Source organism: Streptomyces sp. NPDC001858 (genome assembly GCF_053594615.1).
The window spans coordinates 57672-114636 of the sequence record NZ_JBSFEV010000033.1; the positions used below are offsets into that span (position 1 = coordinate 57672).

At 72.3% G+C, this 56965-nt stretch carries 52 protein-coding genes (2 of these 52 only partly in view); 38 read left to right on the forward strand and 14 right to left on the reverse strand.

Going from position 1 to position 56965, the window contains the following annotated elements; translation table 11 throughout:
• From pafA to ACWCPF_RS34290, 10 genes are all read left to right on the forward strand, one after another.
• Nucleotides 1-163: the 3' portion of a Pup--protein ligase gene (gene pafA / locus ACWCPF_RS34245; RefSeq protein ID WP_319335180.1), read on the forward strand. It extends 1199 nt beyond the left edge of the window; 163 of the gene's 1362 nt are visible here — the last part of the coding sequence; its start codon lies beyond the left edge, outside the window; the stop codon is at nt 161-163.
• Nucleotides 164-289: 126 nt separating this feature from the next.
• Nucleotides 290-1300, forward strand: a complete 1011-nt coding sequence (locus ACWCPF_RS34250; protein ID WP_451048996.1) for an FKBP-type peptidyl-prolyl cis-trans isomerase — start codon at nt 290-292, stop codon at nt 1298-1300.
• A gap of 61 nt (nt 1301-1361) precedes the next feature.
• The gene (locus ACWCPF_RS34255; protein WP_451048997.1) at nt 1362-1733 is read left to right on the forward strand and encodes an FKBP-type peptidyl-prolyl cis-trans isomerase; all 372 of its coding nucleotides are present in this window, start codon (nt 1362-1364) and stop codon (nt 1731-1733) included.
• Nucleotides 1734-1889: 156 nt separating this feature from the next.
• Nucleotides 1890-2867 carry a helix-turn-helix transcriptional regulator gene (locus tag ACWCPF_RS34260; RefSeq protein WP_451048998.1) on the forward strand — a complete coding sequence of 326 codons (978 nt, stop codon included), beginning with the start codon at nt 1890-1892 and terminating at the stop codon, nt 2865-2867.
• Between the two features lie 18 nt (nt 2868-2885).
• A complete protein-coding gene (locus ACWCPF_RS34265; RefSeq protein WP_451048999.1) occupies nt 2886-3929 on the forward strand; it encodes a helix-turn-helix transcriptional regulator in 1044 nt (347 codons plus the stop codon).
• Nucleotides 3926-4216, forward strand: a complete 291-nt coding sequence (locus tag ACWCPF_RS34270) for a hypothetical protein (protein WP_451049000.1) — start codon at nt 3926-3928, stop codon at nt 4214-4216. Before ACWCPF_RS34265 ends, ACWCPF_RS34270 begins: the two co-directional genes overlap by 4 nt.
• Nucleotides 4217-4386: 170 nt before the next feature.
• Nucleotides 4387-4581, forward strand: a complete 195-nt coding sequence (locus ACWCPF_RS34275; protein WP_079663381.1) for a hypothetical protein — start codon at nt 4387-4389, stop codon at nt 4579-4581.
• A 281-nt stretch (nt 4582-4862) separates the two neighbouring features.
• On the forward strand, nt 4863-5153 hold the full coding sequence (gene tatA, locus ACWCPF_RS34280) for a Sec-independent protein translocase subunit TatA (protein WP_351908119.1): 291 nt from the start codon (nt 4863-4865) through the stop codon (nt 5151-5153).
• Between the two features lie 47 nt (nt 5154-5200).
• Entirely contained in the window at nt 5201-6160 is a 960-nt protein-coding gene (gene tatC / locus ACWCPF_RS34285; protein ID WP_451049001.1) for a twin-arginine translocase subunit TatC, read from the forward strand.
• A 184-nt stretch (nt 6161-6344) separates the two neighbouring features.
• Nucleotides 6345-9197 (forward strand): DEAD/DEAH box helicase, encoded by a 2853-nt coding sequence (locus tag ACWCPF_RS34290; RefSeq protein WP_451049002.1) that lies wholly within the window; start codon nt 6345-6347, stop codon nt 9195-9197.
• A gap of 4 nt (nt 9198-9201) precedes the next feature.
• Here ACWCPF_RS34290 and atzF read toward each other — a convergent pair whose 3' ends face one another.
• The 4 genes from atzF to ACWCPF_RS34310 are packed head-to-tail and all read right to left on the reverse strand — an operon-like array spanning nt 9202 to nt 15821.
• Nucleotides 9202-10854 (reverse strand): allophanate hydrolase, encoded by a 1653-nt coding sequence (atzF, locus tag ACWCPF_RS34295; protein ID WP_451049003.1) that lies wholly within the window; start codon nt 10852-10854, stop codon nt 9202-9204.
• Between the two features lie 22 nt (nt 10855-10876).
• Nucleotides 10877-14386, reverse strand: coding sequence for a 5-oxoprolinase/urea amidolyase family protein (locus ACWCPF_RS34300; protein ID WP_451049004.1), 3510 nt, complete (start codon nt 14384-14386; stop codon nt 10877-10879).
• Nucleotides 14383-14997: an urea amidolyase associated protein UAAP2 gene (locus tag ACWCPF_RS34305; RefSeq protein ID WP_451049005.1), complete on the reverse strand. Its 615-nt coding sequence runs from the start codon at nt 14995-14997 to the stop codon at nt 14383-14385. The genes ACWCPF_RS34300 and ACWCPF_RS34305 overlap by 4 nt, the downstream gene beginning before the upstream one ends.
• Entirely contained in the window at nt 14994-15821 is an 828-nt protein-coding gene (locus ACWCPF_RS34310; RefSeq protein ID WP_451049006.1) for an urea amidolyase associated protein UAAP1, read from the reverse strand. The genes ACWCPF_RS34305 and ACWCPF_RS34310 overlap by 4 nt, the downstream gene beginning before the upstream one ends.
• A gap of 160 nt (nt 15822-15981) precedes the next feature.
• On the opposite strand from ACWCPF_RS34310, the gene ACWCPF_RS34315 reads away from it, so the two are divergent.
• The 6 genes from ACWCPF_RS34315 (at nt 15982) to ACWCPF_RS34340 (ending at nt 21466) form a co-directional block, all read left to right on the forward strand.
• Nucleotides 15982-16608: a TetR/AcrR family transcriptional regulator gene (locus ACWCPF_RS34315; RefSeq protein ID WP_451049007.1), complete on the forward strand. Its 627-nt coding sequence runs from the start codon at nt 15982-15984 to the stop codon at nt 16606-16608.
• Nucleotides 16609-16898: 290 nt separating this feature from the next.
• A complete protein-coding gene (locus ACWCPF_RS34320; protein ID WP_451049008.1) occupies nt 16899-18524 on the forward strand; it encodes an ATP-binding protein in 1626 nt (541 codons plus the stop codon).
• Nucleotides 18521-18928, forward strand: coding sequence for a roadblock/LC7 domain-containing protein (locus tag ACWCPF_RS34325; RefSeq protein ID WP_451049009.1), 408 nt, complete (start codon nt 18521-18523; stop codon nt 18926-18928). The genes ACWCPF_RS34320 and ACWCPF_RS34325 overlap by 4 nt, the downstream gene beginning before the upstream one ends.
• A complete protein-coding gene (locus tag ACWCPF_RS34330; protein WP_451049010.1) occupies nt 18925-19329 on the forward strand; it encodes a DUF742 domain-containing protein in 405 nt (134 codons plus the stop codon). The genes ACWCPF_RS34325 and ACWCPF_RS34330 overlap by 4 nt, the downstream gene beginning before the upstream one ends.
• Nucleotides 19310-19930: a GTP-binding protein gene (locus ACWCPF_RS34335; protein WP_451049011.1), complete on the forward strand. Its 621-nt coding sequence runs from the start codon at nt 19310-19312 to the stop codon at nt 19928-19930. Before ACWCPF_RS34330 ends, ACWCPF_RS34335 begins: the two co-directional genes overlap by 20 nt.
• A gap of 57 nt (nt 19931-19987) precedes the next feature.
• Nucleotides 19988-21466 carry a cytochrome P450 gene (locus tag ACWCPF_RS34340; RefSeq protein WP_451049012.1) on the forward strand — a complete coding sequence of 493 codons (1479 nt, stop codon included), beginning with the start codon at nt 19988-19990 and terminating at the stop codon, nt 21464-21466.
• A 22-nt stretch (nt 21467-21488) separates the two neighbouring features.
• Here the strand turns inward: ACWCPF_RS34340 and ACWCPF_RS34345 are convergent, their stop codons facing one another.
• Nucleotides 21489-22496 carry an RluA family pseudouridine synthase gene (locus tag ACWCPF_RS34345; RefSeq protein WP_451049013.1) on the reverse strand — a complete coding sequence of 336 codons (1008 nt, stop codon included), beginning with the start codon at nt 22494-22496 and terminating at the stop codon, nt 21489-21491.
• A 1023-nt stretch (nt 22497-23519) separates the two neighbouring features.
• On the opposite strand from ACWCPF_RS34345, the gene ACWCPF_RS34350 reads away from it, so the two are divergent.
• Entirely contained in the window at nt 23520-24101 is a 582-nt protein-coding gene (locus ACWCPF_RS34350; protein WP_451049014.1) for a GNAT family N-acetyltransferase, read from the forward strand.
• A gap of 13 nt (nt 24102-24114) precedes the next feature.
• On the opposite strand, the gene ACWCPF_RS34355 is transcribed toward ACWCPF_RS34350, so the two are convergent.
• Nucleotides 24115-25647 (reverse strand): amino acid permease, encoded by a 1533-nt coding sequence (locus tag ACWCPF_RS34355; protein ID WP_451049015.1) that lies wholly within the window; start codon nt 25645-25647, stop codon nt 24115-24117.
• Between the two features lie 216 nt (nt 25648-25863).
• On the opposite strand from ACWCPF_RS34355, the gene ACWCPF_RS34360 reads away from it, so the two are divergent.
• The 3 genes from ACWCPF_RS34360 to ACWCPF_RS34370 all read left to right on the forward strand — a co-directional run bounded on the left by ACWCPF_RS34360 (nt 25864) and on the right by ACWCPF_RS34370 (nt 28459).
• A complete protein-coding gene (locus ACWCPF_RS34360; RefSeq protein WP_451049016.1) occupies nt 25864-26487 on the forward strand; it encodes a PadR family transcriptional regulator in 624 nt (207 codons plus the stop codon).
• Nucleotides 26488-26657: 170 nt separating this feature from the next.
• A complete protein-coding gene (locus ACWCPF_RS34365) occupies nt 26658-27686 on the forward strand; it encodes an ATP-binding cassette domain-containing protein (protein WP_451049017.1) in 1029 nt (342 codons plus the stop codon).
• Nucleotides 27683-28459, forward strand: a complete 777-nt coding sequence (locus ACWCPF_RS34370; RefSeq protein WP_451049018.1) for an ABC transporter permease — start codon at nt 27683-27685, stop codon at nt 28457-28459. The genes ACWCPF_RS34365 and ACWCPF_RS34370 overlap by 4 nt, the downstream gene beginning before the upstream one ends.
• 223 nt (nt 28460-28682) lie before the next feature.
• Here the strand turns inward: ACWCPF_RS34370 and ACWCPF_RS34375 are convergent, their stop codons facing one another.
• On the reverse strand, nt 28683-29528 hold the full coding sequence (locus tag ACWCPF_RS34375) for a siderophore-interacting protein (protein ID WP_451049019.1): 846 nt from the start codon (nt 29526-29528) through the stop codon (nt 28683-28685).
• Between the two features lie 148 nt (nt 29529-29676).
• A complete protein-coding gene (locus tag ACWCPF_RS34380) occupies nt 29677-30618 on the reverse strand; it encodes a 5'-3' exonuclease (RefSeq protein ID WP_451049020.1) in 942 nt (313 codons plus the stop codon).
• A 230-nt stretch (nt 30619-30848) separates the two neighbouring features.
• On the opposite strand from ACWCPF_RS34380, the gene ACWCPF_RS34385 reads away from it, so the two are divergent.
• From ACWCPF_RS34385 to ACWCPF_RS34400, 4 genes are all read left to right on the forward strand, one after another.
• Nucleotides 30849-31937 carry a quaternary amine ABC transporter ATP-binding protein gene (locus ACWCPF_RS34385; RefSeq protein WP_451049021.1) on the forward strand — a complete coding sequence of 363 codons (1089 nt, stop codon included), beginning with the start codon at nt 30849-30851 and terminating at the stop codon, nt 31935-31937.
• Nucleotides 31930-33747, forward strand: a complete 1818-nt coding sequence (locus ACWCPF_RS34390; protein ID WP_451049022.1) for an ABC transporter permease/substrate binding protein — start codon at nt 31930-31932, stop codon at nt 33745-33747. The genes ACWCPF_RS34385 and ACWCPF_RS34390 overlap by 8 nt, the downstream gene beginning before the upstream one ends.
• Nucleotides 33748-34185: 438 nt before the next feature.
• Nucleotides 34186-34788, forward strand: a complete 603-nt coding sequence (locus tag ACWCPF_RS34395; RefSeq protein WP_363170266.1) for a helix-turn-helix domain-containing protein — start codon at nt 34186-34188, stop codon at nt 34786-34788.
• A 98-nt stretch (nt 34789-34886) separates the two neighbouring features.
• A complete protein-coding gene (locus tag ACWCPF_RS34400) occupies nt 34887-35624 on the forward strand; it encodes a helical backbone metal receptor (protein WP_451049023.1) in 738 nt (245 codons plus the stop codon).
• Here the strand turns inward: ACWCPF_RS34400 and ACWCPF_RS34405 are convergent.
• A complete protein-coding gene (locus tag ACWCPF_RS34405) occupies nt 35524-36660 on the reverse strand; it encodes a TDT family transporter (RefSeq protein ID WP_451049024.1) in 1137 nt (378 codons plus the stop codon). The two genes, ACWCPF_RS34400 and ACWCPF_RS34405, sit on opposite strands and share 101 nt — an antisense overlap.
• A 70-nt stretch (nt 36661-36730) precedes the next feature.
• Between ACWCPF_RS34405 and ACWCPF_RS34410 the strand changes: the two genes are divergently transcribed.
• Nucleotides 36731-37732: a LysR family transcriptional regulator gene (locus ACWCPF_RS34410; protein WP_451049025.1), complete on the forward strand. Its 1002-nt coding sequence runs from the start codon at nt 36731-36733 to the stop codon at nt 37730-37732.
• A gap of 81 nt (nt 37733-37813) precedes the next feature.
• Here ACWCPF_RS34410 and ACWCPF_RS34415 read toward each other — a convergent pair whose 3' ends face one another.
• Nucleotides 37814-38605, reverse strand: a complete 792-nt coding sequence (locus tag ACWCPF_RS34415) for a gamma-glutamyl-gamma-aminobutyrate hydrolase family protein (RefSeq protein WP_451049026.1) — start codon at nt 38603-38605, stop codon at nt 37814-37816.
• 58 nt (nt 38606-38663) lie between these two features.
• Entirely contained in the window at nt 38664-39410 is a 747-nt protein-coding gene (locus ACWCPF_RS34420) for a FadR/GntR family transcriptional regulator (protein WP_451049027.1), read from the reverse strand.
• Between the two features lie 94 nt (nt 39411-39504).
• On the opposite strand from ACWCPF_RS34420, the gene ACWCPF_RS34425 reads away from it, so the two are divergent.
• The 3 genes from ACWCPF_RS34425 to ACWCPF_RS34435 are packed head-to-tail and all read left to right on the forward strand — an operon-like array spanning nt 39505 to nt 43084.
• Nucleotides 39505-40875, forward strand: coding sequence for a glutamine synthetase family protein (locus tag ACWCPF_RS34425; RefSeq protein WP_451049028.1), 1371 nt, complete (start codon nt 39505-39507; stop codon nt 40873-40875).
• Nucleotides 40876-40931: 56 nt separating this feature from the next.
• A complete protein-coding gene (locus ACWCPF_RS34430; RefSeq protein ID WP_451049029.1) occupies nt 40932-42305 on the forward strand; it encodes an aldehyde dehydrogenase family protein in 1374 nt (457 codons plus the stop codon).
• A complete protein-coding gene (locus ACWCPF_RS34435; RefSeq protein WP_451049030.1) occupies nt 42302-43084 on the forward strand; it encodes a 3-oxoacyl-ACP reductase in 783 nt (260 codons plus the stop codon). The genes ACWCPF_RS34430 and ACWCPF_RS34435 overlap by 4 nt, the downstream gene beginning before the upstream one ends.
• A gap of 6 nt (nt 43085-43090) precedes the next feature.
• Here the strand turns inward: ACWCPF_RS34435 and ACWCPF_RS34440 are convergent, their stop codons facing one another.
• On the reverse strand, nt 43091-44293 hold the full coding sequence (locus tag ACWCPF_RS34440) for an amino acid deaminase/aldolase (RefSeq protein ID WP_451049031.1): 1203 nt from the start codon (nt 44291-44293) through the stop codon (nt 43091-43093).
• A 1675-nt stretch (nt 44294-45968) separates the two neighbouring features.
• On the opposite strand from ACWCPF_RS34440, the gene ACWCPF_RS34445 reads away from it, so the two are divergent.
• Both ACWCPF_RS34445 and mycP read left to right on the forward strand, forming a co-directional pair.
• Nucleotides 45969-46808, forward strand: coding sequence for a hypothetical protein (locus tag ACWCPF_RS34445; RefSeq protein WP_451049032.1), 840 nt, complete (start codon nt 45969-45971; stop codon nt 46806-46808).
• Nucleotides 46805-48016: a type VII secretion-associated serine protease mycosin gene (gene mycP / locus ACWCPF_RS34450; RefSeq protein WP_451049033.1), complete on the forward strand. Its 1212-nt coding sequence runs from the start codon at nt 46805-46807 to the stop codon at nt 48014-48016. The genes ACWCPF_RS34445 and mycP overlap by 4 nt, the downstream gene beginning before the upstream one ends.
• An 89-nt stretch (nt 48017-48105) precedes the next feature.
• On the opposite strand, the gene ACWCPF_RS34455 is transcribed toward mycP, so the two are convergent.
• On the reverse strand, nt 48106-49125 hold the full coding sequence (locus ACWCPF_RS34455) for a serine hydrolase (protein ID WP_451049034.1): 1020 nt from the start codon (nt 49123-49125) through the stop codon (nt 48106-48108).
• A 150-nt stretch (nt 49126-49275) separates the two neighbouring features.
• Between ACWCPF_RS34455 and ACWCPF_RS34460 the strand changes: the two genes are divergently transcribed.
• Nucleotides 49276-50007 (forward strand): SseB family protein, encoded by a 732-nt coding sequence (locus ACWCPF_RS34460; RefSeq protein ID WP_451049035.1) that lies wholly within the window; start codon nt 49276-49278, stop codon nt 50005-50007.
• An 11-nt stretch (nt 50008-50018) separates the two neighbouring features.
• Here ACWCPF_RS34460 and ACWCPF_RS34465 read toward each other — a convergent pair whose 3' ends face one another.
• Entirely contained in the window at nt 50019-50375 is a 357-nt protein-coding gene (locus tag ACWCPF_RS34465; protein ID WP_451049036.1) for a DUF1844 domain-containing protein, read from the reverse strand.
• 395 nt (nt 50376-50770) lie between these two features.
• Here ACWCPF_RS34465 and infC point away from each other — a divergent pair, with 395 nt between their 5' ends.
• From infC to pheT, 7 genes are all read left to right on the forward strand, one after another.
• Nucleotides 50771-51448, forward strand: a complete 678-nt coding sequence (infC, locus tag ACWCPF_RS34470) for a translation initiation factor IF-3 (protein ID WP_451049042.1) — start codon at nt 50771-50773, stop codon at nt 51446-51448.
• 108 nt (nt 51449-51556) lie between these two features.
• Nucleotides 51557-51751 (forward strand): 50S ribosomal protein L35, encoded by a 195-nt coding sequence (gene rpmI, locus ACWCPF_RS34475; protein ID WP_003977225.1) that lies wholly within the window; start codon nt 51557-51559, stop codon nt 51749-51751.
• Between the two features lie 111 nt (nt 51752-51862).
• Nucleotides 51863-52246, forward strand: coding sequence for a 50S ribosomal protein L20 (gene rplT, locus ACWCPF_RS34480; RefSeq protein ID WP_232654097.1), 384 nt, complete (start codon nt 51863-51865; stop codon nt 52244-52246).
• 172 nt (nt 52247-52418) lie between these two features.
• A complete protein-coding gene (locus ACWCPF_RS34485; RefSeq protein WP_451049037.1) occupies nt 52419-53267 on the forward strand; it encodes a TrmH family RNA methyltransferase in 849 nt (282 codons plus the stop codon).
• 55 nt (nt 53268-53322) lie between these two features.
• Complete coding sequence (locus ACWCPF_RS34490; protein WP_451049038.1) at nt 53323-54438, forward strand: ATP-binding protein; 1116 nt, start codon at nt 53323-53325, stop codon at nt 54436-54438.
• Between the two features lie 166 nt (nt 54439-54604).
• Nucleotides 54605-55726, forward strand: coding sequence for a phenylalanine--tRNA ligase subunit alpha (gene pheS, locus ACWCPF_RS34495; RefSeq protein ID WP_451049039.1), 1122 nt, complete (start codon nt 54605-54607; stop codon nt 55724-55726).
• On the forward strand, nt 55726-56965 hold the beginning of the coding sequence (gene pheT / locus ACWCPF_RS34500) for a phenylalanine--tRNA ligase subunit beta (RefSeq protein WP_451049040.1). Its footprint extends 1274 nt past the window's final position; the window shows 1240 of its 2514 coding nt (coding positions 1-1240); its start codon is at nt 55726-55728; the stop codon falls past the right edge of the window. Before pheS ends, pheT begins: the two co-directional genes overlap by 1 nt.

Sequence of the window (56965 nt, forward strand, 5' to 3'; positions counted from 1 at the left end):
GTTGCGCGGTGACTTCATCCGGCGGGCGCAGGAGCAGCGCCGGGACTTCACGGTGGACTGGGTGCATCTGAAGCTCAATGACCAGGCACAGCGCACCGTGTTGTGCAAGGACCCGTTCCGGTCGGTGGACGACCGGGTGGAGAAGTTGATCGCCGGCATGTGAGGGTCGTGTTCCGCACGGGGTGCGGAACGCAACACGGGCACCGTACGTTTTCCGTACGGTGCCCGTGTCACGTCGTAGAGTTGCGCGCACTCCATCAGAAGATCGACCGATTACGAGGCTTTCATCGTGCGCCGACGCTCCCTCATTCTTGCCGCCGTCCCCGCGGGACTGGTCACTCTTTCCGCGTGCGGTGATGAAGATTCCGATTCGGGCAAGGTGAGCGACGGTGCGTCGCCGTCGGCCTCGGACACGTCCGCTTCCGCGGCGCCTGCGCCGAAGATCGTCGACGGTCCGTTGCCGGCGATCACCGCGGGGGTGAAGTTCGGTGAGAAGCCGACGGTCGCCAAGGGCACGGGTGAGCCTTCGGATCAGCTGGCGGTGAAGACGGTGATCGCGGGCGGCGGGAAGGTCGTCGCGGAGAACGACTACATCCAGGCCGACTACCTGGGGCAGATCTGGGCCAGTGCGAAGGTCCTGGACAATTCCTATGACCGTAAGGTTCCGCTGGTCACCCAGATTGCGCAGGGCACGACTCTCGACGGCTGGCGTTATGCGCTGACGGGGAGGAAGACCGGTAGCAGGGTGTTGTTCTCGGTGCCGCCGACCTGGGGTTTCGGCAAGGAGGGCAATTCGCAGGTGGGGGTGACGGGCACGGACACGCTGGTGTTCGTCTTCGACATCAAGGACACCTTCAACGCCAAGAGCTCCGCCGAGGGCGCGAAGGTGGCGCAGAGCGACGCGAAGCTGCCGAAGGTGGGCACGAACACGGACGGCAAGGCGCCTTCGATCGAGATTCCCAAGGCGGACCCGCCGACGAAGCTGGTGGCGAACTACGTCATCGAGGGCGACGGCACGGTGGTGGCGGCGGACGACAGTGTGCTGGTGCAGTACAAGGGCGTGGTGTGGGACACGGGCAAGGAGTTCGACTCGACGTACGAGCGCAGTCAGCTGACGTCGTTCTCGTTGCAGCAGGTCGTCAAGGGCTGGGCGCAGGGGTTGACGGGCAAGAAGGTGGGCAGTCGGGTCGTCATCGTCGTTCCGCCGTCGTTGGGTTACGGGGACAGCCCGCCGAGCGGCAGCGGTATCGAGAAGGACTCGACGATGGTGTTCTCGGTGGACATCCTCGCGAAGATGTGAGGCGTTGCGAGGTGTAAGACTGTCCGTGTTGCCTTTCCGTGAGACATGCAGGAGCAGTGACGTGAGCATCGACAAGCCCGAGATCGACTTCCCCGAAGGCGCGCCCCCGGCGGACCTCGAGATCAAGGACATCTGGGAGGGCGACGGCGAGATCGCGCAGGCCGGTCAGACCGTCTCCGTCCACTATGTGGGTGTCGCCTTCAGCACCGGTGAGGAGTTCGACGCCAGCTGGAACCGTGGGACGCCGTTCCGCTTCCCGCTCGGTGGCGGCCGGGTCATCAAGGGCTGGGACCAGGGTGTGCAGGGCATGAAGGTCGGCGGCCGTCGTCAGCTGACCATTCCGGCCCACCTCGCCTACGGCGACCAGAGCCCGACTCCGGCGATCAAGCCGGGCGAGACGCTGATCTTCGTGGTGGACCTGCTCGGGGTCTGATCCTCGTAGGAGCCGGTCCGTGCCGGTCGTCGTGCGACCGGTGTCGATCATCTGGGGCCCATGCCTGTCCGGGCGTGGGCCCTCGGCTTTTGTCCGGGCCCCGCGGGGCGGTACGGTCGACGATCGTAAGCACCATAGGGGAGGCGAAGGGCGTCGATGGCCATTGCCAAGGCCGAGCGGCTGATGAACCTGGCGCTGTGTCTGCTCGGGACGCGGCGGCCGCTCAGCAAGCGCGAGCTGCGCGATTCCATCGAGGCGTACGTCGAGACCTTCAGGCCGGGGAGCGGTGGGGCGGGGTCGGACGACTCGTTCAACCGGATGTTCGAGCGGGACAAGGACGATCTGCGGGAGCTGGGCCTGGTCATCGAGACCGTGGAGAGCCTGGACGGGGAGATCGGCTATCTGGCCCGCCGGGACAGCAACCGGCTGCCGGCGATCACGCTGGACGCCGAGGAGGCCGCGGCGCTGGGGCTGGCCGCCAAGGTGTGGCAGCAGGCCCGGCTGGCGGGCGCGGCGAGCGGCGCTCTGCAGAAGCTGCGCGCGGCGGGGCTGCCCGAGGACGTCGACCCGTACGAGGCGCATGGTGCGCTGGAGCCGCGGATCCCGGTGCACGAGGCGGCTTTCGAACCGCTGATGCTGGCCTGTCGCGACCGGCGGCCCGTGGTGTTCGACTATCGCAAGGCCACGGCCGCGCGTCCGGAGCCCCGGCATGTCGAGCCGTGGGCGCTGGAGTGCTGGCGGGGCCACTGGTATCTGGCGGGCTTCGACCGGGACCGGGGCGCCGAGCGGGTCTTCCGGCTGTCGCGGATCACCGGTCGGGTGCGTTCGCGCGGGGCGGCTTTCACCGTGCCGGTGCCGGATGTCGTCACCGTGCGGGAGACGGTCGCGAGCTGGGCGGGGGAGACCGCGGACCGCAGTGCGCTGATCCGGCTGCGGGCGGGCGCCGGGTACCCCTTGCGGGCGAAGGCCGGCTCGGTGCGGGAACTCGGTGACGGCTGGGACGAGTTGGAGATTCCGTACGGCCATGGGCTGGACGCCTGGCTGGTGGAGTTCGGGCCGGACGTGGTGGTCCTGGAGCCCGCTGAGCTGCGGGCGGACGTCGTGGACCGGCTGCGGGCCGTGGCCAAGGGCTGAGGGGGAGCGAGCAACACAGTGGCAGGCAAACCGGTCAGGCCGGCGAACGCGATCGACCAGACCCGGCGGATGCTCTCCCTGGTGACGTATCTCAGGGAGCGCCCCGGCGCGCGCATCGAGGACGTGGCGCGCGCGTTCGGCATCACGGAGGACGAGCTGGTCTCGGATCTCGACGTGCTGCCGATGTGCGGGACGAGTTTCCGTGGCGGTGATCTCCTCGACATCGACACCGACGGGGAGCGCATCTGGTGGCACAACCCGGCCGCGCTGGGTGCGGAGGCCGCCGAGCCGCTGCGGCTGGCGGCCGACGAGGCGACGGCGCTGCTGGTGGCGGCGCGGGCCGTGGCCACGCTGCCCGGTCTGCGGGAGGGGGACCGGCAGGCGCTGCTGCGGGCGACGGCGAAGGTGGAGGCCGCGGCCGGTGAGGCGGCGGGGGCGAGCGCGCGGCTGTCGGTGACGTTCGAGTCCGAGGGCGGGGTCTTCGCGGACGTGGACCGGGCGATCTCGGAGCGGCGCCGGCTGTGGATCCGCTACTACTCGCCGGCTCGGGACGAGGTCACCGAGCGCGAGATCGACCCCATCCGGCTGGTCAGCGTCGGGCACACGTATGTGGAGGCCTGGTGCCGCCGCTCGGAGGCGCGCCGCACGTTCCGGCTGGACCGGGTCGCCGAGATCAAGATCCTCGACGAGCCGTCGGCGCCGCCCGAGGTCGAGCTGCGGGATCTGTCGGAGGGGCTGGTGCAGCCGGCCGCGGAGGATCCGGAGGTCGTGGTCGAGGTCGATCCGGGCGGGCGCTGGGTCGCCGAGTACTACCCGCACGACAGCGCCGATGAGCTTCCGGACGGCGGACTGCGTATTACTCTGCGCACGCCCGAACCGGCGTCGCTGCGGCGGTTGGCGTTGCGGCTCGGCCGGGACGGCCGGATCGTCTCGCCGCCGGAGCTCGCCGACAGTGCCCGCAGGGCCGCCCGCGAGGCGCTGGCGGCGTACGACGACGCACCGGCGGTGCGGCGGGGGGCGGGCGACGACAGTCGGGTCGAGGGGCGGGAGCAGGAGCTTTGAGCGAGTCGGTGACGTCTGGTGTGCGGGACATCTCGGTGGCTTCCGCGTTCGCGGGCATGCGCAGCGTGGCTCCGGTCCGGTTCAGAGCCGGCTGCCCGGACTGCCGGGGGCACTTCGAGCTCGGCGCGGGCGCGCTGATGCTGGCCATCGGCGCCTCCAGCCGCACCACGTTCTACTCCTTCACCTGTCCCGGCTGCGGGGCGGCGGTGCGCAAGCCGGCGGGTGAGCGGATCGTCGAGCTGCTCACCGACGGCGGCGTACGCACCTTGCGGCTGCACAGTCCGTAGCGGGGTCTGAGCGGGTCGGGGGAAGTCGGCTGCGGTTCGGCAGCGCCCTGAAGGGGCGCGGGGCGCTGACATATGCGGCTCCGCCGCGCGGGCACGACCAGCCACGACGGCGCCGCAGCGAAACGACGGCGCGTGGCGGCACTTCCAGCGGAGCGCTTAGGCTCGCCCCCATGTTCTGGCCGATGTTCGCGGTTGCCGTGGGTTTTGTGGGTCTTGCCGTTCTCGCGGTGTTCGCCGTGCGGGTTTTTCTGGAGGCGCAGCGGCTGGGGCGGCAGGTCGCGGAGTCCGCGCGCCGCATCGACCGGGCGGCTCAGGATCTGGAGCGGGCGGCCGTGAGCGCGGCCCGGGCTGTGGACACTCTGTGACAGGTGCTGTGGCGAGCTTCGCGGCGCGCTGTGGTGGTCCTGTGAGTCGAGCGGCTCATGCGGTTTGGGCCACTTCGCCCTCCCGCGCAGGTGGCGGGGACAGGTACGCTGCTGACGCGGCTCGGAGAACGAGGCCCGGACCGCTGACCGGGAGTACGCACGGGGATTGCCTGACGTTAACCCCTGAGCGTTACGATCGCTGCCAGCACGATCCTTCGGACACATGTCCGACCGATCGGACAGCACCCCACCCAGCCGCCTCGGTGAGAAGGTAAAGACTTATGTTCGGAAGGCTCGGAGCTCCCGAGATCATTCTCATCCTCGTCGTCATCATCCTGCTGTTCGGCGCGAAGAAGCTTCCGGACATGGCCCGCTCGCTCGGCAAGTCCGCGCGCATCCTCAAGAGCGAGGCCAAGGCGATGAAGGACGAGGGCAGCAACAACGCGGCCACTCCGGCCGGCCCGCCCACCCCCGGCGAGCAGCCGCCGGCTCAGCGCACCATCCAGGCCGCCCCCGGCGACGTGACCAGCGCCCGCCCGGTCACCGAGCCGACGGACACGACCAAGCGCTGACCCAGGGCCGGTGACCTCCGGCCCGCCGCTCGAGATGGGAACGTGGGTTGCTGAAGTCTGCCCGCAAGCAGGAGAAGGACCCCGAGGGGCGGATGCCCCTCGCGGATCATCTTCGTGAGCTCCGCAACCGGCTCGCGAAGGCGATGCTGGCCATCGTCCTCGTGACGGTCGTAGCCGCCTTCTTCTACAACGACATCATCAACTTCCTCACCAAGCCGATCCTCGACTCGGTCGGCTGTGGGAAGACTTTCGAAGAGATCGCGAGCCAGCTGAACTCGGGTGACGCCACCAACAAGTGCGCGAGCATCACGATCAACGGTCTCCTCGCGCCCTTCACGCTGGCCCTTCAGGTCTCCCTGATGGCCGGCATCGTGTTCGCCTCGCCGGTCTGGCTCTACCAGTTGTGGGCCTTCATCGCGCCGGGCCTGCACAACCACGAGCGCAAGTACGCCTACGCGTTCGTCGGCGTCGGCGTCCCGCTGTTCCTGGGCGGCGGCTACTTCGCCTACGCCGTGCTGCCGACCACCGCGAAGGTGCTGATCGACTTCACCCCGGGCGGAGTCAGCAACCTCCTGCCGCTCGACGACCTGCTGCAGCTCGTCACGCGCATGGTCATCGTCTTCGGCCTCTCCTTCGAGCTGCCGCTGCTGCTGGTCATGCTCAACCTGACCGGCATGGTCACCGGCAGGCGCATGCTCGGCTGGTGGCGGGCCATGATCATCGGCATCACGGTGTTCGCCGCCGTGGCCACGCCCAGCACGGACCCCATCTCGATGCTGGCGCTCGCCGGACCGATCTGGATCCTGTACTTCGGCGCGACCGGCTTCTCCCTGGTGAACGACCGTCGCCGTCGCCGCCGCGACGCCCGGGGCCCGGCCGACGACGAGGCCTCCGAGCTGGACCTCACTCCCGAGGACGTCGGCGAGGTCGAGGCCGTCTCCGCCAGCCGCACGCTGCCGGAGCAGACCAGCACGGACCGCGTCAACGGCTACGACGACGTGACCTGACGATCGTCGCCGAGGCCGCGGGCGTCGTTCCGCAGGCCATGATCTCGACCGCGCCCCGGGGCGAGCCGAAAGGCACTCCCCGGGGCGCGGTGCGTGTCACGGGGCCGTGCGGAGGGTGCCCCGCGTGCCCCGTGTGCGCCCGTGAGCTGGGCGTACCCAGGTTTTGTGGCAGGAGATCCGGATAATGATCGTCCTGTTGTCAGTGCGGCCCGGTACGCTCGAAAGCACGATGACAGAGGACCTCTCACCGGCCGAGCGGTACGCGGCAGCCCGTAAGCGTGCTGTCGAGCAGGCCACCGCGCTCGCGTCCTTCCGCGAGATGTACGACTTCGGTCTCGACGCCTTCCAGATCGAGGCCTGCCAGGCGCTCGAGGCGGGCAAGGGCGTCCTGGTGGCCGCCCCCACCGGCTCGGGCAAGACGATCGTCGGCGAGTTCGCCGTCCACCTCGCCCTCCAGCAGGGCAAGAAGTGCTTCTACACGACACCCATCAAGGCGCTGTCGAACCAGAAGTACTCCGACCTGTGCCGCCGCTACGGAGCTGACAAGGTGGGCCTGCTCACCGGCGACAACAGCGTCAACTCCGACGCCCCGGTGGTCGTGATGACCACCGAGGTGCTGCGGAACATGCTGTACGCCGGCTCGCAGACGCTCCTGGGCCTCGGGTACGTGGTGATGGACGAGGTGCACTACCTCTCCGACCGTTTCCGGGGCGCCGTGTGGGAAGAGGTGATCATCCACCTCCCCGAGTCGGTCACCCTGGTCTCGCTGTCCGCGACCGTGTCCAACGCCGAGGAGTTCGGCGACTGGCTGGACACCGTGCGCGGGCACACCGAGGTGATCGTCTCCGAGCACCGGCCCGTGCCGCTGTTCCAGCACGTGCTCGCCGGACGGCGGATGTACGACCTGTTCGAGGAGGGCGAGGGCAACCGCAGAGCCGTCAACCCCGACCTCGCCCGGCTGGCCCGGATGGAGGCCAGCAGGCCCTCCTACCAGGACCGCAGACGCGGCCGCAACATGCGCGAGGCCGACCGCGAGCGCGAGCGCAGACAGCGCTCGCGGGTGTGGACGCCGGGGCGGCCGGAGGTCATCGAGCGGCTCGACGCCGAAGGGCTGCTGCCCGCCATCACGTTCATCTTCAGCCGCGCCGCCTGCGAGGCCGCCGTCCAGCAGTGCCTGTACGCCGGGCTGCGGCTGAACGACGAGGAGGCGCGGGCCGAAGTCCGGGCCCTCGTCGAGGAGCGCACCGCCGCCATCCCCGACGAGGACCTGCACGTCCTCGGCTACTACGAGTGGCTGGAGGGCCTGGAGCGGGGCATCGCCGCCCACCACGCGGGCATGCTGCCGACCTTCAAGGAGGTCGTCGAGGAACTGTTCGTGCGCGGGCTGGTCAAGGCCGTCTTCGCGACGGAGACCCTCGCGCTCGGCATCAACATGCCCGCCCGGTCCGTGGTCCTGGAGAAGCTCGTCAAGTGGAACGGCGAGCAGCACGCCGACATCACCCCCGGCGAGTACACCCAGCTCACCGGGCGCGCGGGCCGGCGCGGCATCGACGTCGAGGGGCACGCCGTCGTGCTGTGGCAGCGCGCCATGAGCCCCGACCACCTCGCCGGGCTCGCGGGCACCCGCACCTACCCGCTGCGCTCCAGCTTCAAGCCGTCGTACAACATGGCGGTCAACCTCGTCGAACAGTTCGGGCGGCACCGCTCGCGCGAACTGCTGGAGACGTCGTTCGCGCAGTTCCAGGCCGACCGGTCGGTGGTCGGGATCTCCCGGCAGGTGCAGCGCAACGAGGAGGGCCTGGAAGGCTACAAGGCCTCCATGACCTGCCACCTCGGTGACTTCGACGAGTACGCGCAGCTGCGCCGCGACCTCAAGGACCGCGAGACCGAGCTGGCCAAGCAGGGCGCGGCCCAGCGGCGCGCCGAGGCCGCCGTCGCGCTGGAGAAGCTCAAGCCCGGTGACGTCATCCATGTGCCCACCGGCAAGTACGCCGGCCTGGCGCTGGTGCTCGACCCCGGTCTGCCCGCGGGCCGCGCCAACGGGCACCGCGGCTTCGACCAGCACGACGGGCCGCGTCCGCTCGTCCTCACCGCCGAGCGCCAGGTCAAGCGACTGGCCTCGATGGACTTCCCGGTGCCGGTCGAGGCGTTGGAGCGGATGCGGATCCCGAAGACGTTCAACCCGCGCTCCCCGCAGTCCCGCCGGGACCTCGCCTCCGCGCTGCGCACCAAGGCCGGGCACATCCCGCCGGAGCGGGCCCGCAAGCAGCGCGCCCAGGCCGCGGACGACCGGGAGATCGCCCGGCTGCGGACGGCCATCCGCGCGCACCCCTGCCACGGCTGCACCGACCGCGAGGACCACGCCCGCTGGGCCGAGCGCTACCACCGGCTGGCGCGCGACACCTCGCAGCTGGAGCGCCGGATCGAGGGGCGCACGAACACGATCGCCCGCACCTTCGACCGGATCGTCGCACTCCTCACCGAGCTGGACTATCTGCGCGGCAACGAGGTCACCGAACACGGCAAGCGGCTCGCCCGTCTCTACGGCGAGCTCGACCTGCTCGCGAGCGAATGCCTGCGCGCGGGCGTCTGGGAGGGGCTCGCCCCCGCCGAACTCGCCGCCTGCGTCTCGGCGTTGGTCTACGAAGCGCGGGTCGGCGACGACGCGATGGCGCCGAAGCTGCCCTCGGGCAAGGCGAAGGCCGCGCTCGGCGAGATGGTCCGGATCTGGGGGCGGCTGGACGCCCTGGAGGAGGACTTCCGGATCAGCCAGACCGAGGGCGTCGGGCAGCGCGAGCCCGATCTCGGCTTCGCCTGGTCCGCGTACATGTGGGCCTCGGGGAAGGGGCTGGACGAAGTCCTCCGGGAGGCGGAGATGCCGGCCGGGGACTTCGTACGGTGGTGCAAGCAGGTCATCGACGTGCTGGGGCAGATCTCCGCGGCGTCCGCCGCGGAGGGTTCCACCGTGGCGAAGAACGCGCGCAAAGCTGTTGACCAGTTGCTGCGGGGAGTGGTCGCCTACTCGTCCGTGGGGTAGGTCCCTAAGGCCTGTCCAGATACGAGCGCCAGCCTCCGTACCGGGTGATGTCCTCGGCCTCCGTCAGTGCGCCCGGTTCGCACAGGAAGCCGGGGACGGCGGTGCCGTCCCGTAGTTGCACGCTGCCCAGGGTCATCGGGCGGGGCAGTGCGGTCAGCAGGCGGCCCAGGCCCTCTGCCGGGAGGCGCCAGATCTCCGTCTCGATTTCCGCGCCGCCCTCTCCCACGTGCACCAGACCCGGCTTCGGCGGGGTCGTGTGCAGGGCGTGCAGGCGGTAGAGCGGGGCCGTCGTGGTCGTGCGGTCCAAGGTCGCGCCCAGGGACAGGAGTTGGGGGTTCAGGGGCTGGCCGGTCAGATGGGCGCCCACCACGGCCAGCCGGGCCTGCGGTTGCAGCAGGGGCGCGATCTTCGCCAGTCGTTCGTCGGTGTGGGCCGGGCCGATCAGCATCACGCCGAAGGGCAGGCCGTTCACCTCGCCGGCCGGGACGGCGACCGCCGCCAGGTCGAAGAGGTTCGTGGAGTTGGTGAAGCGGCCCAGACGGGCGTTGGCGCCCAGCGGATCGGCGGCGACCTCGGCGAGGGTGGGATGACCGGGGGCGGTGGGCAGCAGCAGGGCGTCCGCGTCGGCCAGTTCGGACAGTGCGCGGGTGCGCAGGGCCGTCAGGCGCTCGGTGTCCGTGTAGAGCCGGTGGGCCGGAATGTCCCGGGCCCGGGTGATGATGCCGGCGACGGTCGGGTCCAGGCCCTCCCCGCCCTGCGCCAGCAACGTGTCGACAAAGCTCCCCACCGCCGTGTAGCGCTCGGCGACGAACGCGCCCTCGTAGAGCATCGCGGCGGCCTCGGTGAAGGGGCTCAGGTCGAGGGTGCGGATCTCGGCCCCCGCCGACGCGAGCCGGCGCACCGCCGCCTCGTAGGCCTCGGGCCAGCCCTCGTCCAGCTCGCCGAGCTGGTCGAGGGGCGCGACCGCGATGCGCCACGGGCCGGGGGCCCGGCCCATGGCGGCGGACGGCGCGGTCGTGCCGCTCGTCATATGGGCCAGGGCCTGTTCCGCCTCGGGCAGGGTGCGGGCGAACACCGTCACGCAGTCCAGCGACGCGCAGGCCGGGACGACCCCCTCGGTGGGCACCAGGCCGCGCGTGGGCTTGAGGCCGACGATGCCGTTGAAGGCGGCCGGGACCCGACCCGAGCCCGCCGTGTCCGTGCCGAGGGCGAGGTCGACGATGCCCAGGGCCACCGCGACGGCCGAGCCGGAGCTGGAGCCGCCGCTGATCCGCGCCGGGTCGTGGGCGTTGCGGACCGCGCCGTGCGGTGAGCGGGTGCCCACCAGGCCGGTCGCGAACTGGTCCAGGTTCGTCGTGCCCAGAAGCAGGGCGCCCGCCGCGCGCAGCCCGGCGACCACCGGGGCGTCGGCCGCGGGGCGGTAGGCGTACGCCGGGCAGCCCGCGGTGGTGGGCAGGCCCGCCACGTCGATGTTGCCCTTGGCGGCGAACAGCCGGCCGGCCAGGGGAAGGTGCTCGCCCCGCGCCACGCGGGCGTCGAGCGAGCGGGCCTCCGCCTCGACGTCGTCCCGCGGGCGCAGGTCGATCCAGATCTCCGGGCGGTCGACCGCTTCGATGCGGGCGTAGGCGGCGCGGACTCGGGAGAGCGTGCTGGACATCGCGTGGTTCCTCGTTCCTCGTTCAGGCCGTGGCAGGGGCCAGGACGAGCAGGGCCGTCCCCGCCTCGACCTGGTCGCCGGGGCGGGCCAGGACCTGCGCCACGACGCCGTCGACCGGCGCGTGCACCCTGGACTCCATCTTCATCGCCTCCAGCGCGAGCAGCGGCTGGCCCGCCGTCACCTCGTCGCCGTCGGACACGTTCAGCTGCCATACGGACGCGGCGAATTCGGCCTCGACCAGCCGGCCGCCCGCCGGCACGGTCACCTGGGCCGGGGGAGCCGAGGGCGCTGCCGTGTCCTGCGCCCGCGCGAACTCGCCCGCCGCCTCCCACGCGTCCCGCTCGGTCGCGAACGCGGCGCGCTGCCGGGACCTGAACTCCGCAATGGAGGCGGTGTGTTCGGCCAGGAAGGCCTGGTACTCGGCGAGCGAGAAGGCGCCTTCCTCGATGCGGGGCACGAAACGGCCCGAGGTGATGTCGGCCCGCAGTTCCAGGAGTTCGTCCGCGTCGACCGGGTACCAGCGGATCCGGTCGAAGAACCGCAGCAGCCAGGGCGAGCCCGCCTCGAACGCGCCGCGCTGCTGCCACGGCGACCACACCTGGGTCGTGCGGCCCACGAACTGGTAGCCGCCGGGCCCCTCCATGCCGTAGACGCAGAGGTAGGCGCCGCCGATGCCCACCGAGTTCTCGGCCGTCCAGGTGCGCGCGGGGTTGTACTTCGTCGTCACGAGCCGGTGGCGCGGGTCGAGGGGGGTGGCGACCGGGGCGCCCAGATAGACGTCCCCGAGGCCCAGGACCAGGTACTCCGCGTCGAAGACCGTGTCGTAGACGTCCGCGACCGACTCCAGGCCGTTGACCCGGCGGATGAACTCGATGTTCCACGGGCACCAGGGGGCGTCGTCGCGGACGCCCGCCATGTAGCGGGCGATGGCCTCGCGGGTCGCCGGGTCGTCCCAGGACAGTGGGAGGTGCACGGTGCGGGAGGGGACGACCAGCTGGTCCGTGGGCGGCAGGGAGGCCGTCATCTCCCTTACGGCCGTGAGGAGTTCGTGCTGGGGGAGACGGCCGGGGTCGGTCTGGATCTGGAGCGAGCGGATGCCCGGGGTGAGATCGGTGACGCCGGCCAGGTCCGCCGCGGTCACCGCCTCCATCAGGGCGTGGACGCGCATCCGCAGGGCGAGGTCCAGCTGCATCGGGCCGAACTCGACCAGCAGGTTGTCGTCGCCGCTGCGGCGGAACGTGATGTCGCCGTCCCGGGCCAGCACACCACCGTCGACGATCTCCGCGCGCGCCGCGCCGTGCACGTCCACGGGCCGGAAGCGGACCGTGTCGCCCGGGCGCAGCTGGCCCAGCTTCCAGCGCTCGGAGCTCAGCACCGTCGCCGGGCACACGAACCCGCCGAGCGAGGGCCCGTCCGGGCCGAGCAGCACCGGCATGTCGCCGGTGTAGTCGACGGCGCCGACGGAGTACGGGGTGTCGTGGATGTTCGAGGGGTGCAGGCCCGCCTCGCCGCCGTCGGTGCGCGCCCAGCGCGGCTTGGGCCCGATCAGCCGCACCCCGGTGCGGGCCGAGTTGAAGTGGACCTTCCAGTCGGCGGCGTAGAACTCGCGGATGTCGTCCTCGGTGAAGAACTCCGGTGCCGCGTGCGGGCCTTCGACGGCGCCGACGTGCCAGACGGAGGTGAAGTCCGGCCGCTCCAGGACCTTCGTCCCCTCGGCGACCGTCGTGCCGCCGTGCAGGACGTCCCCGGTGCGCAGCGCCCGGCCGCCGTGTCCGCCGAACCGGCCCAGCGTGAACGTGCTCGCGCTGCCCAGGAAGGCGGGGACGTCGAGGCCGCCCGCGAACAGGACGTAGGTGCGCAGGCCGTGCTCGGCGGGCGCGCCGACCTCCAGCACGCCACCCGCGGGGACGGTCACCGGCTCCCACTGCGCGACCGCCGTGCCGTCCACGGCGACCGGCGTCGGCGCGCCCGTCACGCACACCGTCGTGGCGTGGGTGAACCGCAGGGCCGGGCCCTGGAGGGTGCACTCCAGGCCCGGGGCGCCCTCGGGGTTGCCCAGCGCGCGGTTGCCCAGGCGGAAGGAGCGGTCGTCCATGGGGCCGGACGGCGGGACGCCCACCTGCCAGTGGCCGGTGCGGCCGGGCCAGTCCTGCACGGTGGTGAGGGTGCCGCCGGAGACGACCTCGATGCGCGGGGTCGGATCGTGCACCTCGGCGAGGGTCGCCGTCGAATGCGCGGCCGTCACGAATCGCGGGTCCGTCAGCGCGGCGCGGACCAGGCCCAGGTTCGTCTCGATGCCGTCGACACGGGTGCGGGCCAGGGCCTCGTCGAGGCGGCGCAGCGCATGCGCCCGGTCCGAACCGTGGGCGATCACCTTCGCGAGCATCGGGTCGTACGACGTCGTCACCTCGGTGCCGGTCTCCACCCAGCCGTCGACGCGCACCCCGGCCGGGAACTCGACCCGCGTCAACAGGCCCGCGCTGGGCCGGTGTTCGCGGCTCGGGTCCTCCGCGTACAGGCGGGCCTCGACGGCGTGTCCGCGGGGCGGGCCGGGAGTGACGACGACCTCGCGCTCGCCGCGTGCCAGGCGCAGCATCCAGGCGACCAGGTCGACGCCGTAGATCTCCTCGGTGACCGGATGCTCCACCTGGAGCCGGGTGTTGACCTCCAGGAAGTAGGCCTCTTCGCGGGCCGCGTCGTAGACGAACTCCACGGTGCCGGCCGAGCGGTAGCCGACCGAGGCGCACAAGTCTCGGGCAGACGCGGCGAGTTGCCGCCGGACGTGGTCGGGGAGTCCCGGCGCCGGGGCCTCCTCCAGGACCTTCTGGTTGCGGCGCTGGAGCGAGCAGTCGCGGTCGCCGAAGGTGACGACCTTGCCCTCGCCGTCGCCGAAGACCTGCACCTCGACATGGCGGGCATGCTCGACGAGCCGCTCCAGGAAGACCCCGGCGGAGGAGAAGGAGGCGGCGGCGACGCGCTGGACGCGTTCCCAGGCGTCGGCGAGTTCCTCGGCGGAACGGCAGGCGGACATGCCGATCCCGCCGCCGCCCCCGGTGGCCTTGAGCATGACCGGATAGCCGATGACCCGGGCCTTCTCCTGCGCCTCGGCGAGACAGGCCAGCAGTCCCGTGCCCGGGGCCAGCGGCACCCCGGCCGCCTCCGCAGCTGCCCGGGCCGTGTGCTTGGCGCCGAACAGCTCCAGCTGGCCGGGCGTCGGTCCGACGAACACGATCCCGGCGTCGGCGCAGCGGCGGGCGAAGTCCGCGTCCTCCGACAGGAAGCCGTAGCCGGGGTGGATCGCGCCCGCGCCGCTCTCCACGGCCGCTTTCAGGACCAGGTCGGCGTCGAGGTAGGACTCCTTCGCGGGTGCCGGGCCGAGCCGTACCGCCTCGTCGGCGAGCCGGACGTGGGGCGCGGAGCGGTCGGGGTCGGAGTACACCGCGACCGTGCGCAGACCGAGTTCGCGGGCGGTGCGGATGATGCGGACGGCTATCTCGCCCCGGTTGGCGATCAGCAGCTTGTCGAAGCTCATGCCGGGTCCTCGTCGTCGACGGGAGCGGTGATCGTCAGCTCCACGGCCGTCGGCTCGAAGCCGTTGCACGGGTTGTTGATCTGGGGGCAGTTGGAGACCAGGACGAGGACGTCCCGCTCGGCGCGCAGGGTGAGCGAGAGGCCGGGGGCGGAGAGGCCGTCGACGATGCCGAGGGTGCCGTCCTTCTCGACGGGGACGTTCATGTACCAGTTGACGTTGGAGACGAGGTCCCGCTTGCCGAGGCCGTGCCGCGCGCCCTCGGCGAGGAAGTTGTCCACGCACGCGTGCTGCGCGTAGGTGTGGTGGCCGTAGCGCAGGGTGTTGGACTCCTTGGAGCAGGCGCCGCCGAGGGTGTCGTGGCGGCCCACGGCGTCGGCGGTCACCGTCATCAGCGGGGTGTGCTCGTTGGACAGCAGCACGCTGCCGGTGGTCAGGAAGACGCCGCCCTGGGCGTGGACGGTGTCGGGGGCGCTGTAGCGCACGGACGTGTCGTGGGCGTCGTAGACGAGGAAGTCGACGGCCTGGTTGCCGTGCAGGTCGGTGACGGTCAGCGTCTCGCCGGTGCGCAGGACGGACGACCAGGCCGCCCGGGCGGGGACGACGGTCTTCATGCGAGCCCCCTCGCGGTGAGGAATTCGGCGGTGTTGAGGAAGGCGCGGCGGCCCTCCGGGGTGGCGTCCCACAGGGGGTCGCCGGGCTGGGTCGGCCCGGCCCGCCAGGCGAGGACCTCCAGCGGGGTGCTGACGTAGTCCGGGCGGGGGTCGGCCGGGTGCGGCACGTTGGCGATCAGCACGGTCAGGTCCTGTTCGGCGCGCAGGGTGACGCTGCCGCCCGGGCCCGCCGAGCCGGTGAAGTCGAGGGAGCCGTCCTCGCGGACCTCGACCCCCTGGAAGAAGGACAGGGAGGGCGGCAGATCCCGGGGTTCCAGGCCGTTCTTGGCGGCGGCCAGCTTGAACAGTTCCCGGCCGGCCGGGGACGGGGACTGCGGTGTGCCGTCGCCGTAGCGCTCGGTGTTGCGCACCAGGGTGGAGGTGCCGCACAGCGCGTCGTGCCGGCCGGCGGTGTCGGTGACGACCGAGGCGAGGACGCGGCCCTGGTCGGACAGGAGCAGCACGCCCTCGCCGAGGTAGGCGTTCCACTGCACCTTGACCGTGTCCGCGACGTTCAGCCGCTCCCAGGGGCGGTCCGCCACGTACAGGAGCAGATGGGCGCAGGCGTCGCCGTGCAGGTCGGTCAGGCGCAGCTCGGTGCCGCGGGCGAGGACCCGGTGGGTGTAGTTGCCGCCCGCGACCGTCTCGGCCCACACCAGCAGACCCGCCTCGCAGGGCGGGTCCGGCCAGTCCCGGGCCGGGACGACCGGCATGGTCTCGGCGCGGGCGCCCGCCTGGGCCCGGGCGTGGGCGCGTGCTCCGTGGGTGGTCGCTGTCGCCGCCATGTGCTTGACCTCCGCAGCTCGGTCTAATTTCTGTCGCCCGACAGAAATTAGGACCGGGTCGGGTCGTCGCCGTTGCTCTCGGGTTGCGGGCCGGTTACCGACTCCTCACCGGAAATCGCCCGAAGATCGCCTTGTGGTGTGGTGTGCGAGGATCGAACGCATGGGGACGAGCAGCGGACGTCGAGTGGGCCGGCCCCGGGCCGCGCAGCGCCCGGACAGCGGGCTCGCACCGCGCGCCGAACTGCTCGTGGCCGCCGCGGAGTTGTTCACCACCCGCGGCTACGCCGCCACCACGACCCGGGCCGTAGCCGAGCGGGCCGGCATGCGCCAGGCCTCGATGTACCACTACGTCTCCGGCAAGGAGGAGCTGCTCGCCGAGCTGCTGGAGTCGACGGTCACGCCCTCGCTGGCCTACGCCCGTGAGCTGCTCGCGGACGACGCGCGTCGGGCCGAGGACCGGCTGTGGGAGCTGTGCCGCACCGACGTCGAGCTGCTGTGCGGGGGCTCGCACAACCTCGGCGGCCTCTATCTGCTGCCGGAGGTGCGCACCGAGCGGTTCGCCGGCTTCCATGCCGTGCGCGCCGAACTCAAGGACGCCTACCGACAGTTGATCGCGGCGACGGCGGTGGGCGGCGGGCTCGCCAAGAGCGCGCTCGATCTGCGCACCGATCTGGTCTTCGGGCTCATCGAGGGCGTCATCCTCGTCCACCGCTCGGATCCCGACCGCTCCGTCGCGGAGTTCGCCCGCGCCACCGCCGACGCGGCACTGCGCATCGCGGGGAACTGAACACCCTCCGCGACCGCCCCTCGCTCCGTCGGCGAGGTCGCCTCACTCTTCCCGGTGAAGTAATTCGCACGCCCGTCCAGAGTTACTTTACGCGTTCGAATGTTTACGTAGCGTGTAAATGATCTGAGGTTACTCCACGTACGGGATCGGTTTCAGGGGGTTGCCGAATATGACACGGCGTTGATCCTGTCGGACTAAGCTCGCCCGCGGCGCACCGAGTTGAGGCGTATTCGTGCGCTTGTTCCCAAATGTTCCGAAGATGCCGACAGATCCCTACAGAGGGTGCCCACATGGTGAGTGTTCAGTCCCCACCCGGTCGCCGAGAAGTGTCCTTCGCGCGGCTGCTGTTGCTGCCCGCGATACTGATGGCCGCGGCGACCGGAGCCGCCGTCGCCCTGGTGGCGACGCAGGCACGGCTCGCCGTCGGCGTCTGCGGAGCCGTCGCCACCCTCCTGGTGATCGCGGCGGGAGCCGATTCGGTACGCCGCGCCAAGCGGCACCGGCAACTGGACACGGAGAAGGACGAGTTCATCGTCTATCTCAAGTCGCGCGTCGCCGACCACGACCGGGAGAACCGCCGTCTCGCCGAGCGGCATGTGCCCGACGCCGTGGCATGGCTGCGCGCCGGACATTCCCCCGCAGAGGTGATCCGCGACCTCTGCGCGAGTGATCCTTCGTTCCGCGAACTCGATCCGGCCCAGCACAACGTGGTCCGCCAGATCCTGAAGATCGTCGACCACGAGGAGTCCCTGCGCGACTCCGCCCAGCGCTCCTTCGTCAGCGTCGCCCGCCGCATCCAGGCCATCGTCCACCAGCAGGCCCACGAACTGCGGGAGATGGAGGAGGACCACGGCCACAACCCCGAGGTCTTCGACGACCTGCTGCGCGTGGACCACGGCAACTCGATGATCGGCCGGCTCGCCGACTCCATGGGTGTGCTCGGCGGCGGCCGGCCCGGCCGCAACTGGCCCCGGCCGGTCCCGCTGTACAGCGTGATGCGCGGCGCCATGTCCCGGATCCTGGAGTACCACCGCATCCAGCTGGACTCCATCGCCAAGGTCAACATCCGCGGCCTCTCCGTCGAGCCGCTGCTCCACGCGATCGCCGAACTCCTCGACAACGCCACCCGCTACTCGCCCCCGACGAGCAAGGTGCACGTCAACGCTGTCGAGGTGCAGACCGGCATCGCCATCGAGATCGAGGACGCCGGCGTCAGCCTCAGCGAGGAGACCCGCGCCAAGACCGAGCGCATGCTGGAGGAGGCCAAGACCGGCGTCGACATCCAGGAAACCGGGATGACCCCCCGCCTCGGCCTCGCGGTCGTCGGCCGCCTGTGCACCTCCTTCAACCTGGACGTCTCGCTGCGCAAGTCGGCGTACGGCGGCGTCCGGGCCGTCCTCGTCGTGCCCCGGGAGATGCAGACCAACGACCCCGCCCCCGGCTTCGCGCACGGCATCGGCGCCACCTCCGTGCCGCAGATCGACCTGCAGAACATCGGCGAGGGCCCCAAGCGCCGACCCAAGAAACGCCGTCCCACCAGGCCGAAGATCCCGGCCGGGGTCTCCCTGACCGACGACGAGGTGCCCGAGGTCACCGAGTGGACCGAGCAGGGCCTGCCGCAGCGCCGCAGCAAGCAGACGATCTCCATCGTCCAGCGCTACCGGGAGGCGTACGCCGCCCTGGACGCCGAGGCCAGGGGCGAGCCGGACCCCTTCGCACGGCCCGAGCCGGAGCCCGCGCCCAAGAAGAAGAAGGCCGAGCCCGGACGGGGCTTCGAGGCGTTCTGGGAGGGCCTGAAGAAGGGCATCCCCGAGGGCACCCACCCGACCGACTTCACCCGCAACCCCACCGCCTATCTGTACCTGCTCGAAGACAAGGCCGTACCCGAGGCCGACGATGAAGGGGACCTCACGTGATCCAGCAGCGCCAAAACTTCGACTGGCTGCTCAGGGAGCTCTACGACGGCGTTCCGGGCATCGAGATGATCGTCGTGCTCTCGGCCGACGGTCTGCGCATCGCCCGCTACGCCGGCGACCCCGACGCCGCGGACCGGGTCGCCGCCGCCTGCGCCGGTCTGCAGAGCCTCGCCGGCGCGGTCGCCGACGAGATCCCCTCCGTCGAGGGCGAGATGAATCTCCTCATGATCGAGATGGACGGCGGCTACTTCTACCTGATGGCCGCCGGCGCCAACGCCTACCTCGCGGTCCTGTCCGACGTGTGCTGCGAGGCCGGCCGGATGAGCGGCATGATGCGCGATCTCGTGGTCCGCATCGGCGCCCATCTGACCAGCCCGCCGCGCCGCAACGGGCAGAGCGTATGACGCCTCCGCAACGCCGACGGCGACAACCCCTGCCCGAGCCGCCCCCGCCGCCCTCCCCGCCCCCCAAGGAGGGGGAGGACAAGAACCTGGAGCGGCTCTACACCATCACGGGCGCGGACGGTGAGCGCGCGCCCGTCGACCTCGTCACGTTAATCGTGGCGCGCGCCGACCCGCCCTCCTCGGCCACCCCGGAAGAGCGGGCGGTGCTGCGCCTGTGCGCCGCACCGCTGTCGGTGGCCGAGGTGTCGGCCTACCTCCGGCTCCCGTTCAGTGTGGTGACCGTGCTGCTCACCGAGATGCTGGCGGCCGAACTCGTCCTGGCGCGCGCCCCCATCGTCCGGCAGCAGGTCCCCGACCGTTCCCTTCTCGAAGCGGTGATGCATGGACTACAACGGCTCTGACACGATTCCCGGCCCTCGGGCCGAGGACCATCTGCCGCACACCACCATGGCCGCGGCAAAGATCGTCATCGTGGGCGGCTTCGGCGTCGGCAAGACCACCATGGTCGGTTCCGTCAGCGAGATCAGGCCGCTGACCACCGAGGAGACCATGACCCAGGCGGGCATCGGGGTCGACGACAACTACGGCTCCGACACCAAGACCGCCACCACCGTCGCCATGGACTTCGGCCGGATCCGCATCACCGAGCAGGTCGTGCTCTACCTGTTCGGCACGCCCGGCCAGGAGCGCTTCTGGTTCCTGTGGAACGGGCTGTTCGAAGGCGCGCTGGGCGCGGTCGTCCTGGTCGACACCCGCCGCCTGGAGGTCAGCTTCGAGGTCATGGGCCGGCTGGAGGAGGGCGGTGTGCCCTTCGTCGTCGCCGTCAACACCTTCCCCGACGGGCCCCGCTACCCCGTCGAGGACCTGCGCGCCGCGCTCGACCTGCCGCCCGAGATCCCGATCGTGGAGTGCGACGTCCGCCGCCGCGCCTCCAGCCGGGACGTCCTGATGACCCTGATGCGCTTCCTGCACGAACTGGCCCTGAGCCGCAGCCTCATCTGACCCCCGCACCACCCCTCCCCCCCCAACACGCACACAGCGAAGTTTCGGAGCGACCCTGTGACTCCCGAACACCCCACCCCGACCGGCCCGCACGACCTCGCCCTGGACCCGCCGCCCGGCTGCCCCGCGCACCGCCGAGGACCCGGCGGACTGGCCCGGATCTACGGCCCCGGCGCGGAGAACCTGGGCGAACTGTACGAGCAGCTCCGCGAGGAGTACGGCCCCGTGGCGCCGGTGCTGATCCACGACGACCTGCCGATGTGGATCGTCCTCGGGCACGCCGAGAACCTGCACATGGTGCGGACGCCGTCGCAGTTCTGCAAGGACAGCCGGATCTGGACGCCGTGGGTGGAGGGCAAGGTCAGGCCCGACCACCCGCTGATGCCGCACATCGCCTTCCAGCCCATGGCCGCCCACGTGGAGGGCGACGAGCACCTGCGGCTGCGGGGCGCGGTCACCGCGGCGATTGCGACCATCGACGACCGCAGCCTGCGCCGCTTCATCAACCGCTCCTCGCAGCGCCTCGTCAACCGCTTCTGCGAGGAGGGCCGCGCCGACCTGGTCGGCCAGTTCGCCGAACATCTGCCGATGGCCGTGATGTGCCATGTCATCGGCATGCCCGAGGAGTACGACGACCGCATGGTGCACTGCGCCCGCGACGCGCTCAAGGGCTCCGAGACCGCCGTCGCCAACCACGCCTATGTCCTCGAAGCGCTGGCCCGGCTCACCGAACGCCGCCGCGCCGAGCCCGAGGAGGACTTCACCAGCCACCTCGTCAACCACCCGGCGGGGCTCACGGACCACGAGATCACCGAACACCTGCGCCTGGTGCTCTTCGCCGCCTACGAGGCCACCTCCAACCTGCTCTCCAACACGCTGCGCACGGTCCTCACCGACCCGCGGTTCCTCGCCCAGCTCAACGGCGGCCAGATGACGGTGCCGCAGGCGGTCGAGCAGTCCCTGTGGGACGAGCCCCCGTTCAGCACCGTCTTCGCCTACTTCGCCAAGCAGGACACCGAACTGGGCGGTCAGCGCATCCGCCAGGGCGACGGCCTCTTCTTCGCGCCCGCCCCCGGAAACGTCGACCCCCGGGTGCGCCCCGACCTGTCCGCCCACATGAGGGGCAACCGCTCGCACCTCGCCTTCAGCGGCGGCCCGCACGAATGCCCCGGCCAGGACATCGGCCGGGCCATCGCCGACGTCGGCGTCGACGCACTGCTGATGCGGCTGCCGGACGTGCAACTCGACTGCGACGAGGACGAGTTGCGCTGGACGGGGTCGATCGCCTCACGGCATCTGGTGGCCCTGCCGGTCCAATTCGAGCCGAAGCCCCAGCAGGACGTGAGGCACAAGCCGAGCCACTCCGTGATCCCGCCGCAGCGCATGACACCCCTGGTGAGCACAGAGCCGCGGCCCGCGCCGACGCTGCCGGCCGTCGCCGAGCCGGCGGCCGCGCCGCCCGCCCCGCAGCCGGCGCAGCCCGCCCGCAGGCCCAACGTCTGGCGGCGCTTCGTGATCTGGGTACGCGGCTACTGAGGGATCGCCGGCCGCCCGGTCGTCACGGCGCGGCAGCAGCAGAGGGAGTGCCGGGAGTGGCGGGAGTGGCGGGAGTGGCGGGAGTGGCGGCCCAACGGTCGTACGACGCCCAGGCCTCCAGCTCCCGCCCGCTGCGCAGCCGGTGCTCCGTCCCCGTGACCGGATCGGTGAACTCCAGCTCCCGCGCCAGCAGTTGCAGCGGGCGCCGGAACGCGCCGGCCGGCTCGGGGGCGGCCACCTCGGGGTAGAGCGGATCGCCGAGGATCGGCACGCCGAGCGTGTTCATGTGCACCCGCAGCTGATGGGTCTGCCCGGTGGCGGGCAGCAGCCGGTACCGGGCGAGCCCCGGCGCCCGGTGCTCGACCAGTTCGACGCGGCTCACCGCGTTCGGCTCGCCCGCCACCTCGTAGGCGGCCAGCACCCCACGCTCCTTGACGATCCGGCTGCGCACGGTCCGGGGCAGGGCGAGGTCGGGGTCGTGGGGTGCGAGCGCCTCGTACACCTTGTGCACACGGCGCTCGCGGAACAGCGCCTGGTACGCGCCGCGCTCCTCGGGGCGCACGGTGAACAGCACGAGCCCGGCGGTGAGCCGGTCGAGCCGGTGCGCGGCGCCGAGCGCGGGAATGCCCAGCTCCCGGCGCAGCCGGGCCAGCGCGGTCTCGGTGACATGACTGCCGCGCGGGGTGGTCGCCAGGAAGTGCGGCTTGTCGGCGACGACGATGTGCTCGTCGCGGTACACGATCTCCAGCGCGAACGGCACGGGCGTCTCGGGCGGCAGCTCGCGATGGAACCACACGAACATCCCCGGCACATAAGCCGCGTCCGGCGCCACCGCAGCACCGTCGGCGCCCACGACGAGCCCGGCCGCCAGCATCCCGTCCACGATCCCGGCCCGCGCCTCGCCCAGCCGCCCCACCAGATACTCCCGCACGGTGCCCCAGGCCCCCTCACCGGGCAACCGCACCCGCACAGGATCGATCCCGCCGCGCTGCGGCAGCGGCGAAGGCGGAGGAGCAGTACGACGTCTCATCGCGCTCAAGCGTACGACGAAGCGGACACCCTAGCGGGAGCGGGAGCGGGAGCGGGAGCGGGGGCTGGTGCGGGAGCCGGAGCTGGAGCCGGTGCGGGAGCCAGGGCCGGGGCCGGGGTCGGTGCGGGAGCCGGGCCCGGGGTCATGGCTGGAGCGGGAGGGGGCCGGAGCACGAGCACGAGCCTGGGCCGGTGCCGGTGCCGGTGCCGGTGCCGGTGCCGGTGCGGGTGCGGGTGCGGGTGCGGGTGCGGGTGCGGGTGCGGGTCGCGGCTGGAGCGGAAGCTGGGGCCCGAGCGGGAGGGAACAGGAGCGCGAGCCCGAGCCGGTGCCGGAGCGCGAGCCGGCGCCGAGGGCCAGAGCGGGTGCGGGAGCCGAACCCGGGGTCATGGCTGGAGCGGGAGCCGGGGCCCGAGCGGGCCCGAGCCGGGCCGGAGCGGGTGCGGGGCCCGAGCCCGAGCCGCAGCCCGAGCGGGTGCGGGAGCCGTAGCCCGAGCCGTAGCCCGAGCCGGAGTCCGAGCCGGAGGGCGCGCCCGAGCCTGAGCCGCAGCCCGAGCGGGTGCGGGGCCCGAGCGGGAGCCGGAGTGGGAGTCCGAGCCGGAGCCGGAGCCGGAGCGGGTGGGGGAGCCGGAGCGGGAGCCGGAGTGGGAGTCCGAGCCGGAGCCGGAGCCGGAGCGGGTGGGGGAGCCGGAGCGGGTGCGGGAGCCGAGCCCGGGGTCATGGCTGGAGCGGGAGCTGGGGTCCGAGCGGGAGGGGGCCGGAGCGCGAGCCCGAGCCGGGGCCGGGGTCGGAGCCGATGCGGGGGCCCGAGCCCGAGCCGGTGCGGGTGCGGGAGTCGGGGCTGGGGCGGGTGTGGGAGCCCGGGCCGGAGTTGGGGCCGGGGCCCAAGTCGCGGCCGGAGCGGGAGCCCGTGCGGGAGTCGGGGCCGGTGCCGGAGTCGGGCGGGGACAGGGCGGGGCCTGGGGCCGGGTGGGGGCCGGGGGAAATCCGGTTGATTCCTTGGGGGGTGTTGGCAGGATGCTGGTCATGCCTTATACCGCAGGACTCGTCCTGCTTGCCGGAACCCTGTCGAGTGCTCAGCAGCCCGTGCTGCCCACCGGGGACGGGCTGGTCCTGCGGCCGTGGCGGGCCGAGGACGCCCCCGCCGTCCACGCCGCCTTCCAGGACCCGCTGATGCACCAGTGGCACATCAGGGCGGCCGATTCCGAGGAGGAGGTGGCCGGCTGGATAGCGGGGTGGCAGCAGGCCTGGGAGCGGGAGGAGAGCGCCCAGTGGGCCGTCGTCGACGCGGACACCGGCGTACTGCTGGGGCGGGTCGCCCTGCGCGCCATCCAGCTCGGCGAGGGCGTCGCCGAGGTCGCCTACTGGACGACCGGGGCGGCCCGCGGCCGGGGCGTCGCACCCCGGGCCACGGCCACCCTGTCGCGCTGGGCCCTCGACGAGATCGGCCTCCACCGCCTGGAGCTGTCGCACGCCACCGCCAACCAGGCCTCCTGCCGGGTCGCCGAGAAGGCCGGCTTCACCCTGGAGGGCACCAAGCGCAGTGCCGCCCTCCACCAGGACGGCTGGCACGACATGCACCTGCACGCGCGCGTACAGGGCGACTGAGCGCCTGCCTGCCTTAGTCGGCGGCCCGCTGTCGGCGGTACGCCCGGAAGGCCACGCCGACCGCGAGGGTCGCGCCGAGGAACAGCACGGTGAACCACTGGAAGTACCAGTGCCCGCCCGCCGGGTCGTACACCGTCGCGCGCGGCCAGGCCAGGTTGACGGCCATCAGCAGGCCGTAGAGGAGGGCCAGGGCGTTCACCGGGACGCCCCAGCGGCCCAGGGAGAACAAGGGCGCGCCCGTTTCGTCCGCGCCCGCCGAGGAGAAGCCGCCGCGCAGCCGGCGCACCAGCAGCGGGCCGGTGACCATCGCGTACGCCAGATACAGCATCACGATGCACGTCGTGCCGATGGCCAGGAACGCCTCGGGCGAGGCGAAGTTGAGCAGCAGCAGAGCCGCCGCGAGGCCGCCGACCACCAGCGCCGGGGCGCTCGGCATGCCGGTGCGCGGATGCACGCGCGCGAGGCGGGCGGAGAACGGCAGCTGTCCGTCGCGGGCCATCGAGAACAGCATCCGGCAGGCCGCCGTCTGGATGGCCAGCGTGGCCACCGCGATCGCCACGACCACGTCGGCCAGCAGCGCCTTGCCGACGCCGTCGCCGAGGCTGCTGGTGAGGACGTAGGAGAGTCCGTCGACGCCCAGCCGGCCGTCGGTGAGGCTGGGGGCGGCGAGCAGGCCGCCCAGGACGATCAGGCCGCCGAGCAGCCCCGCCGCGCCGAGCGCGGTGAGGATGGTGCGGGGCGCGGTGCGCCGCGGGTGGTGGGTCTCCTCGCTCATCTCGCCCGCGCTGTCGAAGCCGATCATCACGTAGGCGGCGGTGAAGGAGCCGACGAGCAGCGCCCCGAACAGGCCGTTCTGCGCGGCCCCTTCGGTGTGGAAGGTGATGCTCGGGGTGCGCTCGGAGTGCGTCAGCAGCAGGACGACGATGAGTACCGCGCCGATGATCTCGGCGGTGACGCCGACCCGGTTGATCACGGACATCACGCGGTTGTCGAGGATGTTCACGATCGTCGTCAGCACCAGCAGGACCACGCCGAGGAGCGCCGCGTTGGCCGCGCCGTCGGCCGAGGTGGGCGCCGGGTCGGTGCCGATCAGCTGGAAGCCCGACCAGATCGCCGGCAGCACCATCTGCAGCGCCAGCGCGGCCGCGGCGACCACCACGACCTGCCCGATCACCATGATCCAGCCGGCGAACCAGCCGAAGGACGGCGTCGACAGCCGCGTCGACCACTGGTAGATCGCGCCCGAGAGCGGATAGCGGGCGGCCAGCTCCGCGAAGCAGGCGGCCACCAGCAGCTGTCCGGCCAGCACCGCGGGCCAGGCCCAGAAGAAGACCGGGCCGCCGAAGGCGTACCCGAAGGCGAAGAACTGGAAGACGGTCGTCAGGACGGAGATGAAGCTGAACCCGGCGGCGAACGAGGCGTACCGGCCCAGGCTGCGGTGGAGTTCCTGGCGGTAGCCGAACTCGGCGAGGGAGCCGTCGCCGGGCCCGGCGACGGGGGAGTGCGGCGGGTCGGGGCGTACGTCGGAGGAGGTGGTTGTCGTCACGGCGGAACCTGCCTTGGCCCAGAGGGAACGTAATTCCTGTCGGGCGACAGAAATTAGGGACGGGCTGTTTCATGCGCGTCACGCCGCCGTGTCCGGGGCGGGCCCAAGTCCTCACGTCCTCCGGACGTCACTCGATCGCGTTACATCGCGTCTATTGCAAGCGATGGCGACTCGCGATATGTTCGGCTACGGATATTCGAAAGCGAGGTGGTCGTCGTGGCGAGGAACCGCCGCAAGCTCAGCAACCCGTTGGCGCTCGCCGTGATGACCACGCTCTGGCAGAAGCCGATGCACCCGTACGAGATCGCCCAGACCCTGCGCAGCCAGGGCAAGGACACGAGTACGAAGACGAACTACGGCTCGCTCTACACCGTCGTGCAGAACCTCGAGAAGTACGGCTTCGTCGAGGTGACCGGTGTGGAGCGGCAGGGCAACCGCCCCGAGCGCACGGTCTACGGGCTCACCGAGGCCGGGCGCGAGGAGATGACCGAGTGGCTGTCCGACCTGATCGCCATCCCCGCGAAGGAGTACCCGATCTTCGAGACGGCGCTCTCGCTGATGGCGGCGCTGCCTCCCGACGACGTGGTGAGTCTGCTGGAGACCCGGCTGAGCTCCCTGGAGGTCCAGGTGGCCAGCGGCCGCGGCGTGCTCGACAAGCTCTACGAGACGCTGCCGAGGCTCTTCCTCGTCGAGGTGGAGTACCAGCTGCACATGGTCGAGGCGCAGGCGGAATGGGTCGGCGGTTTCCTCGAGGAGGTCAGGAGCGGCTCGCTGCCCGGGGTGCAGGGGTGGCGGCGGTTCCACGAGACGGGGGAGTTGCCCGAAGAGCTCACATCATGAAGCAGACCCCGGCGTGACTGTTGGAGCAGTCCCGCCGGGGTCTCGAACCCCGAACCGAACCCGCCGTGAGGCAGTTCCGGGCGATCGAGGTGCGGCACACCCAGGATAGCCCGGTGCTCCTGCGACGGATCGGCAGTCCCGTTCCGCTCACCCAGGAGAGCAGCATCGTCATGAGTACGACTCGTGCGCCCGCCGTAGAGGCGCGTCAACTCGTCAAGACCTACCCCGGCGGCGTCACCGCGCTGAACGGCCTCGACATCGGGGTGGAGCCCGGCACCGTGTTCGGGCTGCTGGGCCCCAACGGGGCCGGCAAGTCCACCGCCGTCAAGATCCTCACCACCCTCGCCCGCCCCGACTCCGGCTCGGCCGTCGTCGCCGGCCACGACGTGCTGCGGCACCCGGACCGGGTGCGCCGGGCGATCGGCGTGGTCGCCCAGAACTCCGGCGCCGACCCGGTCGCCACCGGACGCGACAACCTCCGCCTCCAGGGCCGGCTCTACGGCCTGCGGGGCGCAGCCCTCGACCGCCGGGTCGACGAGCTGCTCGAACGCTTCGCGCTCGCCGAGCCCGCCCGACGCCCGGTCAAGGGCTACTCCGGCGGCATGCGGCGGCGGCTCGACGTCGCGCTCGGTCTGGTGCACCGCCCCGAGGTGCTCTTCCTCGACGAGCCCACCACCGGTCTGGACCCGCAGGCCCGCACCGCGATGTGGGAGGAGATCGGCCGGCTGGCCGGCGAGGAGGGGCTGACCATCCTGCTCACCACGCACTATCTGGAGGAGGCCGACCGGCTCGCCGAGCGCGTCGCCATCGTCGACCGCGGCCGGATCGTCGTCACGGGCACCCCGGACTCCCTCAAGGGCGAACTCCGCGGCGACGCCGTGCACATGGAGCTGCGCACCGCGCCCGGCGAGCCGGTGCGGGCACGACTGGCGGCCGTCCTCGGGGGACTGCCGGGCGTGTACGAGGTGGTGTTCGACGGCCTGCGGGTGAGCGTGCGCGCGCAGGACGCAGCGGCGACGGTGCCCGCGCTGCTCGGCGCGCTGGAGCGGGCCGGGGTCGCCGTCGCCACCGCGACCGTGGCCCGGCCTTCCCTGGACGACGTCTATCTGCGCTACACGGGCCGCCGTTACGCCGAGGCCGAGGCCGGGCACGGGTCCGCCGCGGCCGACGCCCTCGTGCTCGCGGGGGGTGCGCGATGAGCACCGCGATCGCCCAGACCTGGTACCTGACGCAACGTCAACTGATGGTGTTCGCCCGGCAGCCCGCGTATGCCGTGATCACGCTGATCCAGCCGGTGATCTGGCTGTTCCTGTTCGGCGGCCTGTTCAAGAGCGTCGTCGAGCTGGGCGGCTTCGGTACGACCTCCTACCTCGACTATCTGGTGCCGGGCGTGGTCGTGATGAGCGCGCTCGCCGCCAACCTGTGGGCGGGCATGGGCACGCTGGAGGAGATCCAGCGCGGCACCCTCGACCGCTTCCTGACCACCCCGGTCAGCCGGGCGGCGCTGATGAACGGCAATGTCGTCCACAACGGCATCGTCACCGCCCTGCAGTCGACGGTCATCGTGCTGCTCGGGCTGGTGGGCGGCGCGGACTACCCGGGCGGGTTCGCGGGGGTGGTCGTCCTGGTCGTCGCCTCGGCGCTGCTGGGCACGGTCTTCGGGGCGCTGTCCAACGCCCTGGGCATGCTGGTCCGGGAGCGGGAGTCGATCATCGGCGTCAACACGTTCCTGCTGCTGCCGTTGACCTTCCTGTCCAGCGCGTTCATGGCACCGGACCGGATGCCCGACTGGATACGGCACGTGGCCCGCTTCAACCCGTTGGACTGGGCGATGACGGCGGGTCGTTCGGCGCTGTCCGCCGACCCCGACTGGGGCGCGGTGCTCGTCCGCGGCGGGGCGCTGCTCGCGCTCGCGGTGGCGGCCGTGTGGCTGTCGATCCGAACGTTCCGGTCGTACCAGCGTTCGGTCTGAGCGGGTCGGACGAAGTCGGCTGCGGTGCGGCAGCGCCCTGAAGGGGCGCGGGGCGCTGACATCTGCGGCTCCGCCGAGAGTGGGGGAGCGACCGGCCACGACGGCGCCGCAGTCGAACGACGGCACATCGCGGCACCCCCCGCGGGGCGCTCAGCCGCAGGCTGGTGCGGGGACAGGAGTCCTCGGGCGGCCCGCCCCGCGGGTGCGGGCCGCTGCTGCCCCCTCACGCGGCCGGTGCCGCCCCCTCCTGCTCCGCCTCCACGCGCGCGTTCCACTCCCGCTTCGAGGCCTGCCAGCCGTCCTCGTTGTGGCCGAGCCGCCAGTAGCCGGAGATCGACAGGTCGTCGCGGGGGATCTGGAGCTCGACGCGCAGGTATTTGCGCAGTTCCTTCACGCAGGCCGCCTCGCCGTGCACGAACGCGTGCGGGCGGCCCTCGGGGAACTCCAGCGCCCGGACGGTCTCGACGAGCAGTTCGCCGACCGGCCGCTCGCCGCGGTGCAGCCAGACGACCGCCACGTCGGACTCGATCTTCTGCTCCTCCTCGGGCCCGGAGACCTCGATGAAGGCGTGGGCGACGGCGCCGGCGGGCAGCGACTCCAGGGCGGCCGCGATGGCGGGCAGGGCGCTCTCGTCGCCGGCCAGCAGATGCCAGTCGGCGCTCGGGTCGGGGGCGTAGGCGCCGCCGGGCCCCATGAAGCGGACGGTCTCGCCCGGCTGGACGCGGGCCGCCCACGGTCCGGCCAGGCCCTCGTCGCCGTGGACCACGAAGTCCAGGGTCAGCTCGCGGTGTTCGGCGTCCCAGTCGCGCACGGTGTACGTCCGGGTCACGGGCCACTGCTCACGGGGGAACTCGGCGCGGATGCGCTCCAGGTCGAACGGCTCCGGGTAGCTCACCCCGTCGGGGCCGAAGAGCAGTTTGACGTAGTGGTCGGTGCACGTTCCCGCGGTGAACTCCGCCAGGCCCTCGCCGCCGAGCACGACGCGCTGCATGTGCGGGGTGAGCCGTTCGGTGCGGACGACCTGTGCGGAGTGCGGCTTCCGCGGCTGCCGTGCCGGACGTTCTGCCATGGCGGCCTCCCATGTCGGTATGGTTAGGTTTACCTAACTTAGCATCCCTCCCCCAGCGATGCCCCCCGTTCGAGAGGTTGAATCACCCCTCTTCCAGAGAATGACTTCCGCCTGGGGCGAATGGCATTCCCTGATGCGAGAACAATGCTTACGCCGGCCGGGCCGCCAGCGTCGTCAGCAGTCGCTGCAACGACCCGCCGAGTCCCCAGCGCTCCGCCAGTGCCTCCAGTGTCTCCCCGTCCCGCGGCGAACGCGGAAGCGCGGTGTCCACCTCCGGCAGCGGCACGTCGTCCGCGACCTTGACCACCTTCGGCGCGACGGCCACATACGGCCGCGCCTCGTCCAGCCGCTTGCGCTGCGAGGGCGTCAGCTTCGCCTTCGGGTCGTCCACCGCCGCCATGATCCCGGGCAGATCGCCGAACTCGGCCAGCAGCTTGGCCGCGGTCTTCTCCCCGATGCCCGGCACGCCCGGCAGACCGTCGCTCGGGTCGCCGCGCAGCAGCGCCAGATCCGCGTACCCGGGCCCGTCGACGCCGTACCTCTCCCGCAGCCACGCCTCGTCCGTCAGCTGCAGCGTGGCGACACCCTTCAGCGGGTACAGCACCCGCACCCCGCGCGCGTCGTCCACCAGCTGGTACAGGTCGCGGTCGCCGGTGACGATGTCGACCGGCCCCTTCGCCCGCGCGGTGAACGTGCCGATCACGTCGTCCGCCTCGTAGTCGGCGACGCCCACGCGCGCGATGCCGAGCACATCCAGGACCGCCTCGATGATCGGCACCTGCGGCGCGAGGGTGTCCGGCACCTCCTCCTCGTCCGGCCCGGCCGCCCGCTCCTCGGCGACGCGGTGCGCCTTGTAGGAGGGGATCAGGTCGACCCGCCACCGGGGGCGCCAGTCGGCGTCCATGCAGGCGACCAGTTCGTCCGGCCGGTGGTCCTTCACCAGCCGGTCGATGAAGTCCAGCAGTCCGCGCACGGCGTTCACCGGGGTGCCGTCCGGCGCCTTCACGGAGTCCGGGACGCCGAAGTAGGCGCGGAAGTAGAGCGAGGCGGTGTCGAGGAGCATCAGTCGTCCGGTCACGCCTCGCATCATGCCGCACCCGGACCCCCGCGACGGCTGGGAATTCACTCCCGTGGCACGCGTAAACCAACTGTTGACCTGCTGTGAACTGAACCACTCGCACGTTTGCCCCGGTGGGGCCAGGGCAGGCGCGGCCTCGGAGCGACCTGAGGTTGCGCTTTCAACTGTTTGCTGTTGCGGAGCGCTCCCTCGTCTGCTCCCGACGCTCTGCGTCGTTCCCCGTCCCCGATCGAGAGGTACGCGTGTCTTCCAGGATTGAGGCCGAACATCTGTACAAGGTGTTCGGCAGACGACCCCAGCAGGCGGTCGAGCGACTGCACGCCGGAGCCGACCGGGAGGAGCTGCGCACCGACGGCGCCACGGCCGCCGTCATCGACACCTCCTTCACCGTGCGGCCGGGCCAGATCTTCGTCGTCATGGGCCTGTCGGGATCCGGGAAGTCCACCCTGCTGCGCATGCTCAACGGACTGCTGGAGCCCACCGCCGGACGTGTCCTCTTCGACGGGCAGGACCTCACCGCCCTCGCCGACCGCGACCTGCGCGCCGTCCGGGCGAACAAGATCAGCATGGTCTTCCAGCACTTCGCGCTCTTCCCGCACCGCAGCGTCCTCGACAACGCCGCCTACGGGCTCGCCGTCCAGGGCGTCCCCCGCCGCGAACGCGAGGAGCGCGCCGCCGAGGCGCTGCGGCTGTGCGGCCTGGCCGGCTGGGAGAACTCCTGGCCGGACGAGCTCTCCGGCGGCATGCAGCAGCGCGTGGGCCTGGCCCGCGCCCTCGCCACCGACGCCGACCTGCTCCTGATGGACGAGTCGTTCAGCGCGCTCGACCCGCTGATCCGCCGCGACATGCAGGACCAGCTCCTGACGCTCCAGCAGACGCTGAAGAAGACCATCGTCTTCATCACCCACGACCTCAACGAGGCCATGCGCCTGGGCGACCGCATCGCCGTCATGCGCGACGGCCGCATCGTCCAGACCGGCACGGCGGAGGACATCCTCATCCGCCCCGAGAACGACTACGTCGCCTCCTTCATCCAGGACGTCGACCGCTCCCGCGTCCTGACCGCCTCCGCCGTCATGGACACCGACGTGCGCGGCGACGAGGCCGACTGCGACTGCCGGACCGCGACCCCCGACACCCCCTTCACCGCGCTGTGCGCGCTCAGCGCCCGGCTGCCCCACCCGGTCGCCGTCCTCGACGGGCGACGCAAGCTCGTCGGCGTGGTCTCCAGGCAGCGCCTGGTCCGCTGCCTCGGCGACGACGACGCGGGCGAGGCGATCGCCTGCGACGGCTCGCCCGCCGACGGGAGGAAGGTGAGCGCCCATGCCTAGGCTCCACCTCGGCGACTGGGTCGACTCCGGCGTCGACTGGCTCGTCACCCACCTGTCCTGGCTCTTCGACGCGGTCAAGACGATCGTCGAAGGCATGTACGACGGCATCGACGCCGTCCTCGCCGCCCCCGAGCCGCTGCTGCTCGCCGGCATCCTCGCGGTGCTCGCCTGGTGGCTGCGCGGTCTCGTCGCGGGCGTCCTCGCCTTCGCCGGTTTCGCCCTGATCGACTCCCTGGCGCTGTGGGACGACGCCATGTCGACGCTGTCCCTGGTGCTCGTCGCCACGGTGATCGCGCTCGTGGTCTCCGTGCCGCTGGGCATCTGGGCCGCCCGCTCGAAGGCCGTCAGCGCGACCCTGCGGCCCGTCCTGGACCTGCTCCAGACGATGCCGTCGATGGTCCTGCTGATCCCGGCCATCCTGTTCTTCGGCATGGGCGTCCCCGCGGGCGTCATCGCCACCCTGATCTTCGCGCTCGCCCCGGGCGTGCGGATGACCGAGCTGGGCATCCGCCAGGTCGACCCCGAACTCGTCGAGGCCGCCGAGGCGTTCGGGACGACACCCCGCGACACCCTGCTGCGCGTGCAGCTGCCGCTCGCGCTGCCGACCATCATGGCGGGCGTCAACCAGGTCATCATGCTGGGCCTGTCGATGGTCGTCATCGCCGGCATGGTCGGCACCGGGGGCCTCGGCGGCGCCGTCAACGAGGCCATCGGACAGCTCGACATCGGCCTCGGCTTCGAAGCGGGCCTCGGCATCGTCGTCCTCGCCGTCTACCTGGACCGGATGACCGGCGCGCTCGGCACCCGGATCTCCCCGCTCGGCCGCCGCGCCGCCGCCAAGGCCCGCGCAACCGTGTGGACGTACCGCCCGCGCCCGGCCGTGGCCGTGGTCGGCGTGGTCGTCCTCGCCCTGGTCGCGGGCGGCATGAACGTCTTCGGCGCGGCCTCCTCCTCCACCGCCGCGACCTCCGGCTCGGACGTCGGCAAGGGCCGGGAGATCGAGATCGGCTACATCCCGTGGGACGAGGGCATCGCCTCCACCTACCTCTGGAAGGAACTCCTGGAGGAGCGCGGCTTCAAGGTGAAGACCACCCAGTACGCCGCCGGCCCGCTGTACACCGGCGTCGCCACCGGCCAGATCGACTTCCAGACCGACGCCTGGCTGCCCACCACCCACGCCGAGTACTGGAAGAAGTACGGCGACCGGATGGAGGACCTCGGCTCCTGGTACGGCCCCACCTCCCTGGAGCTCGCCGTCCCCTCGTACGTGAAGGGCGTCGACTCCCTGGCGGACCTGAAGAACCACGCCGCCGAGTTCGACGGCCGGATCACCGGCATCGAGCCCAGCGCCGGAATGATGGGTCTGCTCAAGGACAAGGTCGTCAAGGAGTACGGCCTCGACGGCTCCTACACGGTCGTCGACGGCTCCACCCCGGCGATGCTCGCCGAACTCAAGCGCGCCTACGCGGCGAAGAAGCCGATCGTCGTCACGCTCTGGTCGCCGCACTGGGCGTACAGCGACTACGACCTGAAGAAGCTCAAGGACCCGCAGGGCGCCTGGGGCAAGGGGGACGGCGTGCACACCCTCGCCCGCAAGGGCTTCGCCGCCGACAACCCCGAGGCCGCCGAGTGGCTGAAGGACTTCAGGATGACCGAGGCGCAGCTCACCGGTCTGGAGGCGCGCATCCAGAAGGCCGGCAAGGGCAAGGAGCAGGACGCGGTCCGCACCTGGCTGAAGGAGAACCCGGCGCTGCTCGACCGGTGGGTGCCCGTGGCGGATGCCGGGCGGGAAAGCCGGGCGGCCCGGTGACCTGACAGCACCGCGACCGTCCGACGAGGGGCGGGCGCCGACGCACGGCCGTCACGGCCTGCGACGGGGCCCGCCCCTCGTGCTCCCCGCGCGCCCCCTGTGCGCCCACGGCAAGGATCCGGCCAACCACAAAGAGCTATGCCCATCCCCGAGCCGAACCCCCGGTGAAGCCGGGGACGAGCGGGAACACTCACGGCCGTTCGCGCATTGAACCGGAAAAGCGGAGGACGGGCGCACGTGCGGCCTCTGCGGGCTCTGATCGACTGGCGCGATCTGTGAGGTCCGGTGTCACTCCATGTGTCCTCGACGTGACGGGCACATGAAACGGTTTGCCGAACATGCGTAGGGTGCAGAGAACCCTTGGGACCAACTTCGGAGGAAGTCCGAAGACGGCCGAGGCAGTCATGGCAGCGACGAGCGAAGGAGGGAGCCGGAGCGATGGGCGACCACAAAGAACAGCCCCTGCGGGTGGGTGCGGCCGTGCGGCGCCGGCGCCGTTCCCTGGAGCTCACCCTCGCCGTCGTGGCCGAGCGCAGCGGGCTGTCGGTCCCGTTCCTCAGCCAGGTCGAGAACGACCGCGCGCGGCCCAGCACCAGCTCCCTGGAGAAGGTCGCCGACGCCCTGCGCACCACGGCCGTCGAACTCCTCGCCGCCGCCGATCCGGCGTGCAGCGTCGACGTCGTACGCGCCGAGGTCACCGAACAGGGTCCGGGCGCCGGACCGGTCCCGGCGCCGGAACCCCGCTCGCGTTCCCTGGTGCGCGGTCACCACCAGATGCACGCCTCCGAGTTCACCGGCGACCACGACGCCGGCCGTGAATTCCAGTACCGCAACGACCAGTTGATGTACGTCGCCGACGGCGCGGTGGAGATCGAGGCGGAGGGCCGCGCCTACCGTCTCGGCCGCGGCGACACCCTGTACCTCACCGGCGGGGTCCGCCACCGCTGGCGGGCGACCGTGCCGGACACCCGGGTGATCGTCGTCGCCGTCGCCGAGCACATCGAGGCCGTACGGGACCGCGACCGGGGCCGGAAGCGGTAGTGCGGGCCGGGGATCAAGGGGCGCGGGGAACTGCGCGACCGGCCACGACGGCGCCGCAGCGCAACGACGGCACATCGGCACTTCCAGCGGAGCGCATAGTGCGGGTCGTCTCGCTGGTGCCGTCGCTCACGGAGGCCGTGGCCGCCACCGTGCCCGCCGCCCTGGTCGGCGCGACCGACTGGTGCAGCCACCCGGCGGACCTCGACGTCCCCCGGATCGGCGGGACCAAGAACCCCGACGTCGACCGGATCGTCGCCCTCGCCCCGGACCTCGTGATCGCCAACGAGGAGGAGAACCGGGAGCCGGACCTGGCCGCCCTGCGCGCGGCCGGCCTCGACGTGCTGGTGACGGAGGTCCGGGACGTCCCGCAGGCCTTCGAAGAGCTGTCCCGGGTGCTCCGGGCGTGCGGGGCGGCCGCCCGGCCGGGCTGGCTGGCGCAGGCGGAGGAGGCGTGGGCCGCACTGCCGCGTCTCGCCGGGCCCGAACGGCGGACGGCCGTCGTGCCGATCTGGCGCCGCCCGTGGATGGTGCTGGGCCGCGACACCTTCGCCGGGGACGTGCTGGCCCGCCTGGGCGTCGACCACCTGTACACCGGGCACGCCGAGCGCTATCCCCGGATCCCGCTCGACGAGCTGCGCGCGGCCGGGCCGGACCTGGTCGTCCTCCCGGACGAGCCCTACCGCTTCACCGCCGAGGACGGCCCCGAAGCCTTCCCCGGCCTGCCCTGCGCGCTTGTCAGCGGACGGCACCTGACGTGGTACGGGCCGTCGCTGGCCGAAGCGCCGAAGGCGCTGGGCGCGGCGCTGGCCGGGGCGCGGCGAGCAGCGCACCGCTGAGCAGCCCGCGCGCGGTGTGCACGGCGACGACCGCCCAGGCGGCCACGAGGACGGCGTACAGCGCGCACGCGAGCACGTCGTAGGCGACCAGCCCGCTGTGCCGGGCCAGCGCCGCCGCACCGGTCACACAGGTGCCGACCGGGAAGGTGAACGCCCACCAGGTCATCGCGAAGCGCATCCCGTGCCGCCGGGCCCGCACCACATGCGCGGTGGCCAGCGCGAGCCAGAACAGCGCGAACCCCATGACGGGCGCCCCGTACAGCACCGCGAGCACGGCGGGACCGCGACCGTCCGGCCCGGCCACGACCCCCGGGGCGGCCTGCGCGAAGTTCCCGACGGCGGTGGTGGACTGCCCCAGCGGGCCCAGGACGAGGAAGAGGGTCGGGGTGAGCACGAGGGGCAGCGGCCCGCCCGTCACCAGCCGCCCGAACACCACCGGCAGCATGAGGAACGTGGCGAGCAGACTCAGCCCGAACAGCGCGAAGCACACGAGCAGCAGGGTCTGCCGCGGCTGCCCGGCCGGCAGATACGGCGCCAGCGGCGGCCCCAGCGCCGCGGACACCATGGGCGCGACGAGCGGCAGCAGCCACACGGGCGTGGCCTGCGCGAGCTCCACCCGATGGCGTACGGCCATCAGATACGGGACGGCGACGGCGGCCACGAGCCCGACGACCGTGCCCGCGCAGAACAGCACCGCGTCCAGCGCCACCGCGGCCCGCAGGCCGATCCAGTCCCGGCCGACGGCGAGCGCGCCGCCCCCGACCGCGAGCAGCGCCATCGCCAGGCAGCCGTAGAACGGGGCCGTCGCCGGGTCCAGGAGATGGGCGCGGGCCTGGTCGCGGTGGTGCCGCCAGTGCAGGGCGCGGGCGGCGAGCAGGATCAGCAGCAGGGCGAGGGAGAGCGCCCAGAAGGCCGCGCAGAGCGGCCGCAGCCCCGGGAGCCGCACCGGCAGGGCGGCTCCCGCCGTGCCGACGATCGCGGTGCCCATGACCGCGGCGTACCAGTTCGGTCCGAGGTGACGGACGGCGGTGACCATGACTCCACGGTCGCGCGGGGCCACGGCGGCGACCAGGGAGGACGCCTCTATGGGGACATAAACTGGGCTTATGAGCAGCGAGGCGAGCGTGACGAGTGCGGCCGGTGCGGGCGGTCCCACCGGTGCGACCGGTCCCTTCGGTCCGGCCGGTGCGGAGGAGCAGCGGCCCGGTAGTGGCGGAGGCTCGATCGCGCACCGCGTCCCGGACCTGGGCGCGCTGGAGCTGCTGCTGGCCGTGGCCCGGCTGGGCAGTCTGGGCGCCGCCGCGCGCGAGCTCGGCATCACCCAGCCGGCCGCGAGCAGCCGCGTCCGCTCGATGGAGCGCCAGCTCGGCGTGGCCCTGGTGGACCGGTCGCCGCGCGGCTCCCGGCTCACCGACGCGGGCGCGCTGGTCACGGACTGGGCGCGGCGGATCGTCGAGGCGGCGCAGGCGTTCGACGCGGGCGCGCAGGCGCTGCGCGACCGCCGGGACTCACGGCTGCGGGTGGCGGCGAGCATGACGATCGCCGAGTACCTGCTGCCCGGCTGGCTGCTCGCGCTGCGCGCCGGCCGGCCGGACACGGCGGTGTCGTTGCTGGCGGGCAACTCCGCGGCGGTGGCCGAACGGCTGCTGACCGGGGAGGCGGACCTCGGCTTCGTGGAGGGCCTCACGGTGCCGCCCGGCCTGGACTCCGCGGTGATCGCCCACGACCACCTGATCGTCGTCGTCGCGCCCGCCCACCCCTGGGCCCGCCGCCGACGCCCGCTGCCCGCGGCCGAGCTGGCGGCCACACGGCTGATCCTGCGCGAGGAGGGCTCGGGGACGCGGCAGGTCCTCGACTCGGCGCTGGGCGGTCTGGCCCGCCCCCTGATCGAGCTCTCCTCGACGACGGCCGTGAAGGCGGCGGCGGTGAGCGGGGCGGGCCCGGCGGTCCTGAGCGAGTTGGCCGTCGGCGACGAACTCGCGCTGCGCCGCCTGGTCGAGATACCGGTCGAGGGCGTCTCCCTGGCCCGCGACCTGCGCGCGGTCTGGCCGACGGGCCACCGCCCGACGGGCCCGGCGAGAGAACTGCTGACGCTGACCCGGGGGTAAGCGCTCCGCCGGCTGCGCCGCGATGGGCCGTCGTTTCGCTGCGGCTTCGTCGTGGCTGGTCGCGCAGTTTCCCGCGCCCCTTCAGGGCGCTGCCGTACCGCAGCCGACTTCGCCCGACCCGCTTAGCGCGCGCCGTTCAGCCCGTAGAGCGTCCGGCGGCACGGCGACCGTTCGCTCGGGCCGTGGGCGGGCGGCGGCCTCGACCAGGGCGCTCATGACCCGGACGTCCTCGCCCATCTCCGGATGCCACTGCACGCCCAGCGCCCAGCCCGCGGAGGGCAGTTCGACGGCCTCGACGGTGCCGTCCGCCGCGTACGCCGACGGGACCAGGCCCGTGCCGAGGCGGTCCACCGCCTGGTGGTGGTAGGTGGGCACGGCGGTCTCCTCCGCGACGACCGACGCGTACAGCGTGCCGGGGACCGGCTTGACCGGGTGGCGGCCGAAGACGCCGACGACCTCGGCATGGCCGTCGATGTGCTGGGTCAGGGTGCCGCCGAGCGCGACGTTCAGCAGCTGCATGCCCCGGCAGATGCCGAGCAGCGGGACGTCCGCCGCCAGCGCCGCGTCGATCAGGGCCAGCTCCCACGCGTCCCGCTGCGGGGCCGGGGCCCCCGTACGGGGGTCGGGTTCGGCGCCGTAGCGGAGCGGCTCGACGTCGGGGCCGCCCGCGATCACCAGGCCGTCGAGGCGGGCCACGGTCGCCGCCGCGTGCTCGGGCGCGTCCGGCGGCAGCATCGCGGCCAGCCCGCCCGCCCGCTGCACGAGCCGCGGGTACCCGGCGGGCAGCAGCGCCGCCTCCACCTCCCACACGCCCCAGCGCGTCCCGGACTCCAGATACGTGCTGACGCCGATCAGCGGCCTGCCGCTCGCCATGTGCTCTCCTCGCCGCTCAATGGAATTTCTGCATACCTTTGGCCTCGCATGTTCGTGCTCACGTCAGGAAGCCTCTGAGCAGGGCCGCCGTCCCCGCGCAGTGCTCCCGCATCATCTCCCGCGCGCCGTCCGCGTCCCCGTCCAGCACCGCCTCCACCAGCGCGGTGTGCTGCCGCTGCGAGTGCTCCAGGTTGCGGACGAGCAGCGGGATGCAGTCGAGCAGGTCGTTCACCGTGGCCCGCACGGCCGCGTACCGCGCGGTCAGCGAGGGGGAGCCGCACAGCTCGGCCAGGGTGAGGTGGAGCATCGTGTCCAGCCGGCGATAGTCGGCCAGCGGCGCGTCCGCGGTGGCGGCCAGGGCCTCGCGCAGCCGCTCCGCCTGCTCCTCCGTCAGCCCGTGCGTGGCGCACAGCCCGGCCGCGCCCACCTCCAGCACCTCGCGGAAGCGCAGCACGTCCTCGATGTCCGTCTCCGCGATCCGCCGCCGCAGTTCGTCCTCGCCGTCGGCGTCCGCGCGCGGCAGCGCACGCGGCAGGACAAACGTTCCGCCGTACCGGCCCCGGCGGGACTCGACCAGCCCCTGGTCCTGGAGGACCTTCAGCACCTCGCGCAGCGTCACCCGGCTGATCCCGAGCCGCTCCGCCAGGTCCCGCTCGGCCGGCAGCCGTTCGCCCCCCGGCACCAGGCCCAGCCGCACCACCTGGAGGATCTGCTCCAGCGCCTCCTCGAAGCCGTTCCCGGCGCGCACCGGCCGCAGCACCGGCGTCAGCCGGTCGTCCGGTCCGCCGTCAGCGTCCACCGACATCTGGCCGTGCCCCCTTCCCAAGCAATGGTTCTCCGCAATACCTTATGGCTCCCGGCCGCCTCAGGCAGCCGAGGAAGCCGAAGGAGGCCGTCCCGTGGCAGACCGCACACCCCCGCTCGGCGTCGAGGAGCTGCACGCCCTCGTCGCGAGCGGTGAGATCGACACTGTCGTCCTGGCCTTCCCCGACATGCAAGGGCGGCTCCAGGGCAAAAGGTTCGCCGCCGGATTCTTCCTCGACGACGTCCTGCGGCACGGCACCGAGGGCTGCAACTACCTCCTCGCCGTCGACACGGAGATGAACACCGTCGACGGCTACGCCATGTCCTCCTGGGAGAGCGGCTACGGCGACTTCGCCATGCGCCCCGACCTGGCCACCCTGCGCCGCGTGCCCTGGAACGCCGGCACGGCCATGCTGATCGCCGACCTCGCCTGGAACGACGGCTCGCCCGTGGTCGCCGCACCGCGCCAGATCCTGCGCCGCCAGCTGGAGCGCCTCGCCGAGCACGGCTTCACCGCCCAGGTCGGCACGGAACTCGAGTTCATCGTCTTCAAGGACAGCTACGAGGCCGCCTGGGACGCGAACTACCGCGGACTGACCCCGGCCAACCAGTACAACGTCGACTACTCGGTCCTCGGCACCGGCCGCATCGAGCCGCTGCTGCGCCGCATCCGCAACGAGATGACCGGCGCCGGCCTCACCGTCGAGTCCGCCAAGGGCGAGTGCAACCCCGGCCAGCACGAGATCGCCTTCCGCTACGACGAGGCCCTGGTCACCTGCGACCAGCACGCCGTCTACAAGACCGGCGCCAAGGAGATCGCCGCCCAGGAGGGCGTCTCGCTCACCTTCATGGCGAAGTACAACGAGCGCGAGGGCAACTCCTGCCACATCCACCTCTCGCTCACCGACGCCGACGGCGCCAACGTCATGGCCGGCACCGCCGACGACCCCGGCGGCATGTCCGAGGTGATGCGCCACTTCCTCGCCGGACAACTGGCCGCACTGCGCGACTTCTCCCTCCTCTACGCCCCCAACATCAACTCCTACAAGCGGTTCCAGCCGGGCTCCTTCGCCCCCACCGCCGTCGCCTGGGGCTACGACAACCGCACCTGCGCGCTGCGGATCGTCGGCCACGGCCGCTCGATGCGCTTCGAGAACCGGCTGCCGGGCGGCGACGTCAACCCGCACCTCGCCGTCGCGGGACTGGTCGCGGCCGGGCTGCACGGCATCGAGCAGAAGCTGGAGCTGCCCGAGGCCTGCGCCGGCAACGCCTACACCGGCGACTACGCGCACGTCCCCACCACCCTGCGCGAGGCCGCCGAGCTGTGGTCCGCCAGCCCGATCGCCCGGGCCGCCTTCGGGGACGAAGTAGTCGCGCACTACGCCAACATGGCCCGCGTCGAGCTGGCGGCCTTCGACGCCGCCGTCACCGACTGGGAACTGCGCCGCTCCTTCGAACGCCTGTGATGCGAACGCCGGTGATTCGCACGCCCGTGATTCGTACGCCCGTGAAAGGTCACCCCGTGTCCGACCCGCACGAACTCGTCGTCCTCAACCCCGCCACCGAGGAGGTCGTCGCGACCGTCCCCGCCGCCACCGAGGCCGACGTGGACGCGGCCGTCGCCCGCGCCGCACGGGCCCAGACCGGCTGGGCCGCGCTGGCGCCCGCCGACCGCGCCCGGCTGCTGCGCCGCTTCGCCGACGTCGTCGACGCGCACATCGAGGAACTGGCGCTGCTGGAGGTCCGCGAGGCCGGCCATCTCCTCGGCAACGCCCGCTGGGAGGCCGGCAACGCCCGCGACCTGCTGCTCTATGCGGCCGGCGGCGTCGAACGACTGCTGGGCGGCCAGATCCCGGTCCCCGGCGGCTGGAACGTCACCTTCCACGAGCCGCTCGGCGTGGTCGGCGTGATCGCCCCCTGGAACTTCCCCATGCCCATCGCGGCCTGGGGCTCCTTCCCCGCCCTCGCCGCCGGCAACGCCGTCCTCCTCAAGCCCGCCGAGACCACCCCGCTCACCGCCCTGCGGCTCGCCGAACTCGCCCTGGATGCGGGCCTGCCCGAGCACCTCTTCCAGGTGCTGCCCGGCCACGGCGCGGTCGCCGGACGCGCGCTCGTCGACCACCCGGGCGTGGCGAAGATCGTCTTCACCGGCTCCACCGCCACCGGCCGCGAGGTCATGGAACGCTGCGCCCGCCAGGTCAAGCCGGTCACCCTCGAACTCGGCGGCAAGAGCCCCAACGTCGTCTTCGCCGACGCCGACCTCAAGCGGGCCGTCGACCCGTTCTCCTTCCTCGACAATTCCGGCCAGGACTGCTGCGCCCGCACCCGGATCCTCGTCCAGGAGTCGGTGTACGACGAGGTGGCCGACCATCTGGCCCGCGAGCTGTCCGCCGTGGTGGTCGGCGACCCGGCCGACGCGGCGACCACGATGGGCCCGCTGATCTCCCGGCAACAGGTCGACCGCGTACGGTCGTTCGTCCCGGACGACGCCCCGGCGCTGCGCGGCACGGCCCCCGAGGGCCCCGGCTTCTGGTTCCCGCCGACCGTGCTCACGGGCGAGGCCTCCGACTCCGCCGCCGCCCGCGAGGAGATCTTCGGCCCCGTCGCCGTCCTGCTCCCCTTCACCGACGAGGCGGACGCGATCCGGCTCGCCAACGACACCCCCTACGGCCTCTCCGGCTCCGTCTGGACCCGGGACATCGGCCGCGCGCTGCGCGTCTCGGGGGCCGTGCGGGCCGGCAACCTGTCCGTCAACTCCCACTCCAGCGTCCGCTACTGGACGCCCTTCGGCGGCTACAAGCAGTCCGGCGTCGGCCGTGAGCTGGGACCGGACGCCCTGACCGCCTTCACCGAAACCAAGAACGTCTTCATCAGCACGGAGGGCCCCGCACAGTGACCGAACAGATTGTGTGCCGCCGACTCGTCGGCCGCACGGCCGTCATCACCGGAGCCGGCAGCGGCATCGGCCTCGCCACCGCACGCCGGCTCGCCTCCGAGGGCGCGCACGTCGTCTGCGGCGACGTCGACGAGACCCGCGGCAAGGCGGCCGCCGAGGAGGTCGGCGGAATCTTCGTGAAGGTCGACGTCACCGACCCCGAGCAGGTCGAGGCGCTGTTCAAGACCGCCTACGACACCTACGGCAGCGTCGACATCGCCTTCAACAACGCCGGCATCTCCCCGCCCGACGACGACTCCATCCTGGAGACCGGCCTGGAGGCCTGGAAGCGCGTCCAGGAGGTCAACCTGACCTCCGTCTACCTGTGCTGCAAGGCCGCCATCCCCTATATGCGGCGCCAGGGCAAGGGCTCCATCATCAACACGGCGTCCTTCGTGGCCAGGATGGGCGCGGCCACCTCCCAGATCTCGTACACGGCCTCCAAGGGCGGTGTGCTGGCGATGTCCCGCGAACTCGGCGTGCAGTTCGCCCGCGAGGGCATCCGCGTCAACGCCCTCTGCCCCGGGCCGGTCAACACCCCGCTCCTCCAGGAGCTGTTCGCCACGGACCCGGAGCGGGCCGCCCGCCGCCTGGTCCACATCCCGGTCGGCCGGTTCGCCGAGGCCGAGGAGATCGCCGCCGCCGTGGCCTTCCTGGCCAGCGACGACTCCTCGTTCGTCAACGCCAGCGACTTCCTGGTGGACGGCGGGATCTCCGGCGCGTACGTCACGCCCCTGTAGGCCGCGTCAGAGGAACGTGTGACCCTCGCCCCGATAGGTCGGCACGGTCGCCGTCACCTCGTCCCCCTCGACGAGGTGCAGCACGTCGAACCGCTCGCACAGCTCACCGGCCTTCGCGTGCCGGAACCACACCTTGTCGCCGATCAGCAGATCGTCGGCGGGGGAGCCGAGCAGCGGCGTCTGCACCTCGCCCGGCCCCTCCTGGGGGTCGTAGCGCAGCCCCTCCGGCAGATACGGCACCGGCAGCCGGTCGGCTCCGGCCGCGCCGGAGGCCGGATAGCCGCCGCCGAGGACGGTCACGACCCCCACCCCCGGCCGCCGGACGACGGGATGGGCGAACAGGGCGGCCGGACGCCCGCTGAACGACGTGTAGTTGTCGAACAGCCGCGGCACGTACAGCCCCGACCCGGCCGCGATCTCCGTGACCGCGTCCTCCGCGGCGGTGTGCTGCACACTGCCGGTCCCGCCGCCGTTCACGAACTCCAGATCCGGGACGACGGCCCGCACCGCGCGCACCACCGCGGCGCGCCGCTCGGCCAGCTCCCGGCGGGCGGTGGCCTGCATCAGCCGGATCGCCCGGGACCGGAAGGGCCGCCCGGCGAGCGAGTCGCCGACCCCGGCGATATGACCCTCGTACGCCATGATCCCCACGAGCTTGAAGCCGGGCCGCCGGGCCACCGCCCGCGCCACGTCGGCGACCTGGGCGGGGGAGTGCAGCGGCGAGCGCAGCGCGCCGACCCGCAGCCGGCCGCCCAGCAGCTTCAGCGAGGTGTCCAACTCCAGGCAGACCCGGATGACTTCGGTCCCCTCGCCGCGCGCCGCGTCGATCAGGTCGAGCTGGGCGACGTCGTCGACCATGACGGTGACGGCCGCGGCCGGCTTCGGGTCGGAGGCCAGTTCGGCGAAGGCGGTGCGGTCGGCGGACGGGTAGGCGAGCAGGATGTCGTCGAACCCCGACCGGGCCAGCCACAGCGACTCGGCGAGGGTGAACGACATGATCCCCGCGAAGCCGTCCTTCGCCAGGGCACGTTCGAGCAGCGTTCGGCACCGCACGGACTTGCTGGCCACCCGGATCGGCTTCCCGCCCGCCCGGCGCACCAGGTCCTCCGCGTTGGCGTCGAAGGCGTCCAGGTCCACAAGGGCGAGAGGGGCGTCGAGATGGGCGGTGGCCCGGTCGTAACGGGCCCGGTCGGCGGCGCGCGCAGTCATGAACGAAGCCTGCCAGACAGGATTACCGCAGGGTAGGGGGACGTTCCGGGCAGAAGCCCCGGGGGGCGCGGACGGGTTCCCGTTCGACCGGCGACAAGCCGTAGAGTGACGCGCACGCACGGAGGAACGGCTCAGGCCGGGCGCCCGCTTCGGGATGCCGGTCCTCCTGTGCGGGTATGCGTGCCCGGAACGGACTGTCGCGTCCCGTCCGCACCGGGACCACCCGGGCACGGGATTCGACGGCCCGCGTAGGAGAACGACGGCCCGGGGACGAGGAAACGGGGGATGCATGAGCACGGAAGAACTCCGCGCCTCGGTCCCCCAGCGCCCGGACGTGCCTCCCCGCCCCGGCGTCCCGCCCCGCCCGACGACCCCACCCCGCCCACCGGAGCCGCCGACGGCGGCGGGCCCGGACCCTTCGGACGACGCGGCTGACGGGATACAGGCGCCGCCCGCCCCGCCCGTCCCCTCCCGCTTCTTCGGCCTGCGGGCCCAGCACACGGACGACATGGCCCCGCCCCCGCCGCCCGCGTCGGCCCGCTTCCCGGACATCCCGCCGCGGCCGAGCCGCCCCGCCTCGACCCCGCGACGCGACGACACGACGTCGCCCGGACGAGCCGCAGAGCGCACCGCGGGCGTTCCGCGCGCCACCCCACCCCACGACTTCCGCCGCGCCCCCCGCCGCCCCACCGGCACACCACCCGCACCCCGAGAGGGCGCGCGCCCGCCCCGCTGGGAGGGTTCGCGCGCCACGGGTTTGGACACGCCGCGTCCGGCGGGCCGGCCATCGGAGTCGGGCCCCACGGCCGCAGGTGCCGCCGGCTCCGCAGCCCGAGAGGGCGCGCGCCCGCCCCGCTGGGAGGGTTCGCGTGCCGCCGGTTCGGACGCGCCGCGTCCTGCGGGCCCGTCGCCCGAGGAGCGGGGCGTGGGGTCCGACAGTGGGCCCGCCGCCGATTCCGACAGTGCCTGGTCGCCGCTGCCGCGCGGCTGGGTGCCCGCGCCGGGACGGAGCCGGCAGGAGACGGAGGCGGACAGCACCCGTGCGGGACAGCGCGGCGACGCCGCGGCGGTTCCCCGGACCGATGAGGGACCGGCCTGGACTCCCGCCCGTGCGGGCCAGCGCGGCGACGCCGCGACGGATGAGGGGCCGGCGTGGTCTCCCGCTCGTGCGGGACAGCGCGGCGATGCCGCGGCGGTTCCCGGGGCCGACGGGGGACCGGCCTGGACTCCCGCCCGTGCGGGACAGCGCGGCGACGCCGCGACGGATGAGGGACCGGCGTGGTCTCCCGCTCGTGCGGGTCAGCGCGGCGATGCTGCGGCGGTTCCCGGGGCCGACGAGGCGCCGGCCTGGTCTCCCGCTCGTGCGGGTCAGCGCGGCGATGCCGCGGCGGATGGGGGGCCGGCGTGGTCTCCCGCTCGTGCGGGTCAGCGTGGCGATGCTGCGATGGCCCCCTCGGCGGACGACGGGCCGGCGTGGACTCCCGGCGCTGCCCTGCGGCAGCCCGAGTTCACCGTGCCGTCCGTGCCCCCGGTGCCGTCCGTGCCGCCTGTGCCGCCTGTGCCTTCCGTGCCCCCGGCGTCCTCCGTGCCGCCCGCGCCCGAGGCGCCGAGGCGGCCTGATGCCGCCCCGGACGCGCCGGGCGGGCCCGATCCGGCGCTTTCGTGGAGCGCTCCCATGGCCCCCGGCGGCACCGCGGGCGCCACCCGGCCCGTGGTGACGTTCGCGCAGCCCGAGGGGTACGGCGACACACCCCGGCACCGGACCGGAAGGGGACGCGCCGCCGCGGCCGCCGTCGGCGTGGTCCTCGGACTGGGCCTCATCGGCGGTGCCGTGACCGGCAGTTGGCTCGTCGGCGACTCCGAGGGCGACGGCGAGCGCAGCGCCTACACCGCCGCCGCCGGCCTCTGGCACAACGTGCCCGTCGACCAGCTCTTCCCGCCCACGGTCGACGGACAGGGCGCCGGACCCGGCGGCGCCGACCGCACCTGGACGCGGATCGCCGTCGCCCCGGACAGCGGCTGCGCCGACGGCTTGGACCCGCTGCTGCTCAAGGCGCTCGCCCCGGTCGGCTGCCAGCGGCTCCTGCGCGCCACCTACACCGACGCCACCCAGAGCTATGTGACCACCGTCGGCCTGCTGTTCACCACGGCCGACGCGGCCGCCATGCGCGCGCTCGACACCCGCTTCTCGAAGGAAGGCCTCGGCAAGCGGGCCGACCTGATGCCCCGCCCCTACGCCGCTAAGGACACCGCCGCAGCCGCCTTCGGCGACAAGCAGCGCGCCGCGTGGACGATCTCCGTCCTCACCGACGCACCCGTCGTCGTCTACGCCGTCTCCGGCTGGGCCGACGGCCGCACCGTCGAAACCCCGCAGTCCGCCCCGGAGGCCACCGCGACCGGCGCCACCACGGCCCCCGCGCAGGCCGGCCTCGGCAACGAGGCGCAGGGCCTCGCCGACCGCATCGAGCGCGGCCTGCGCAAGACCGCCGCCACGCCCTCGGAGCAGCCCTCATGAGCACCCGTACGACCCGTACGACCCGCGCCACCCGCCGGGCCGGGCTCCTGTGCTGCCTGCTCGCCGCCGCCGTCGCCCTCGCGCCGCCGTCCACGGCCTACGCCGACAGCATCCGCGCCCAGCAGTGGGCCCTGGAGGCCCTGCACGCCCAGGAGGCCTGGGAGACCACCAAGGGCAAGGGCATCACCGTCGCCGTCCTGGACACCGGCGTCGAGGCCGACCACCCCGATCTCGTCGGCAACATCCTCACCGGCAAGGACATGGTCGGCTTTGGCGCGAAGCAGGGCGAGGACGCCTGGGCCCGCCACGGCACCGCGATGGCCAGCATCATCGCCGGTCACGGGCACGGCTACGACAACGGCGAGGGCGTGCTCGGCATCGCCCCGGAGGCGAAGATCCTCCCCGTCCGCGTCATCCTGGAGGACGGCGACCCGCAGCGCACCAAGGCCCGCAACACCCGGGGCAACGCCCTCGCCGAAGGCATCCGCTGGGCCGCCGACCAGGGCGCCGAGGTCATCAACCTCTCCCTCGGCGACGACTCCGCCTCCGCCCACCCCGAGCCCGCCGAGGACGAGGCCGTCCAGTACGCGCTGAAGAAGGGCTCGGTCGTCGTCGCCTCGGCCGGCAACGGCGGCGAGAAGGGCGACCACATCTCCTACCCGGCGGCCTACCCGGGCGTCATCGCCGCGACCGCCGTCGACCGGTACGGCGCCCGCGCGGTGTTCTCCACCCGCCGCTGGTACGCCACGGTCAGCGCGCCCGGCCAGGACGTCGTCATCGCCGATCCGGACCACAAGTACTACCAGGGCTGGGGGACCAGCGCCGCCTCCGCGTACGTCTCGGGGGCGGTGGCGCTCGTCAAGGCCGCGCACCCCGGTCTGACCCCGGCGCAGATAAAGAAGCTCCTGGAGGACACCGCCCGCAACGCCCCCGCCGGCGGCCGCGACGACTCCCGGGGCTACGGCTTCATCGACCCGGCCGCCGCGATCAAGGCCGCCGCCGACCTGAAGCCGGAGGGCCTGAGCTCCGCGGCCTACGGCGAGCGGTACTTCGGCGCGGGCCCCGACCAGCCGAAGCCGGAGGACCACACGTCGAGCTGGGCGGGCCTGCTCGCGGGCGGCGCCGGGGGAGTGCTGCTGGTGACGGCGGTCGTCCTGTGGCGCGGCCGCCGCGAGCCCGACCCGCACGAGGCGTTCGAGCCGCTCTGAGCGGGTCGGGGAAGTCGGCAGCGCCCTGAAGGGGCGCGGGGCGCTGACATCTGCGGCTCCGCCGCGCGGGCGCGACCGGCGGGCCGCGCCTACCCGGTGGCGGACGCCGAGGCCGAGGCGGTGGGCTCGGCGTCCGCGTCGGTTTCGGTGAAGACCGACACCGCCGCCCGCGCCGCCGACTCGACCAGCGAGATCCCGGTGGCCTGCGTCGCGTTGCCGTCGGACAGCACGGCCACCAGATAGTCCCGGCCGTCGGCGGTCACCCGCCCGATGCTGTTGACGTCCCACAGCGCGGTCGTGCTGCGCGCCAGCCAGCCGTTCTTCAGCGCCCACGAGGACCCGTCGGCCACGGCCGAGACACCCCAGTGCTGATCTGCGGCTATCTGCCCCATCAGGCCCTGGAGGTAGTTCTGCGAGGCCTCGCTCAGCTGGGAGTCGTCCCCGAACACCTGCTGGAGCAGCTTGAGTTGGTCGGCGGCCGTGGTCTGGGTCAGCCCCCACAGCATGTCGTCGCCGCCCTGGGTCCTCGTCAGCCCGAACGCCCGGTTCGCGGCGTCGAGCCCCTCGGCCTTGCCGATGATCCGCCACAGTTCCGACGCCGAGACGTTGTCGCTGTTCTCGATCATCGCGGTGGCGTACGCCTTCTCGGCCGTCGTCAGCCGGCGGTCCGCCTCCTGCGCCTGGAGCAGCAGCGTCGCCAGGATGTCCACCTTGACGATGCTCGCCGTGTCGAAGGCGCCCGTGCCGTACGTGGCGCTGTCCCCGGAGTCGACGTCGAGGACGGCCACGGACACGGCCGCGTCCCCCGGCACGGTCACCGACTTCATCGCCGACGCCAGCAGCGCGTCGTGGTCCGGCTCGGGCACCGCCACCGTCTCCACCGTCATCTCCTCGCTCGCGGGCTCCGAAGCCGAGGCCGAGGCCGACGGAGTCGGAGAGGACGACGATGACGATACGGCTCCCGCGCGCGCATGCGCCTGCGCCTTCACATAAACGGTCCCGCCCGCCGTGGCCCCCAGGACGGCGACCGTGGCGAGCGCGGTGTACAGGAGCGGACGGCGCCGGGAGGGGTGAGCGCGGCGGCTGCGACGTGCTCTGGAAGACTCCATGCCCGTGATGGTCGGGGCCCCGACTGTGCACGCCGTTAGACGCACGTTAGAGGCGTGTCAGGGAATTCTGAGAATCCTATGAAAGTCGTCACCCTCGCGTTTCGGTCCCCGCACAAGCCCAGCAGCATCCCCCCGATAAGGTCGACGACCGTGGCGAACAAGAACATTCCCGACTCCGGCTTCTCCGACGACGACGGCTCAGCCGATCCCCGGCTGAGCGCGGCGCTCGCCGCCTGGGCGCAGGACCGCACCGCCGTGGGCCCGGTCCTCGCGGCCCTCAAGGGCGCCCGGCTGCTCGTCCCCGTGGTGGCCGTGCTCGGCGAGGTCGAGGAGGACGAGAAGGGGCTGCGCCGCGAGAAGAGCAGCGACATGGCCGTCCCCACCCTGAAGGCGGGCGACCGCACCGCCTTGCCGGCCTTCACCTCCACCGACTCGCTCGCCCGCTGGGACCCCGAGGCCCGCCCGGTCGCCGTCCCCCTGCACCAGGCGCTGCAGGCGGCCGCGCACGAGAAGGCCGACACGGTCGTCCTGGATCTGGCCGGGCCGGTGGCCTTCGAGCTGAGCGGGCCCGTGCTGCTGGCGCTCGCCGAGGGCCGCACCTCGACCGACCCGCTCGCCGATCCGGCGGTGGTGGCGGCGGTCCGCGCCGCGGTGGCCGCCGAACCGGCGGTCCTCAGCGCCCACCTCGGCCCCGGGGCGGCCGACGGCACCCTCGCCCTCGTCCTCGACCCGGCGGCCGTCCCCGCCGAGGCCGCCCGCTCGGTGGCCCGGCGGCTCGCCGCCGACGAGACACTGCGGGCCCGCCTGGTGCGCGGCCTCGACCTGGCACTGCTTCCGGCCGGGACGACGCCTCCGGGCGAGCCCCTGTACCGGAAGAGCTGAGACGCGCCCGATCAGCCGTAGACCGGGCCCGTGTACTTCTCGCCCGGGCCCTGGCCCGGCTCGTCCGGGACGAGCGAGGCCTCGCGGAACGCGAGCTGCAGCGACTTCAGCCCGTCGCGCAGTGGGGCCGCGTGGAAGGAGCTGATCTCGGTCGCGCTCGCGTCCAGCAGTCCGGCGAGGGCCGTCACCAGCTTGCGGGCCTCGTCCAGGTCCTTGTACTTGTCGCCCTCCTCCGTGAGCCCGAGCTTCACCGCGGCGGCGCTCATCAGGTTGACGGCGACTGTCACGATCACCTCGACGGCCGGGACCTCGGCGATGTCGCGGGTCATGTCGTCGAAGGCTGCGTTCTCAGGAGGGGTGTCACTCATGCAGGACACGATAGGCGCAGGGCGGGGCGGCGCCGTATCGAGGCTCGATTGGCCAGTGCTGGCGCAGGCTGCTAATCTCGGGTAACGACCGGTCGGACACGCGTGCCACCCAGCAAGCGGTCCGGCCCACAAAGTGGAGGCTCCGAACTCCCACCCGACCGTCCCCAGGGATGGCGGGTCACCCCGGTCAGGCGGCCACCATCGTTCCGTACGGACGATGGAGTCGCCGGTAGTGCGCCCCGCGGCAATCGCGGCGGTGCTCCGGTAGTGCTTGGAGCCCCGCCTGTGATCGTTCGGGGCATTTTTTGTGCTTCGGCGTGGTTAATAGGTCTAACGAACACAGACGTTACGCGGCCGTCCGCCAGACCGCCGCGTGGTGCTACCGAGGAGGATCCATCAGCGCCGAGCCCCGCATCAACGACCGGATTCGCGTTCCCGAGGTGCGACTTGTCGGTCCCAGTGGCGAGCAGGTGGGCATCGTCCCCCTGGCCAAGGCACTGGAGCTTGCGCAGGAGTACGACCTGGACCTGGTCGAGGTCGCGGCGAACGCCCGCCCGCCGGTCTGCAAGCTCATGGACTACGGGAAGTTCAAGTACGAGTCGGCCATGAAGGCCCGTGAGGCGCGCAAGAACCAGGCGCACACGGTCATCAAGGAGATGAAGCTCCGGCCGAAGATCGACCCGCACGACTATGACACCAAGAAGGGTCACGTCGTTCGGTTCCTCAAGCAGGGCGACAAGGTCAAGATCACGATCATGTTCCGCGGTCGTGAGCAGTCCCGGCCCGAGCTGGGCTACCGACTGCTGCAGCGTCTCGCGGAGGACGTCCAGGACCTCGGGTTCATCGAGTCGAACCCGAAGCAGGACGGCCGAAACATGATCATGGTTCTCGGTCCGCACAAGAAGAAGACTGAGGCGATGGCCGAGGCCCGTCAGGCGCAGGAGGCCCGCAAGGCCGAGGCGAAGGCCAACCCGGGCCGCTCGCAGAACGCCGCGGACGCCGACGCCGTGAACGCCGAGACGGACGCCGAAGCCGACGTCGAGGCCCCTGCCGAGGCTTCCGCCGAGGCGTGATCCGCGGGACGCGAGTCCCAAGGACATAACCGATTGCAAGCGACGTTCCACCGTGCCCGGTTTCACGACCGGGCACCGGAACGCCACCGACGAGGAGAGAACGGCGCTATGCCGAAGAACAAGTCGCACAGCGGTGCCAGCAAGCGCTTCAAGATCACCGGCTCCGGCAAGGTGCTCCGTGAGCGCGCCGGCAAGCGCCACCTGCTCGAGCACAAGTCGTCCCGCGTGACGCGTCGCCTCACCGGCAACGCCGAGATGGCCCCGGGCGACGCCGCGAAGATCAAGAAGCTTCTCGGCAAGTGACGAAGCGGCGCCTGATCCCTTGATCACCGCGCGCCGTACGTCTGGACCGGGACCCAATCGATTCCGGGCCGTGTGACGAACCACCACGGCCCCGCTACAAGGAGTTAAAAAGTGGCACGCGTCAAGCGGGCAGTCAACGCCCACAAGAAGCGCCGGGCGATCCTCGAGGCGGCCTCCGGCTACCGCGGTCAGCGTTCGCGCCTGTACCGCAAGGCCAAGGAGCAGGTCACCCACTCGCTGGTCTACAACTACAACGACCGCAAGAAGCGCAAGGGCGACTTCCGTCAGCTGTGGATCCAGCGCATCAACGCCGCTGCCCGCGCCAACGGCATCACCTACAACCGCTTCATCCAGGGTCTGAAGGCCGCGAACGTCGAGGTCGACCGCAAGATCCTGGCCGAGCTGGCCGTGAACGACGCCACCGCGTTCGCCGCGCTGGTCGAGGTCGCGCAGAAGGCGCTGCCGGCGGATGTGAACGCGCCCAAGGCCGCGTGACGCTGCGCTGGCTTTGAGCCGATGTGACGAGGACCCGCAGGCTTGACGCCTGCGGGTCCTGCTGTGTTTGCGTAGTCGCCACAGTGCGGGTCGGTGGGGGCTGGTCGCGCAGTTCCCCGCGCCCCTAGGGGGCTGCCGTCCCCCACTAGTGAAAAGCGAAGGTGAGTTCCCCATGCCCTCCGTCAGTCCTGAGTTGATCTCTTCGCGGTCTCCGCGGGTCTCCGCTGCGCGGCGGCTGGCCAAGCGGAACTTTCGGGGGAAGGAGCGGTTGTTTCTCGCTGAGGGGCCGCAGGCCGTGCGGGAGGCCGCCGGGCATGCGGACACGCTGGTCGAGCTGTTCGCCACCGTCGAGGCCGCGGAGCGGTACGCCGACATCGTCGGCGAGGCCCGCGCCGCCGGCGCCCGGGTGCACCTCGCCGCCGAGCAGATCATCGAGGACATCTCCACCACCGTCACCCCGCAGGGCCTTGTCGGGATCTGCCGGTTCCTGGACACCCCGTTCGAGGAGATCCTCGCCGCCCGGCCCAAGCTCGTCGCCGTGCTCGCCCATGTGCGCGACCCCGGCAACGCCGGCACCGTGCTGCGGTGCGCCGACGCCGCCGGCGCCGAGGCCGTCGTCCTGACCGACGCCTCCGTCGACCTCTACAACCCCAAGGCCGTTCGGGCGTCGGTGGGCTCCCTCTTCCATCTCCCGGTCGCCGTCGGGGTCCCCGTCGAGCAGGCCGTGGCCGGGCTGAAGGCCGCCGGGGTGCGGATCCTCGCCGCCGACGGCGCGGGGGACGACGACCTCGACGACGAACTCGACAAGGGCACCATGGGCGGGCCCACCGCATGGGTGTTCGGGAACGAGGCCTGGGGGCTTCCGGAGGAGACCCGCGCGCTCGCCGACGCCGTCGTACGCGTTCCGATCCACGGGAAGGCCGAGAGCCTGAACCTCGCGACCGCCGCAGCCGTATGTCTCTACGCATCGGCCCGTGCACAGCGCGCCTCCGGAGGGTGCCGCTCCGTCACCGAGAGCTAGTAGGGTGACGAGCTCGGGGGGCCTCTTCCGGGAGGATGGGAGGTGGGGTAAGGGGATGAGCGTCGGCACGAGCAGCGCACCGGAGGCAGCCCGACCGGTCGGTGACCTCGCCGAACTCGGCATCGACCCCGACGACCTGCCCGACGGGCTCGTCGTCGCCGACGAGCACGGGCATGTGATCTGCTTCAACGCCGCCGCCCAGCGCATCACCGCCGTCCCTGCCGCGGACGCCCTCGGACAGCGCCTGGAGAAGGCCCTGCCGTTGGAGGACCTCGAAGGCCGCCGCTGGTGGCAGTGCACCGACCCGTACGGCGGCCTCGCCATCCGGGTCGGCCAGCCCGAGCGCAATCTGCTGCTCCCGGGCGGGCGCGAGGTGCTCGTCACCGTGCGATACGTCCGCGCCGAGCCCACCGGGCCCGTCCGCCGGGTCGTCGTCTCGCTGCGCGACACCGAGGCCCGTCGGCGCACCGAGCGCAGCCACGCCGAGCTGATCGCCACCGTCGCCCATGAGCTGCGGTCGCCGCTGACCTCGGTCAAGGGCTTCACCGCCACCCTGCTCGCCAAGTGGTCGCGGTTCACCGACGACCAGAAACGGCTGATGCTGGAGACCGTCGACGCCGACGCGGACCGGGTCACCCGGCTCATCGCCGAACTGCTCGACATCTCCCGCATCGACTCCGGGCGGCTGGAGGTGCGCCGCCAGCCCGTCGACATAGGCGCGGCCGTCGGACGGCACATCCAGGCCTACGTCGCCGCCGGACAGCCCGCCGACCGGTTCCTGCTCCGCCTCGAACAGCCGCTGCCCATGCTGTGGGCCGACCCCGACAAGGTGGACCAGGTCCTCAGCAACCTGCTCGAAAATGCGGTGCGCCACGGCGAGGGAACCGTCACGATCGACGTAACGCCCGCCGCCTCCCCCCGAGAGGGAGAGGACATCGGCACGTCGGTCACCGTGAGCGACGAGGGCGCCGGCATCCCGGAGGAGTCCATGAACCGCGTCTTCACCCGCTTCTGGCGGGGCAGCAAGCGCGGCGGCACGGGCCTCGGGCTGTACATCGTCAAGGGCATCGTCGAGGCCCACGGCGGCACCATCACGGTCGGCCGCGCCCCCGAGGGCGGCGCTGAGTTTCGATTTACGTTGCCCGTGGCGGCGCCGGCGTATCTCGCCTAGCCGCCCACGGGCGCATTCGTACACCCGCACCCCGTTAGACTCGGCCTTTGGCACCTTTGTGTCCCAGGGACGGCCCTCTGACCTCTGCGTGAGTCGGTGACGGGGACCTTCAGCCTGGGGGCCCCTCCCAGCGATGGCTGGGGGACAATCGGAAGCACGGGAAGAGATGTCGGCACCGAATAAGTCGTACGACCCGGTAGAGGTCGAGGCGTTGAAACCGGAAGAGATCGAGCGCATGCGGGACGAGGCGCTCGCCGCCTTCGCCGCCGCGGACTCGCTCGACGCGCTCCAGGAGGCCAAGGTCGCCCACACCGGCGGCGCCTCCCCGCTGGCCCTCGCCAACCGCGAGATCGGCGCCCTGCCCCCGCACGCCAAGGCCGCCGCCGGCAAGCTCGTCGGCCAGGCCCGAGGCGCCGTGAGCAAGGCCTTCGCGGGCCGCCAGGAGGAGCTGGAGGCCGAGCGCGACCAGCGCGTGCTGGTCGAGGAGGCGGTGGACGTCACGCTGCCCCACGACCGCGTGCCGGCCGGCGCCCGCCACCCGCTCACCACCCTCTCCGAGCGCATCGAGGACGTCTTCGTGGCCATGGGCTACGAGGTCGCCGAGGGCCCGCAGGTCGAGGCCGAGTGGTTCAACTTCGACGCCCTCAACATCGGCCCGGACCACCCGGCCCGCGGCGAGGCCGACACCTTCTTCGTGCAGGGCCCCCAGGGCGGCACCGAGTCCGGCGTCGTGCTGCGCACCCACACCTCCCCGGTCCAGATCCGCTCGCTGCTCGGCCGCGAGCTGCCGGTGTACGTGATCTGCCCCGGCCGCGTGTACCGCACCGACGAGCTGGACGCCACGCACACCCCGGTCTTCCACCAGGTCGAGCTGCTCGCCGTCGACGAGGGCCTGACCATGGCCGACCTCAAGGGCACCCTGGACCACATGGTCCAGTCGCTGTTCGGCGAGGGCATGAAGACCCGGCTGCGGCCGAACTTCTTCCCGTTCACCGAGCCGTCCGCCGAGATGGACATGGTGTGCTACGTCTGCCGCGGCGAGTCCGTCGGCAACCCCGACCGCCCCTGCCGCACCTGCTCCAGCGAGGGCTGGATCGAGCTGGGCGGCTGCGGCATGGTCAACCCCAAGGTGCTGGCCGCCTGCGGCGTCGACCCCGAGAAGTACAGCGGGTTCGCCTTCGGGTTCGGCATCGAGCGGATGCTGATGTTCCGCCACAACGTCGAAGACATGCGAGACATGGTCGAGGGTGACATCCGGTTCACTCGGCCGTTCGGGATGGAGATCTGATGCGGGTCCCGCTTTCCTGGCTGCGGGAGTACGTCGACCTGCCGGCCACCGAGACCGGCCGTGACGTGCAGGCCAAGCTCGTTTCGGCGGGCCTCGAGGTCGAGACGGTCGAGCAGCTCGGCGCCGACCTGAAGGGCCCCCTCGTCGTGGGCCGGGTCCTCACCATCGAGGAGCTGGAGGGCTTCAAGAAGCCGATCCGCTTCTGCACGGTCGACGTCGGCACCGCCAACGGCACCGGCGAACCGCAGGAGATCGTCTGCGGCGCCCGCAACTTCGCCGTCGGCGACAAGGTCGTCGTGGTCCTCCCGGGCGCCGTCCTGCCCGGCGGCTTCGCCATCGCCGCCCGCAAGACGTACGGCAAGACCTCCCACGGCATGATCTGCTCCGGCGACGAGCTGGGCATGGGCGACGACGGCAGCCACGGCATCATCGTGCTGCCGCCGGAGACCGAGGTCGGCAAGAACGCCATCGAGCTGCTGGAACTGGTCGACGAGGTCCTGGACATCGCCGTCACCGCCAACCGCGGCGACTGCCTGTCCATCCGCGGCGTCGCCCGCGAGGCCGCCATCGGCTACGGCCTGCCGCTGCGCGACCCCGCCCTGCTCGACGTACCGGCGCCGAACGCCTTCGGCTACCCGGTGCAGGTCTCCGAGCCCATGGGCTGCGACCGCTTCACCGCTCGCACCGTCACCGGTCTGAGCCCCGAGGCGCGCTCCCCGCTCTGGCTGCAGCGCCGGCTGCAGAAGGTCGGCATGCGCCCGATCTCGCTCGCCGTCGACATCACCAACTACGTGATGATGGAGCTCGGCCAGCCGCTGCACGCCTACGACCGCACCCTGGTCCAGGGCACGATCGGCGTCCGCCGGGCCGCGGAGGGCGAGCAGATCGTCACCCTCGACGGCACGACGCGCAAGCTGCACGCCGAGGACCTGGTCATCACCGACGAGCGCGGCCCCATCGGCCTCGCCGGCGTGATGGGCGGCGCCGACACGGAGATCGCCGACCACACCGACCTGGAGAACGCCTCGACCGACGTGGTCATCGAGGCCGCGCACTTCGACGCGGTGTCGATCGCCCGTACGGCGCGTCGCCACAAGCTGTCCTCCGAGGCCTCCCGGCGCTTCGAGCGCGGCGTCGACCCGCAGGCCGCGGCGGCCGCCGCGCAGCGCACGGTCGACCTGCTGGTGCTGCTCGCGGGCGGCACCGCCGACGCCGGCGTCACGGAGGTCATCGCCCCGT

Coding starts and splice junctions, on each gene's coding strand:
- ACWCPF_RS34315 (WP_451049007.1), top strand. CDS start 15,982: ATGGGGACGAGCAGCGGACGTCGAGTGGGCCGGCCCCGGGCCGCGCAG.
- ACWCPF_RS34445 (WP_451049032.1), top strand. CDS start 45,969: ATGGCCCCCGGCGGCACCGCGGGCGCCACCCGGCCCGTGGTGACGTTC.
- ACWCPF_RS34350 (WP_451049014.1), top strand. CDS start 23,520: ATGCCTTATACCGCAGGACTCGTCCTGCTTGCCGGAACCCTGTCGAGT.
- ACWCPF_RS34415 (WP_451049026.1), bottom strand. CDS start 38,605: ATGGCGAGCGGCAGGCCGCTGATCGGCGTCAGCACGTATCTGGAGTCC.
- ACWCPF_RS34485 (WP_451049037.1), top strand. CDS start 52,419: ATGCCCTCCGTCAGTCCTGAGTTGATCTCTTCGCGGTCTCCGCGGGTC.
- ACWCPF_RS34320 (WP_451049008.1), top strand. CDS start 16,899: ATGGTGAGTGTTCAGTCCCCACCCGGTCGCCGAGAAGTGTCCTTCGCG.
- ACWCPF_RS34410 (WP_451049025.1), top strand. CDS start 36,731: ATGAGCAGCGAGGCGAGCGTGACGAGTGCGGCCGGTGCGGGCGGTCCC.
- mycP (WP_451049033.1), top strand. CDS start 46,805: ATGAGCACCCGTACGACCCGTACGACCCGCGCCACCCGCCGGGCCGGG.
- ACWCPF_RS34465 (WP_451049036.1), bottom strand. CDS start 50,375: ATGAGTGACACCCCTCCTGAGAACGCAGCCTTCGACGACATGACCCGC.
- rpmI (WP_003977225.1), top strand. CDS start 51,557: ATGCCGAAGAACAAGTCGCACAGCGGTGCCAGCAAGCGCTTCAAGATC.
- ACWCPF_RS34370 (WP_451049018.1), top strand. CDS start 27,683: ATGAGCACCGCGATCGCCCAGACCTGGTACCTGACGCAACGTCAACTG.
- ACWCPF_RS34275 (WP_079663381.1), top strand. CDS start 4,387: ATGTTCTGGCCGATGTTCGCGGTTGCCGTGGGTTTTGTGGGTCTTGCC.
- atzF (WP_451049003.1), bottom strand. CDS start 10,854: ATGTCCAGCACGCTCTCCCGAGTCCGCGCCGCCTACGCCCGCATCGAA.
- tatA (WP_351908119.1), top strand. CDS start 4,863: ATGTTCGGAAGGCTCGGAGCTCCCGAGATCATTCTCATCCTCGTCGTC.
- ACWCPF_RS34290 (WP_451049002.1), top strand. CDS start 6,345: ATGATCGTCCTGTTGTCAGTGCGGCCCGGTACGCTCGAAAGCACGATG.
- ACWCPF_RS34395 (WP_363170266.1), top strand. CDS start 34,186: ATGGGCGACCACAAAGAACAGCCCCTGCGGGTGGGTGCGGCCGTGCGG.
- ACWCPF_RS34405 (WP_451049024.1), bottom strand. CDS start 36,660: ATGGTCACCGCCGTCCGTCACCTCGGACCGAACTGGTACGCCGCGGTC.
- ACWCPF_RS34335 (WP_451049011.1), top strand. CDS start 19,310: ATGGACTACAACGGCTCTGACACGATTCCCGGCCCTCGGGCCGAGGAC.
- ACWCPF_RS34310 (WP_451049006.1), bottom strand. CDS start 15,821: ATGGCGGCGACAGCGACCACCCACGGAGCACGCGCCCACGCCCGGGCC.
- pheS (WP_451049039.1), top strand. CDS start 54,605: ATGTCGGCACCGAATAAGTCGTACGACCCGGTAGAGGTCGAGGCGTTG.
- ACWCPF_RS34345 (WP_451049013.1), bottom strand. CDS start 22,496: ATGAGACGTCGTACTGCTCCTCCGCCTTCGCCGCTGCCGCAGCGCGGC.
- ACWCPF_RS34380 (WP_451049020.1), bottom strand. CDS start 30,618: ATGATGCGAGGCGTGACCGGACGACTGATGCTCCTCGACACCGCCTCG.
- ACWCPF_RS34300 (WP_451049004.1), bottom strand. CDS start 14,386: ATGAGCTTCGACAAGCTGCTGATCGCCAACCGGGGCGAGATAGCCGTC.
- ACWCPF_RS34365 (WP_451049017.1), top strand. CDS start 26,658: ATGAGTACGACTCGTGCGCCCGCCGTAGAGGCGCGTCAACTCGTCAAG.
- ACWCPF_RS34420 (WP_451049027.1), bottom strand. CDS start 39,410: ATGTCGGTGGACGCTGACGGCGGACCGGACGACCGGCTGACGCCGGTG.
- ACWCPF_RS34260 (WP_451048998.1), top strand. CDS start 1,890: ATGGCCATTGCCAAGGCCGAGCGGCTGATGAACCTGGCGCTGTGTCTG.
- ACWCPF_RS34305 (WP_451049005.1), bottom strand. CDS start 14,997: ATGAAGACCGTCGTCCCCGCCCGGGCGGCCTGGTCGTCCGTCCTGCGC.
- ACWCPF_RS34490 (WP_451049038.1), top strand. CDS start 53,323: ATGAGCGTCGGCACGAGCAGCGCACCGGAGGCAGCCCGACCGGTCGGT.
- ACWCPF_RS34440 (WP_451049031.1), bottom strand. CDS start 44,293: ATGACTGCGCGCGCCGCCGACCGGGCCCGTTACGACCGGGCCACCGCC.
- ACWCPF_RS34455 (WP_451049034.1), bottom strand. CDS start 49,125: ATGGAGTCTTCCAGAGCACGTCGCAGCCGCCGCGCTCACCCCTCCCGG.
- ACWCPF_RS34330 (WP_451049010.1), top strand. CDS start 18,925: ATGACGCCTCCGCAACGCCGACGGCGACAACCCCTGCCCGAGCCGCCC.
- ACWCPF_RS34375 (WP_451049019.1), bottom strand. CDS start 29,528: ATGGCAGAACGTCCGGCACGGCAGCCGCGGAAGCCGCACTCCGCACAG.
- ACWCPF_RS34390 (WP_451049022.1), top strand. CDS start 31,930: ATGCCTAGGCTCCACCTCGGCGACTGGGTCGACTCCGGCGTCGACTGG.